This window comes from Marinococcus salis, from assembly GCF_054971365.1.
In genome coordinates this window covers 56,523-113,681 of the sequence record NZ_JBQOJB010000007.1, presented here as the reverse complement: position 1 = coordinate 113,681, position 57,159 = coordinate 56,523, and the positions used below count along the sequence as shown (strand labels likewise).

Sequence of the window (57,159 nt, the reverse complement as noted above, 5' to 3'; positions counted from 1 at the left end):
TTCTTTTGTGCTACTTTTATAGTATCCCTACTTGTGCGCTGTAGATAATGAAAATTTCTACAGCGCTTACATATATGGTTACCTTAAGGGGGGCTAAAGAGATATGACTACACGCAGCAACAGCATTTTAAGAGAATTAGTCGCAAGCGGCGTGCCGGTGACCGGAAGCTATCTGGCGTCTTTGCACCAGGTGTCAAGCCGGACCATCCGGGAGGACATCAAAGGAATTCAGACAACGCTTCAGTCGCACGGGGCAGAAATTGAAGCCGTTAAAGGGAAGGGATACCAGCTGAAAATCATCAACAATGACAAGTTCCGGGCCTATGTAAAGGAATGCCTGCAGCCGGCATCCCCTGCTTCCCGGGCTCTCCCCAGTCTGCCCGAAGAACGGGTTTCTTATTTAATTCAGCGCCTTCTTCTTGCCAGTTCCTTCATCAAGCTGGATGAGCTTGCCGATGAGATGTTTGTCAGCCGGTCCACCGTGCAGAACGATTTGAAAAAGGTACGGGACATTTTAAAGAATTACAGTATTGCCCTGGAGCGGACGGCCAATGACGGTCTCCATCTTCAAGGAAGCGAGATGCGCATGCGGTTTTGTATCGTGGAGTATATCTTTGACCGCCAGAACGAACAGCCTCGCCACGACCAGTCGTTGCCGTTTCTCCATCTTTCCGAAGAAGAACGAAAAAGCATCTGGAGCATTATTTTAAAGCAGATAAAAATGCAGCATATATCCCTATCCGATATTGCCCTGCACAATTTATTCAACCATATCCTGATTGCCTACCAGCGCATTCAGGACGAGTATTACGTATCGATGTATCACGCAGAATTTGACGAACTGACGCAAAAGCGTGAATACCAGGTAGCCAAAAATATGGTCACAGAAATCAACCAAACCTGGGAGGTGTCGTTCCCGGAGGAAGAGATTGCCTATATTACGCTTCATCTGCTTGGCACCCGTCTATTTGACAATGAAGCAGGAACAGCAGAAGCAGTAAAAAATTCCCTTGATACGGATACCTACAAAATGGTCGCTTTTCTGCTCCAGCATATCGATAGGGAACTGCATTTAACACTCCAGCACGACCAGGAGCTCGTCATTGCCCTGGCCCTTCATCTGCAGCCTGCGATCAGCCGATTCCGTTACAATATGAATGTGCGCAATCCGATGCTTGCTGATATTAAGGCTGGCTACCCGCTCGCCTTTGAAGCCGGGGTCATCGCCGGCATCGCTCTCGAAGAGCATTACGATATTCGTATTGATGAAAACGAAATCGGCTATTTGGCCCTCCATATCGGTGCCGCGCTGGAACGCAGTAAAATGGAAACAGCTCCTGCACGCTGTCTGATCGTCTGCGCCTCTGGCCGGGGAAGCGCCCAACTCCTCTACTACCGGCTTCAGGCAACATTCGGCAGGCGGCTTCACATTCAGGGGACGACAGAATATTACCGTCTGCGGGAGATGGATTTTGATCATATCGACGTCATCATCAGCTCGGTCCCCATTTATGATGACCTGCCGGTGCCCGTGCTTCAGGTCAATACGATTTTAAGCGAAACGGATCTTCGTATTATTGAAGGGTTTATTTCCAAAGAACCCGCCATCCGTATGTATTTACGGGAATCACTCGTCTTTTTGCATCAATCATTTTCCACCACAGAGCAAATACTCCAATTTTTCGAACGGGAGCTGGATGAGCGGAATTTAATTGATGATGGTTTTCTTGATTCTGTTCTTGAGCGGGAAAACGTGGCTCCGACAGCCTTCGGGAATCTTGTGGCCATCCCTCATCCAGTTACGCCAAAGACCGAAGAAACCTTTTTAGCCTTCTGCACGCTCGACAAACCTGTCCGCTGGGGTGAGCGTCCCGTCCAGCTTGTCTGCCTGCTGAATGTAAAAAAAGACAGCACCGAAGACCTGCAGGAAATGTATGAGCTGCTGGGCCGGGTTATTGAACAGCCCAAGTTAATCCAGCGACTGTTAAAAGCAGAAACGGCCGAAGGATTTTTGCAACTTCTTTCCTCCTCCTGAATTGTGCAGGCAAAGAAATTCCTTGCCCTGCTTTTTTTCTGCCTGAAAAACGATTTTCGTAAATTATTCACATCTTTTTCTCCTTTTCGAACTTATTCTTTGGTATAAAGGGAGAAGAAGTTAATAATCACGGTCTCGTTTATATAAAAGGAGGAAAATTTATGCGCCGATTAATTGCCTGCCTAGCCGCCGGCTTTCTGCTCTCTCCTGCAGTGGCCGATGCCCATACACACCTCGAAAGCTCCGAGCCTGAAGAAGGAGCCACCGTGGAAGCACCGGAAGAAATCACGTTTTATTTTGACGGCCCTATTGAAGACTACAACGGAGTCACGGTCAAAGACGCAGAAGGAAATGATGTGGAAACTGCTGACGTTTTCATCGAGCCCGAAGACCAATTGAATGTGACCATGGAAGATCCGCTCGATGCGGGAGAATACGAAGCATCTTTTGATATTGTCAGCGAAGACGGCCACATTATGGAGGACAGCTCTTCCTTTACTGTAGAAGAAGCATCCGAAGAAGAAACGGCCACCTCTGATGATGCCTCCTCTTCTGAAAACAACGCGGAAGGAGCGGAGGAAAACGCCGACGGTGAAACCGAAAGTGCCATTAATGAAGAAGAAGCCGGCTCCGGGTTCGGCATAACCATTGGAGTAATCGGCCTCGGTCTCGTAGTCGCCATTGTGGCCCTATTCCTGTTCCGCCTTAAGCGCCGGACATGATTCTTGCAGCAGGTAACGCTCTGCAGTATTTGTTTTTTGCTGTGCTCGCCGGTACGCTTGTGCTTCAGCTTATCCCTGCAACGCACCGGCCGGCTCTTTCTATTCCATTTTTCGTTCCGGCGGTTGCCGCAGCCCTGCTTCCTGTCGTTTCTTTTGTGCCTATCGCAATGCTCGCACAAACGGTGGCTGCAGGTAGAGACATGCCTTTTTTCGGCGCCCTCGAGCGCATACTGTTCCAGTACGAAGTAGGCCAGAGCTGGGTAGTGCTGTTTGTCCTGAGCTTTTTCCTGCTCGGGATATTCATTCTTTTTTTTCATTCCACCGGAATGTCCAGAGCTTCTGCCATCGTTGGCCTGGTTCTTATCATGGGTATGATCGGAGCTTTAGGAGCCTCCGGCCACGCCGCCAACGCTATCCCGCTCATCGGCGGGACGCTTCATTTTTTCCATCTGCTTGCGGTGAGCCTGTGGATTGGCACGCTTTTAATGGTCAGCTGGTTTGCCATTTCCTATAAACAATGGGCTTCTTTTTTGGAATGGTTCACACTGATCGCTATCATGTGTGTCATCATCATTGCCTTTACTGGCGTAATCATGGGGCAGCTGCTGACAGACCCATTTATCGGCTCCTGGGCTCTTCCTTACGGCGAAGCCCTTGTCTGGAAGCATTTGTTTTATATAGTTATCCTTATGTTTGCACTTTTTAATGGCATATTTATCCGCAGGCGCCTGCAACAGGTCACAGATTATAATCCACGGCAATGGCTGCGGGCAGAAAGTCTGACGGCCGTACTTATCTTTGTTATTACTGCTTTTATGACCGAACAGGAGCCAAGCGGCAGCCTGCATTATGAAAACCCGGCCTTTTTATTTCATGTGCTCTACCCTGCTTCCGTGCCCGACAGTGCTTCCTTCCAGCTGCAGCTGCATCCCATCACCATTTTAAGTGTGCTGTTATCCATCGGGTTTTTATATTTGATGGTGCAGAGCTTTCATCGCGGACGCTCGCCGCTCAGCGTTTTTGCTCTCGGCTGTATGTTTGTGCTGAGTGCATATACCGGCCTCGTATATATTCTCGATTTTGTCTGAGCAAGCATTCTGCCCAAGCGCTCATGGAAATATTCATGAGTGCTTTTTTATTTACGCATCGATTATTTCCCGGCAATAATCTAAATTAATGAAAGGGGGCCGTTTTATGTTTCAGTTGGACAACGTAAAGTATAAAAACATTATTAACACGAAACAGCTGACCATCCCCGCGGACACCATCACCGCTGTCACGGGCCCAAGCGGTTCGGGAAAATCAACACTTCTGCGTCTGCTCAATTACCTGGTCAGCCCGGACAGCGGCACTGTTTCCTACCATGGAAAACCGTTCTCCGACTGGGAGCCCACAGAATTGCGCAGGCAGGTGATGATGCTTCCGCAGCAGCCGGTGCTGTTCGGGGAAACAGTAGCTGAAAACCTTCAGGCCGGAAGACTATTCAGCGGCAGGGAGGAAGTTTCTGAAGAAAAGCTCACTGCTGCGGCGCAACAGTGCATGCTGAATAAACAGCTCAGTGACTCTGCCGAAAATCTGTCCGGCGGAGAACAGCAGCGTCTCTCCCTCGCCCGGCTGCTTCTTGCCGGGCCCGACGTCTATTTGCTGGACGAGCCGACGTCGGCGCTTGATGAAGATATGGAATGGAACGTCATGGAACGATTTCTGGCCGAGGCCCGGCGTGCTGCCAAAGGCGTTATTTTCGTCAGCCATGCAGCGGCGATGGCTGACCATTTTGCCGACCATACCATTCAGTCAGATTCATTTACCAGAGGGGGAGGCTTGAAAACATGACTGAAAACACCTCTATTATCGAGCTGTCGTTCTGGCAAATTCTTGCCGCCTACGTGTTTATCGTTCTTCTGCTCGTCATCGTGCGCTGGCGGAAAATCCCCCGGGAGAAAGAAATATTGATTTCTTCGCTCCGTATGACGTTTCAGCTGCTGTTAATGGGCTACGTGCTCATGTTTTTATTTGAAAACCCGAACCCCTGGCTCACATCGCTGATTGTCCTTTTTATGCTCAGCTTTGCAATCTGGAATATTTTCCAGCGCGTCCGTGGTCCTCTGAGCCGGGAAATGAAACGGGCGATTGCTGTATCGATGAGCATCGGCACCATTCTGAGCCTGCTGTACTTCAATTTTGTCGTTATCCAGTTTGCACCGTGGTTTAATCCGCGTTACTTTATTCCAATTGCCGGCATGATTATCGGCAATTCCATGACTGGTATTACACTTGGGGTCCAGACGCTCACTGAACACCTGCACAGCCAGCGCTCCCGGGTGGAAGCTGCACTAATGCTCGGGGCAACGCCGAACCAGGCTACCCGTAAACTTGTAAATCAGTCATTCGATGCAGCCATCCTTCCAACGATTAACAACATGGTCGGCGCAGGAATCGTGTTTTTGCCCGGCATGATGACCGGACAGATTATTTCCGGCGTCAATCCGGTGACAGCGATTGGCTACCAGATTGCCATTCTTTTGGGCATTACCGGAGCCGTAGCTCTCAGCGTAATTTTATTTACCCAGCTCGGCTACAAAACGTATTTTAACGACCGCATGCAGCTGAAGGATTGATCGGCAAGCTGCTTGTTGTAGGTGGGCAGAGGCGTGTAATTCTCTCTTTCTACCTTCCTGAAAAGCTTCACTTTTTTTTCATTCGCCCGATATGAATAAGAGAAGGTATTCGTTTACATATTGGGGAGTGGATAAACATGAAGGAAAAATTATTACAGCTGAATCTTCGAAAAAAATTACTTATTTGGTTGTTAGCGATTGGCCTGCTTCCGGCTGCTGCTGTCGCTTTTTTTGTCTTTCAGGAAAGCAGCAGTGTCGTCGTTGCCGAAGAAGAAGAAAAACTGACCATGGCTTCGGAAGCCGCCGCAGAGGAGATGGACCGCTGGCTCGTTAAACGGCTCGATGAAATTGTGCTCGCTGCGGGAACCCAGGACATGCAAAGCGGTGACACAGATACCCGTCTCAGCCTGATGAATCAAATCATTGACCGCGACGAAACGTTTGAAACGGTCGTATTCACCGAACCGGATGGCATCGTGGAAGCGCACACTACCGAAGAAAATATCGGAGAGCTTGACCTTAGCGACAGAGACTATTTTAAAAATGGCATGAACGGCGAAACGACGATTTCAGATGTTCTCACCTCCAATTCCACCGGCAACCGTATCGTGGTTGTGGCTTCTCCGGTGACTGCCTCTAACGGGGATATCACCGGTGTCATGTCCGCTTCTGTTAATTTCGACGCTTTAATGGAGCGCTATGCTGGGAGCGGTGATGAAAGCAGCGCTGTGCCAATTCTCGTCGATAACCAAAATGTGATTCAGCTTCACCCGCAGGAGGATCTGATCGGCCAGCCGGTCGGCCAGGCTGATATCAGCAGTGAGTGGCAGGCTTTGCTTGCCGGAGAACACGAAGAAGCTTCCTCTACCACGCTGGACAACAGCAATGAACAATTACTCGTATCCGCCTCTCCCGTTCAGGAAGCAGGCTACAGTATTTTCTTCCTGACCCCGATGGAGGAGGTTCTCGCAGCAACCGACGGCCTGAAATGGACGGTGCTTACCATTATTGGGGCGGCGGTTCTATTAATTACCGGTGCCGCTTTCCTAATCGCCGGCCGTATTACAAAACCGATCCGTTTAATTACTGAACGGGTGAAGCAGGTAGCCGATGATGACTTAACCGGAGAAGACATTGAGCTGAACCAGCAGGATGAAATCGGCCAGCTCGCCAAACATTTTAACCGGATGAGCACCAGGCTGAAGGAGCTGATCGGCCAGTTTGATATGAGCTCCCGGCTGCTTCAGGATTCATCAGAGCAGCTGTTGTCAAATTCCAATAAATCCAGCCAGGCTATCACCGAGGTCAATGCTTCCCTGCAGCAGGTGGCGTCCGGCTCCGAACAACAGTCTGTAAGCATTAAAGAAAGTACAGGAGCCATGGAAGAAGTTTCTAAAGGGGTTCAGGAAGTGGCAGGCAGTACGACCTCCATTTCCGAGCATGCGGCCTCAACGACAGAAAAAGCGAACGATGGTCTTGTTACTATGAGCGAGGCGCTGGACAAGATGCAATCCATTCATACGTCCGTCGAACGTTCCAATGAAGTAAATCAGACGCTGAGCGCCCGCTCCAGGGAAATTGAAAACATCTTGAACGTCATCACCACCATTTCAGAGCAGACAAACCTGCTTGCTTTAAATGCAGCTATTGAAGCTGCAAGGGCAGGAGAGCACGGCAAAGGGTTTACTGTTGTCGCTGAAGAAGTCCGAAAGCTTGCTGAGCAGTCCAGGGATTCTTCGTCCCAGATCGCCTCAATCATTACTACAATTCAAACTGAAATTCAGGATTCCGCCGTTTCCATGGAGCAGGTCACTGGCGAGGTGCAGGACGGCCTGCGGATGACTGAACAGGCTAAGGCTGCTTTTCAGGAGATTTCAGATTATACGAATGAAGTAAGTGTACGCCTTGAAAGCGTAGCAGCTACTTCGGAGCAGATGGCAGCAAGCTCACAGGAAATTACTGCTTCTTTCGATGAAATTTCGGCCATTTCGGAGCACAATGCCGGCACCTCTCAAAGCGTAGCCTCCGCTTCGGAAACGCAGCTTCAGTCAGTAGAAGAGATTGACGCTCTCGCAGAAGCGCTGAATATGATGTCCAAGGAATTAAACACAATCGTATCGCACTTTAAGACCGAGAACGAACAGTGAATAGTAAAAATCCCGACTCTATATAAGAGCCGGGATTTTTTACGCTGTGCCGAAGATCAGCCTTAGTGAAACAACTATGAGACTAGCAGCCAATACACGCAGAATAATGGCCCCCGGCAGTTTTGCTGCAAGCGCAGAACCAGCCTGGCCGCCTATTAAAGCACCAATTGCCAGCCAGAGCACACTTTCCCACTGCACATGGCCAAAATAAGCATGGGCTCCTGTCCCCACTGCCGCCGAGAGCACCATTAAAAACATCGATGTTGCTGTTGCAATATGGGCAGGGAAAGCGAGCAGCATTACCATCGTCGGTACCATGACGGAGCCTCCTCCCACGCCAAACGATGTCGAAATAACGCCAACACCGAGAGCAATCGACAGGCCGATCCATCGATTGTACGAGTATTCATATGTATGGCCACTAAGGTCTGTAAATGTCCGTCTGGTCGTGGGCCTGCCGGCGCTTCGCTGTTTGTTTTTCGGGCGGAACAGCAAAAACAGGGCCATACAGAATAAAAAGATACCAAAAGCGGTATAAAATGTGTCGGTATCGAAAAACTGGGTCAGCCACGCGCCAAAAACTGCGCCCGGCATCATGGCGAGCGCAAAATAGACTCCGCTTTTATAATCAATCCGTTTTTGCTTCGAATACGTCCATGTGCTTGAAATAGCAGTAAATAATAGGACAGCCATCGAAGTTCCGGCAATATCCGAGGCCTGCATTGGAAAAAACAGTGCAAGTATCGGCACTATAATAAACGCCCCGCCCAGGCCGACCAGTGAACCGCAAGTAGCAGCTAAGACACCTGTCAGCAGTAATAAAAGAGCTTCCATCATCTCCGTGCCTTCTTTCTTTTATGTAATCCAGCTCTATTTTAGCACGAACATGTCTCCGACTGCCTCCCAGCACGCAAAAAACCAGCCGGTTTGTGAAAGCCGGCTGGCATAGCACTCGTTTTACGTTGTCACCGGAGCCTCGTTCACCTGTTTCACAAACTCCCGCATAATGGCAGGCAGATCCGGCCACGCATGCCCGGAGACCAGGTTTTTGTCCACATAATCCATTTCATTGACGTATTCCGCGCCCATGCTTTCTACTTCCGGTTTGCAGGCCTGGTAAGCGGTCATCTTTCTTCCTTTTGCCACCTCAGCGATCGGAGTCAGTACGAGGCTGCCGTGGCACATTACCGCAATCGGTTTCTCCTTTTCAAAGAAATGCTTCACGATTTCAAGCAGGTCATTGTTCATCCGGATGTGCTCCGGCGCTCTTCCTCCTGGGATGATTAACGCATCATAATCAGAGGCCTTCACATTTTCAAAAGCAACATTCGCTTCGATGCCGTATCCCGGCTTTTCCGTATATGTCTCCCAGTCCTCAAAATCGTGTATCACCGTATGCAGCTTTTTGACACTGGCCGCCGCCAGATCCACGTGATACCCCTCTTCCATACACCGAAAATACGGGTAGTACACTTCCAGCGCTTCTACGGCATCGCCGGCCACGATCAATACTTTTTTCGCACTCATCGTACACGCTCCTTTTTTGATTAATGGCAAACTTACTTTAGTTCTATACCCTTTTTTCTGTAATTGAAATACGTTTTTGTGTAAAAAGGTTTAAGCTCTGCCGCAGCTTTCTCTTTTTTGCAGTTCAGTCGCTACCAGAACCGTTTTGGGAATCGTTCTTCTTCCATCAAGTCTTTCGAGCAGAAGATCTACTGCCGTTTCTCCCATTACTTCTGTGTAAACCTTCACGGATGTCAGCGGCGGGTAAACAAACTTTGCTACACTGACGTCGTTGACGCTCGCGACGCTGATATCGTCCGGCACTCTGATCTGCTCTTCGTGAAGTGCACGCAGACACCCGACGGCCATCGTGTCATTTGCCACAAACAACGCTGTCGGCCTGGCCTCCGGATTCATGGCGGCCAGCTCATTTTTTATTAATTCATAGCCGTCCTGCACAGTAAAGCGTCCTGTGCGTATCCACGGAGCTGCGTCCCGGCCCTGTGCATCCATCAGCTGTTTAAATGTTTCCTCGCGGGGGTCTGGAATGATGGCTGTTTCCGATGGATAGGTTTCCCGTCCTCCAAGATAACCGATGCGTGTATGCCCAAGCTCCCAAAGGTATGAAAGAATTTTTTCTGTGACACGCTGGAAATCGGCAATAACAGCGTCAAACATTTCTTCCCCCGGACTGGAATCCACAAAAACAAGCTGCGTGCTTACTTGCTGAAGAAGACCTGCCTGCGCTGGGCTGAATTTACCTACCGCAATAACCGGCTCGCTTTCGGATGTCTCCTGCTCCAGAAACTCCTCCAGAAGCAGGCGCCTGGCCCGGATTCCCAGTTCTTCGCAACGCTTTTCAATACCCAGCCTGATGGACAGATAGTACAGGTCTTCGAGTTCTTCCTGTTCGGTGTACCAGTAAACGATGGTAAGCGCCTGTACAGCCTGTTTACGTTTTGCGTGCTTCGTATAATTCAATGCTTCTGCGGTCTGGAAAATACGCTGCTTTGTGCTTTCCGCTACTGACAGGGTATTATCGTAGTTTAACACCCGGGATACAGTCGCTATCGACACACCGGCTTCCTTTGCAATATCCTTTATCGTTGCCATGTCATCAGCTTCCTTTTACTATTCTTTTAGCTTTAAAGGGAGGGCCTGCAAAAACTGGCGGAGCCCGCGGCGCCCTTCTGGTGTTTGTTTGAAAACACCGGCATGGTGCAGCACTTCCATGAATTTTCTCCCGACGCCCTGCTCGACTCCCTGTCGTACTTCAGCCTCTGGCCGTCCCTGAAGCTGTTCACGCAGCTCTTTAGCCCACGCCTCATGCTGGCCGGGGACAGTCTCTGCTGCTCCTGCAGCAAATGCAGCAACCTGCTCGAGCTCACCGAGCAGCCGCTCCGGGAGCACGGCCAGCCCCATCACTTCAATCAAGCCTATGTTCTCTTTTTTAATATGATGCACTTCTTCATGAGGGTGAAACAAGCCGTATGGATGCTCTTCTGTCTTCCGGTTGTTGCGCAGCACTATATCCATTTCCCAGGCGCTGCCGTTTTTCCGCGCAATCGGCGTTACTGTATTGTGTGGTTCACCGTTGGAGTAAGCTTCTATCCCAAGCTCCGTATCAGTATAATCCTGCCATGTTTCCCGTACAACTTCCGCCGCCTCGATGACGCTTGTTTGATCCTCGGAGCGAAGCCGCAGAACGCTCATCGGCCAATGAATAATTTCTATAGTCAAACCGGAATGTGCCGGTGCCTCAAATACGGCCTCCGGTTCCGCTTTTTCCAAGGCGAAGGTGTACCTTCCGCCCTGGTAGTGGTCATGGGATAAAATCGATCCGCCCACTACCGGAAGATCAGCGTTCGACCCCATAAAATAATGCGGAAACTGCTCTACAAATCCAAGCAGCCGGGTAAAGGTGGCCCGGTTAATTTTCATATTCCGGTGGTATTCACTGAGAAGAATGGAATGCTCCGGGTAATAAATGTAAGGAGAATACTGCAAATACCAGGTTTCCCCTTCAAGCTCTGTCCGGATTAACCGGTGATTCGAACGGGCGGGATGGCCGATCCGCCCCGGGTATCCTTCATTTTCTTTACACAGCACACATTTCGGATACGAAACCGACGCACCCTTCTGCTTTTCTGCTTCAATATCGCGCGGGTCTTTTTCCGGCTTGGATAAATTAATCGTAATATCAACCGTTCCATAGGAAGACACGTATGGGAAGTGAACGTTTTTGGCCACGCGGTCCATCTGAATATAGTTGGAGGCCCGGCTCAGCCAGTAAAAATAATCGGTAGCTTCAGCCGGGTCTCGGCGGTACTTTTCTTCAAAGATTCGCTGCACCTCGGAAGGCAGCGGAAGGAAGATGTTCATGAGATCTGCTTTAGCCTGTTCCCGCTTGTCGAGCAAATCTTCCACGATCCCTGCCTCCACCATATAAGAGGTGAGCTGCCCGAGCAGTTCCTCAAACGGCTGTGGCCCGGCTGCTGCATTTTCATCAATCGCTTCGAGATGAAGTTCCCGCAGCAGCTGATTACGTGCATACGCCTTATCTTCTGCATGAATTAGGTTATTCTCTTCTGCCCAGTCGACGAGCGACATGATGACTGAATCCACCTGGATGGCCATAGAACCTCTCCTTTTCTACTTTTGCCCGGCCCCTGCCAGCTCCCGGGCCCCACCACCAGCGGCAGCTTTATAAAACGAAGCTTTACGGCCGGTCTCTTTTTCATACACCGCAGCAATAATCTTCTCTGCCTCTTCCGCCTGGTCATGTTCGACAAATGCTATCGCACAGCCGCCAAAGCCGGCCCCGGTCATCCGTGCGCCTATGACACCCGGCTGCTGCTGGGCCGTTTCGGCCAGCGTATCGAGCTCGAGGCCGGTCACTTCATAGTCTTCCTTCAACGAGCGGTGCGACTCATTGAGCAGCCGGCCAAACGCTTCATAATTTTCCGCTTTCAGCATTTCCACTGCCTGTTTTGTCCGGTCATGCTCGTAAATGACGTGCCGGGCTCTTTTCCGGACCGTTTCATTGTTGATCTCATGGCTGAGCTGGTTCCACTCCTCTACCGATAACTCACAAAGGCCTGTAATAGGCCGGTGCTGCTGCATTTCTGCCAGCGCTTCTTCACATTCTGCCCGCCGTTCATTATAGGCTGAGCCTGCGAGCTCCCGGGACTTATTTGTATTCATAATCAAAATAGTATATTTTTTTGTTGGCAACGGGGCGTAGTCATATTCAAGCGACGCACAGTCAAGCAGCATGGCGTGCCCGTCTTTACCAAAACCGATCGCAAACTGATCCATGATACCGGTCTGAACACCGATATACTTGTTTTCCACCTGCTGAGCATACTGAACGAGAGTTTTCATGGAAAGTCCCCATCCTTCGCACTCATTGAGAAGAACCACTGTGGCCAGCTCGATCGATGCTGAAGAAGACAATCCGGCACCGTTTGGGATATTTCCGGAAAAATAAATATCATAGCCGGTTTCAGGGTAATAGCCTTCTGCAGCCAAAACGGCAAATACTCCTTTTGGATAGTTCGCCCAATCATCTTCCGGCTGAAAAGAAAGGTCGTCCAATGGTAGCGCTATCACTCCTTTGTCCAAAAAATTACCGCTCACAAGCCGCAGCTGTCGGTCGTTCCGGCCTGCCGCTGCTGCATATGTCCCGTTTGTAATAGCACACGGAAAAACAAACCCTCCATTGTAGTCTGTATGTTCGCCAATCACATTAATACGGCCGGGAGCAAAAAACAGCCGTTCTGCCTGGCGGGAATACTGTTGTTCAAATTCTTCCAGTACTGCTCTATTCATGGAAGTTCCTCCTTTAGTCTTTTCATCATTATAGCGGAAAGCAAAGCAGAAATAAAGTTTTTACTAAAAATTTTACTTTGTAAGTTTGAGATTTTCCGGACATTAATAGGGGTAATAGTACTTTAGCAGGGAGGAGGCCACAGGATGTTTTTTAATAAATTTTTTGAGCGTTTAATTAATGTGAATACAGCTGTTATTTTTTTAATCACTGCCCTGGTAATTGGGGGCAGCTCCTTTGCAATTTACTACATAGAACCTGAGGAATTCGGCAATCCGTTTAATGGCTTCTGGTGGGTGATGACCTCTGTCACAACTGTCGGATTCGGCGATTACGTGCCGGACACGGTTCCCGGAAAACTGTATGGGGTGTTTCTGTATTTGGTCGGTATCGGCCTGATTTCTATTGTGATCAGTAAGATTATTGATTTTATGTATGTGTATAACCGCAGAAAGGAGCTGGGGAAGTTGGTCTACAACGGAAGAGAGCATATTGTGATTGCCGACTGGAGCAAGCATGCAAAAATCGCTATCCAGGAAATTTTAAATACGGAAAAAAATATTGAGATCGTGCTCATCGATCAATTTGAAGAGACTCCTTATCACCACGACCGCTTGTTTTATGTCCGCGGCAACCCAGTCGAAAAGGAAGTACTGGAGCAGGCCAATATCAACGAAGCCCGGGCGGTATTTATTTTTCCAAATGAAATTACCATCAGCGGAGAATACATTCATGATCCTTCTTACATCGATGGGAAATCATTATTAATTGCTACAAGCATCCAACGGCACTTTAAAGACATTTACACTATCGTGGAGGTCAAAGAACGAAACAATATTCATAATTTTACTCATGTGGAGGTGGATGAGTTTATTGTGAGCTCGGAAATGATCTCGCAGTTGGCTGTCCGTTCCGCCTTCAGCCGGGGCACCTCCAGGATCGTCTCACAGCTGTTATCCAAAAGGCACGGGGAAGATTTATATGAAATACCTAAACGCCCCTCCTGGAGGACGTACCGCGAAGCTTATATGGATCTGCTCGAAGAAGGGGCCACTCTCGTCTCAGACCACGATGACTTAAACATTAACCATAAGCTCGACGAACATATTCCGGAGGATGCCCAGCTTTTCGTTATCTGCCATGAAGATACGTACCATAAAATCAGTGGAAAAGAGGCAAAATGAATTTCACCTGCCCTGTTTAAATTGAAAATTATCCCCTTATAATTCTCTAACTGCGATATAATAGCCGGGTAAACTACTAAATGAAAAGGTGTGAGGCGTATGAGCTTTAACTGGGGCATTATCGGCACCGGCAATATTGCCGGGAAATTTGCTGAAGCATTAAACGATGAGCAAGGCGGGATACATTCTGTCTGCTCCCGCACAATGGATAAAGCTGAAAGCTTTGCAAGTGATTTTAACATTGAGCATCCTTTTGACTCGCTAGACAGATGCCTCGAAGACGAAGCGCTTGATATCGTCTATATCGCCACTCCCCATACGAACCATTATGAGATCGCCAGGCATTGTCTCGAAAGCGGGAAGCATGTGTTTTGCGAAAAGGCGATCACCGTTAACAAGCAGCAGCTCGACGAACTGACAGCACTCGCTTCCGAACGGAGCCTGGTGCTGCTTGAAGCAGTGACGCTGTATTACCACCCGCTTCACCGGGAGCTTCAGCAAAAAATCGCAGATGGGGTAATTGGCAACGTGCGCTCTATTAACGTGACGTTTGGCACTATTAAAGAGTATGACACGACCAACCGCTTCTTTAACCCGGATCTCGCCGGGGGCGCGATGCTCGATATCGGTGTCTATGCCCTCTCTTTCTCCCGTTTTTTCCTTGAAGAGCAGCCCACTGAGATAACAACCATTGGGGAAATGGCGGGGAGCGGCGTGGATGACCAATCCGGCATCGTCCTAAAAAACAACCGGGGCCAAATCGCTGTCGTCCAGCTTTCCTTCAGCTCCAAACTTCCCAAAAGAGGAATCATCGCTGGCGATAAAGGGGCGATTACAGTCGAGAATTTTCCGCGTGCCGACGAGGCAGTCATCGAGTACACTAACGGAGAAACCGAGCGCGTTACCCAGGGCGAGGCTTCAAAAGCTCTGCATTACGAAATCCGGGAAATGGAACGCTCTGTCTCCAGCATGGAGTACGCCCCTCTCCTTCAGTACTCTTCCGATGTGATGACACTGATGGACGAAGCACGCCGGCAGTGGAACTTCCGGTATCCATTTGAATAAAAGTATTTCCCGGGAAATACGGCAAAAGCCTTTATCCACATGGGATAAAGGCTTTAATACTTAAAGGGCATGCAGCAATACATTGTTGATCGCTTCTGCCACGCCGTTTTCATTGTTTGTGAATGTAATAATATCGGCTGCCGCCTTGATTTCCGGGATGGCGTTGCCCATTGCCACTCCGCACCCTGCTGCCTTTATCATAGATAAATCGTTGCCGTTGTCTCCAATGCACATTACTTCCTCCCGGGTGATACCGAGCCGGGCAGCCAGATCCATCACTGCGTTGCCTTTACTTGCTTCTGGATGAAGAAATTCCAGGAAATGCGAGGTACTGCGCATAATCTCGTTTCTGGCTCTAATTCCCGCCGGCAGTAAAAGTTCTGTCCGGTCGATGTCTTCTTTGTCACCGACAAACATCACCTTCGGCAGCGCCACAGAGGGCCCGACTTCTTCAAGCGTACGAACGCGGAGCGGTATATTATTTAAATACGCATCAAGCACGGTATATCGGTCAATGTCCTTCTGCGGCGTGTAAATATGCTCTTCACTAAAATATTGCATAGCTATTGGCAGCTCCCGGCTCAGCACTTCAAGTTCCCGGACATCCTCATAGAGCATATCAAGCTGATTAACAACCTTTTTTGTAAACGTCTCCTGAACAAGCGCCCCGTTAAATACAGCAATATAGTCTCCTTCTTCCCGAAGCGACAGCTCGTCAATGTAACGCTGGACACCCGGAAGCGGACGCCCGGTGCACAGCACGATTTTGATGCCGGCTGTTTTTGCGTTCCGGACAGCCTGGATAACCTCGGGCGTCAATGCATGCTGATCATTCAGCATAGTTCCATCCATATCTACGGCGATTAATTTATACATGTCAACCCCCCACTGTATTCAAATGTGCCTCCCCGCCCTGCTTCAATCCCGCGATTCATTCTTATACATTCAGCTTAATAGAGTTTCTTGTGTTTTTACAGTACAACCCTTAATATTGCTTTCCAATTATTTTTTTAATTAAAATCAAGCTGCTTTCTTTTAAAAAATCGTTTTCCAGGGAATGAACAGTAAGGAGTTCGAGTTCAAACATCCGAGGAGGCTATACGATGGCATCAGCACAAAACCGGGCTTTTCGGCTTCGTGAGCCGAGAAGCATAGAGAATTTAGAAATGACAGAAGAATCAATGCCGCAGGTCCAGCGAGGAGAAGTGCTCGTCCGAGTGAAAGCTACTTCCTTAAACTACCGGGACCTCGCTATGGTCGAAGGCGGCTATCCGGGAGAGCTGCGGGAAAATCTCGTCCAGCTGTCAGACGGCGCTGGGGAAATTGTTGAAGCAGGCGAAGATGTGCGCCGCTTCCGCGTCGGAGACCGGGTAGCCGGCAATTTCACGAGGGAATGGTTCGGCGGAAAGCGCCCTTCGTACATGGAGCCGTATGGCACACACAGTAACGGCTGGCTGACGGACTATAAGGTGATCGACCCCGAAGAGCTCGTTCGTTTGCCGGACCACCTGACGTACGAGCAGGGAGCCACGCTTCCATGCGCAGCGGTGACTGCCTGGAATGCTCTGCACGGCCCTTCCCCGGCTGGACCGGGAGATACGGTGCTGACGCTTGGCACTGGGGGCGTTTCTGTTTTCGCCGTACAGCTCGCGAAAATTCTCGGCCTTCGTGTTATTTCCACCACTTCGAGCAGCTGGAAAGAGGAAAAGCTGCAGGAGCTTGGTTCTAACAACATTATCAATTACAACGACACGCCCAACTGGGGAAAGCGGGCAGAAGAGCTCTCCAACGGCGGCGTAAATCGTGTCGTCGAAGTGGTCGGCCCTGCTTCGTTTCATCAATCCATTGAAGCCGTCGCCCCCGGCGAAGAAGTAGCTTTAATCGGTGTGCTTACAAGAACCGGGGACAAAATCGATTACTACGACCTGTTCGGAAAGGCTTCCACAAGAACGATTGGTGTCGGCAGCCGGGATATGTTCGAGTCCATGAATCGAGCCATCGCTGCCCATCAGCTGACGCCGGTAATTGATACAGTCTATCCATTCGAACAGGCCCAGGAAGCCTACCGCCACCTGAAAAGCCAAAACTTCTTCGGCAAGATTGTTATTTCCCACGACCAGTAATAAAACAAGCGGAGCGCTTCTGTTACGCGCTCCGCTTTATTTTTCTTCCTAATCCATCTGAACCGCCAGGAGAAGGTCACTTTGGCACATCTTCCAGCCGCATCCCCGTTTACGTTACATAATAAGAACATGACTTTTAAAAACCGCTTCGTCAAATCGGCCAGAAGTGAGAGGGTGGCCACAAAAGCCTATCTGCCGGACGCTGACATCTTCTCGCTTTTCTATATGAAATATGGCATAAGCGTTATCCGGCAGCGAAGAGGGTACATTTTCCCGCCTTAAAGCGCCTTTATCAGTCCGCCGTCCACGAGCAGTGTCTGGCCGGTGACATAGGTATTAGCGAAGGATCCGTAAAAAACGACCTGGCCAGCAAACTCCTCCGGATACCCGTAGCGCCCAAGCGGGATAGCTGCTTCCGACTCCCGGCGTACGTCCTCTGCTTTCTTACTCTCCTGTTCAGCCTTTCTTCCGTCGATCTCTGTTACCCGGTCCGTGGCTATTTTTCCGGGGCCCAGGGAATTAATGAGAATGCCATGTGGTGCAAGTTCCTGGGACAGGCTTTTGGCAAGGCCCATCAAGCCGGCTCTGAACGTATTCGATAAAATTAAATTGTCCAGCGTCTGCTTCATTGAAGAAGACGTAATGTTGACGATTCGTCCGCCCCCACTTTGCTTCATCGATGGCAGCACTGCGCGTATTGCACGCACGAAGCTCATCAGATTTAAGTCAAATGCCCTCTGCCAGTCGTCGTCATCGAAGTCCTCAAATGTGCCGGCAGGAGGGCCGCCGGCGTTATTAACGAGCACATCGACCGCACCGAATATTTTCATCGTATGTTCCACAAGCGCTTTAATCTCTGCTTCCTTCGTAATATCACAAACATAATAACCAACCCGGCCGCGGCAGCTTAGAGATAGGAGCTCTTTTTCTGCCTCTTTCAGGCTCTCCTCCGAGCGGCCCGTAATCATGATATTAGCGTCTTCTTTCGCAAATGCCGCGGCCGATGCTTTTCCAAGGCCCCGACTCGATGCCAATACCAGTACTGTTTTTCCCGCAAGCTTCAGATCCATGCTTTTCTTCCCTTCTTACTGCGGACCGGTGGTGTTCATACCGGCGGCTGCAGCTGTTTGGTTTCTTCTTTCAATTCTTCTGTATCAAATTTGTTTTCTACGTTCTGTTTAAGCACAAAGCCGAGCACAGCTATTACCACTGCCACCACACCCAGAATAATCATTTTCAATGGCTCGAAGGAAAGAATGCTCGAGCCAAAAAAGCCCAGCAGCACAGCCCTAGGTATAGTACCGATCACGGTGGCGCCAAGGTATTGCCTCCACCCAACATCCAGACGGGCACTGAGAGAGGTCAATAAATCATAATGAAGCACCGGAATGAGCCGGAGCATTAATAAAAATTTGAACCCGTGATCCTCGAGCTCTTCTTTGATTTTGTCCAGTTCCTCCATGTTTTTATCACCTAAGTCTAAATCGCCCGCCTTACGACGCTTCGTGAAAAAAGAAACGGTGGCGCCCAGCACGGCTCCAAGAAAAATGAGGACAGCTCCCAGCCAGTGTCCGAACAAAAACCCGGCGGCCACGGCGATCACTGGGAGAGGAATCAACAGGTACGGCCGGATTACAAATAACAGCAGCAGGACGACAGGGCCAAAAAACCCAATGCTTTCCATCCATCCTTTTACATCTTCAGGGTTGAGATGCAGATAAAAGCGGGAAAGCATTAGAAGTAGAATAGCGGCACCGACCGTAATTGTCAGCCTCAGAGCATAGTGTTTTAATTTTGCTTTCATAACGCCTTCCTCCTAAGTATCTATCTTTATTATAACGGAGAAGCGAGGCATTACGCCTTATTTCCCCAAAAATTATACCTGTAAAAGCATTTTATTTTTATGATATGAGCAAAAAACTTTCCATCTTTTCTTTTTTTAGGTAAGCTGAACCAGATTTGAGCATTTTCATCTATTTCATTTTCAGCTAGAAAGGCGGCTTACATATATGAACCAATTAACCGGCTTCAAGCGGGCCCGCTTTGTCGTCCTGCTCGGAGCACTTGCAGCACTGATTCCTTTAACTATTGATATGTACCTTCCCGCCCTTCCTGATATTACCGCTTCCTATGAAACCAGTGCTTCCGTCGTACAGCTGAGTTTAACGGCCTGTCTGCTCGGGCTCGGTGTTGGCCAGCTCGTCGCTGGAGCTCTCAGTGATGTGTATGGCCGGCGCCGGCCGCTCATTATAGCACTAATCGTTTATATTGCAGCGTCAGCTGCCTGCATTTTTGCGCCGAACATTTTCATTCTGATCGCCGGACGTTTTATACAGGGCTTTGCGGCTTCAGCCGGACTCGTTATTTCCCGGGCAATTGTCCGGGATGTCAGCAGTGGAGCTGAACTCACAAAGCTGTTTGCCCTGTTGATGCTTGTCAACAACCTTGTGCCGCTGCTCGCCCCTTCTATAGGGAGTGGAGTGCTCCTTTTCACCAGCTGGCCCGGTATCTTTTTAACGCTTTCTGTACTTGGCACTATTCTGCTCCTGATCACAGCGTTCCGGTTAGGTGAGACCCTTCCTGTAGACGACCGCGTGCCAAGCAATCTGGGGACTACCTTCAGCAATTTTGTATCTCTTCTTAAAGACCGGCAGTTTTCAGGATACGCTCTCTCCCAGGGGTTTATGATCGGCGGTATTTTTGCCTACGTGGCCGGTACCCCGTTTATCTATCAAAATATATACGGCGTGTCCCCGCAGGTGTTCAGTATTCTGTTTGGATTAAACGGGCTCGGCCTTCTTCTGGGCACGTTTATGGTCGGCCGTTTTGCCTCTGTTATCTCTGAAAAGATATTTCTTGAATCCGGACTTGTGATGGCCTTTATCGCCGGTCTGGCTTTGCTTGTGGTCGTTATTTTTGAAGGGCCGCTCTGGGGCATTGTGTTCCCTATTCTGTTTTTTGTTACCTCTATCGGCTTTGTCGCTACTTCTTCGTTTTCCCTTGCGTTGGAAACCCAGAGCCATGTCGCTGGCAGCGCTTCGGCACTTTTAGGCCTTCTGCCATTTGTGCTTGGTGCCGTTACGGCCCCAATGGTGGGCATTGCTGGCGAAGATACCGCCGTTCCCATGGGGCTGACCATCTTTCTAATGAGTGCCCTGGCTCTCGCAACCTACGTATTCATGGCTAAACGCGGAGGGCCGGCAGAAAAGCCGGCTTAATAATCTAAAAGAATCGCGACTTTGGATGCAAAAAAATAGTAGAGGCAGGCGCAAATTTTTCCAAAGACTGTAGTATTAGTCTGCCGAAACCTGGGTATATCCTCTGCCTTTTCCCCTCTGTTTACAAGCAGTAATTCCTGCTTATTGGCAAAAGATCAAAATTTTCTTACATTTTAATTGGTGCTTTTATACATATCAGGGGGGATTACATGAACAACTCATATTTACGGTGGGGAATTGCCGCCGGCGCTTCTGCTGCTTTTGTGCTGCCTGCAGCTAATGCCGGCGCAGCCGGGGGAGAAACGGAAGTCACAGTCATTCACGCCAATGACATCCATTCATCTATTGAGGATATGGGAAAGCTTGCCGGCTATATTGATGAGAAAAAAGCAGAATCAGATCACGTCGTGTTTGTCAGTCCCGGAGATATTTTTAGCGGTGACCCTGTAGTTGATTTGCAGGACGGCGCTCCTATGGTCGACTTAATGAACGATGTCGGACTTGAAACGATGACGATCGGCAACCATGAATTTGATTACGGTCAGGAAGTCTTCGCCCGGAATGAAGCAGACAGTGATTTCACCTGGATTAGTGCCAATACCTCAGTTGAAGACAGCTCCATTCCTATTGAAGAGCCCGCCGCCTATGACGAAATTAACGTTAACGGCATCGACATTGCCCTTCTTGGATTGACCCAGGCGCCGCCTGGTACAGCGCCTGATGGCATCGAAGGACTTAGCTTTGACAACAACTATGCAGGGGTGGCAGAGTCGTACGAAACCCTTGGAGAAAACGCAGACCTATTTATTGCTCTCACCCACATAGGCTATAGCGAGGATGAGCAGCTCGCAGAGGACGTGGACTTTTTTGATGCCATTATTGGCGGTCATACGCACACTGTTCTTGAAGAGCCAGCTGTCGTAAATGGCACCCCTATTGCCCAAGCAGGTTCAAGCCTCGATTTTATTGGAGAAATGACTTTCACCCTGGATGATGAAACCGGAGAAGTAACAAATACTGAAGGACAGCTGCATGATATCGAGAGCATAGAAGCGATGAATGAAGACGTTCAGGCGAAGGCGGATGATTATATAGCAGAAGCCGATGAACTGCTGGGAGAAGTCATCGGGGAAACAAATACCGGCCTGTCTAGAGACAGCCGCTATGAGGAAGACGCCCCTCTTGGTAACTTCTGGACCGACTCCATGCGCTATACTACGGATACAGACGTGGCTGTTTATAACAACGGTGGCCTACGGGCTGGCATCGAGCCTGGTGAAATTACTGCAAGAGATATTTATTCCATTGAACCGTTTGGAAATAATATCGTTGAAATGAATATGACGGGGGAAGCTCTTGAGGATGTAATTGAACAGTCCTACAATCGCAGCGAGCAGGTGGACCTGCAGACGTCCGGGCTGAACTACACTATTTACACCACTGAAGACGGAACATTTAACGGAGCCGGGCTCACTATTGACGGGGAGCCGGTAAAAAGCACAGAAACCTACTCGGTCGCTCTGCCAAATTTCCTCGCGGACGGCGGGGACGGCTATAATTTCGAAGGAGAAATTATCCAACCTGACGCCGGGCTTGTGACCAACAGTATGATCACCTATGCTGAATTCTTAATGGAAACAGAAGGCGCCGTGGATTATGAAACAGAGGGACGGATCGCCCTTGAAGTCGGGGAACCGGCCATTGAAGAACCGGAAGCCCCCGTTGAGAATGTAACAAAAGAATGTATTATCGATGAAGTTCATGAACTGGTGCCAAACGGCAATCCAAATAAAAATGACTCCGGCTTTAACCGCGGCCAGCTGATTTCTATACTCCAAAAGTATAAGAACGGGAAAGACGTAGAAGTTCCTGCTGCAGCAGAGCCGGCAAAGGAATGCATTGACCAGGCTCAGGCGGAGTAACAACGCGACAAGATGCAGGACCGGGTCCCCCCGGTCCTGTTTTTTTCAGTGGTTTACTTTTCCCTTCGATCATGCCTTTTTATACCAGGTAACGCTATTACAGCCTAATAAGGAGGCATTATTATGAGTTATGTATCTTTAGTTCCGTTCCGGAAAGAAAGCGGTGTTTCTGCAACATCTTACGTGCCAGCCGGGGTGGAAATGATCGAAGCACCATCGCAATGGAAAGAAACGTCTCAGGGAACGGGCAATATTATCGCAGTTATTGATACCGGCTGTCAGACGGATCATCCAGATTTGCAGCATCAAATTGTCGGCGGACGTAATTTCACCAGTGACTACTACGGGGACCCATCCATGATTGAAGACAACAACGGCCACGGCACCCATGTGGCCGGCACCATCGCCGCTGCAGACAACGGCCTCGGTATAGCCGGGGTTGCCCCAAAAGCCAGACTGCTGATTTTAAAAGCACTGAACGGAACCGGGAGCGGAAGCATGCAGGGAATTATTGAGGCTATCCGCTACGCGGTCTCCTGGCGCGGCAGCAACGAAGAACAGGTTCGCGTGATCAGTATGTCTCTTGGCGGTCCACAGGACGTGCCTGAGCTTCATGAGGCCATCAAAGAAGCAGTTGCAGCCGATATCGCTGTTGTCTGCGCCGCTGGAAATGAAGGAGACGGGGACGCAGGTACCGAAGAGTTCGCATATCCAGGTGCTTATAATGAAGTCATTCAGGTTGGGGCGGTAAACTTTTCCACCAAGTTGACTCCGTTCACAAATACCAATGACGAAATTGACCTGGTGGCCCCGGGAGCTTCAATTCTTTCGACTTATACAGGAAGCTCTTACGCCAGGCTAAGTGGTACGTCCATGGCAGCCCCCCACGTTTCCGGCGCCCTTGCTCTTGTAACTAACTGGGCCGAATCAGGGTTTGGCCGGCGTATTTCTGAGCCGGAGATGTATGCACAGCTGCTTCGCCGCACTGTTCCTCTCGGTTATCCACTTAGCGCAGAGGGCAGCGGTCTGCTGAAGCTAGGCATTGTCGAACGTCTAGCTCAGACAATCCAAAGCGAAGTCGCCGTCCGCTAACCCTGCGGGTGTACAAAAAAGCCAGTCCGGGTATCGGTCTGGCTTTTACATATTCATAGAGCTATTCCACCGCCGGCACAGGGTCTGTAACAAATACGACCACACTCGTATCGTTATAAAAATCCCAGTCGACGAAAATATCACGGACCTTCGTACCGAACAGGCTGTCAAAGCGCATCTCATTTAACAGCTGCTTTTCCAGGTGGCGTTTTGCTGTTTTTAAGGTTGCCCCGTGGCCCAGATTGATTAATTCTTTTTCAATCAAAATTAAAATACCTGTCCGGACAGCTATCAATGTTCGTTCGTTAACCTGATACATTGCAATGTCGTCAGGAATTTTTTCTGTTTTAGCACTGACATCATTTACTTTTCTTTTAATATTTTCTTCATACTCCAGTTTCTTTTTCTCTTTTTTGGTTTTGAGTTCCTGGGAATTCAGGGCAGTAATCATCCCTGAGCGGTTTTCAATATTCCAGTCAAAGTAAAATTCCCATCCCTCTATATCCACGGTTCTGGAAAGGTAGTGCTTCACTTCCGGAAGAATCTGCTCCATCATAGTCTCACGGAGTTCTTCCACCGCTTCCTGGTTTCTTTGGCCCATAATCACTTCCTCCATAGGAGAAAGAAATTTACGAATATGCATCACGATACAATGAGGATCAATACTGACATAGACCGATTCAGGCCCCTTCCCAAAGTGATCCCGCAATAATTTTCCGAGGTAGCTTCCCAACTGCTTCTGTTGTTCTTTGAGATCTTCACTTGAGTGATTTTCAGCCATCCCTGCTCCTCCTCTTAATATCTCCCTATTAAATTTAAAGGCCCTGATTAAGCCCCTATGTATTTGTTTTAAAAATAAAGGCCTACCTCCCCGGGAAGGCCGGCCGTTGTGCCTACAAATACCACCTTAATAAATGATATTCTATAGTTACATTCCCACCCCGGCGCTTCGTTCAATCATTTAATTTCAATAATCTGCGTTTAACTTGCTTTATTGTTAAATGAAACCCACATAAAAAAACCGGAAACTTTTTCAAGTCCCGGTTCTTTTTCTGTATTCATCTCATACTCCGTACATCAAAGCGGTTCCTCCGTTCATTTGCAAGCAGCCGGTGAATGCTTTCCTGCTGGGTGCGGACGTGCGCGGCCCGCTGGGTTTTTATCGTAAAAATCATGGCGGAAAAAATAACTCCAATCAGCAGTCCGATCAAAAAAGCAAACATGATAACCCCTCCCAAATAGTGGTAAAATGTGAAAATTACCATAACAAGGACGTAGAGGCAGCAGTCTTAGAGGCGGATTCCCGTTATGTACGAATTTCTATATTTTTGGTTCGTAGAATTCTACGCGCAGGCCCTCAAGCGTGAGTTCTTCCGGATTCCATTCTCCTTCTTCAAGCAGGCCTTCCCGGGTAAAGACGAGGGAATCCTGGTCCTGAAAATCTTCCAGCTCCCAGTAAAGCACCCGCTGTTCTTCCTGGTAGATCTCAAGATACGCGGCGTTTGAATGCTCCTTTGCGTGCCCTTTAAATAAGCCAAAGGGAAAGCTTTTTTTGGACCTTTCTTCCATCTTACTAAACTTGAACTTATGCGTTTCATCAATTGTGCCATGCATTTCGTCTTCAAGAATGTTAATTTCTATTGTTCTCAATATATCTCTCCTTTTCTAAACGTGTTTCGGGAGGCGTGCGCATCGGTATATGATAAAGCGCTCCTGTATTTTTATATTCTCTATCAATGTAGAGAAATGACATATTTGCCGTACTTTACTTACTACCCTTATTTTTCTTCCAGTAATCTTTCTTTCAGGAATTACCGCAACCTTTGCTTCATCTGTGCGTAGTTTTGGTATACTGTATCCAGTTCCTAAGAAGGGGGCACTCATATGCCGCAGGCAACTGCTTTAACAGAACGTATACATACGATCGACATGCTCCGTGGTTTTGCCCTGCTCGGCATTATACTGGCAAACATGGCTGCGTTTAAAGCGCTGGGCTTCAGCCAGTACGCAGACATGGTAAACACCAGCCTCACAGAGACTACAGCAGCCGATCAGGCTGTCAATACGCTGCTGGATTTTTTTGTCATTGGAAAGTTTTATCCCTTGTTTTCTTTTTTATTTGGTCTCGGATTTTATATGTTTTACCAGCGTCTGACGGAAAAAAACTTTTCTGCTGACCGTATTTTTCAGCGCCGGCTTCTTTTTTTGCTGTTTATTGGAACGATTCATCTCGTATTTTTGTGGTCGGGGGATATTCTCCATTTATACGCGGTGACCGGTTTCTTTTTGCTTATGTTTACTTACAGAAGCAGTAAAGCAGTTTTAACTTGGGCGCTCGGGCTTATCTTTGCTTCGGGATTCTTTATGACGCTCCTTCTGACTGCTGCTTCTGCAGGAACCGCCTCTATGAGCCCGGAGCCCGCTGAACGGTCTGTTGCTTCGGGTATTTCCGTCATGAAAGACGGATCCTACATTGATATTTTAACTTACCGGCTGAGTAATGAAGTCATATTCGTTTTACTGCAGCTTCCGTTTTCTGTGCCATTTATTCTCGGGCTGTTTCTGCTCGGTTTTTATTTCGGGCGCCGGAATATGTTCACAGAGGCGGCAGCCCATTTGAGAACATGGAAGCGTCTCTTTATACACAGCCTGTGGCTGGGACTCATTTTAAATGCTGTCGTTACAGCTCTTAAACAGGAATGGATAACCCTCCCCGGCGGAATAAGTGCCGGCCTTGGAGACGGCTTGAATTACATTGCCGGGCCGGTGCTGACCCTGTGGTACGTTTCTTCTTTTGTACTGGCCGCAAAAAGTCAGAGTCTTCGCCGTTTTCTTCTTCCTTTCGCCTCTATGGGCAGGCTTGCTTTAACAAACTACCTGATGCAGACAATTATCGCTGTACTTTTATTTCACGGATATGGACTGGGACTGTTTGGAGAGGTTTCTGTTACCGGAGGGTTTATTACCGCGCTGGTTATCTATATTGTTCAGCTCGCCGGCAGCCATTGGTATATGAAAAAATTTTCCCAGGGGCCAATAGAATACCTGTGGCGCAAATGGACCTATGCCCGAACAGCGTAAATCAAAAAGGCAGCTGTTTTAGTTCAGCTGCCTTCATTGCTCCGGTTCTTTCATAATGTTTTTGTTCCACCAGTCTGCTGCCTGCTTGCGAAACACGAGCAGCGTGCATCCAAACAGGCATAAAATCGCAGGAATCCAGTTTGGCACACCGGCTAAAATAAATAAAAACACGCCAATGCCATTAATAAGCGTTGCCAGATTCATCACTGTTTTCGGTTTCAATGCGTCTCCCCCGTTTGGCTATGTTAATTTTTCCGTTGGATAAAACTCAATTTCCCGGCTTTCCCCCGGTTCGAGGTATTCTTCGCAAAAATGATCTACAATGTCTCTTAAGGAATCGGAATCTGATGCAGCGTAGCGCTCCTTTAAATAGCTGTTCACTTTTTCCTTCTGTTTCCGGTGCGCTTTTGGCACCATCAAAAAGCCAATCATTTCACCGTCCGATGTGCGGTCCAATCTATCCGCCAGTTCTCCATAGGTCATTTCAGCTCTCCGCCCCCTTATGCACTTTATTTTTATCATTTCCATTATTTTCTACATCGTTTATGATGAACATAACTATTCGTATGCCCACAGCATATCATATAAAGGAGTGCCCGACATGCCCGATTCTCCCGCGGTAGAAGCAAAACAACTGACAAAACGCTTTAAGGAGGCGACCGCTGTACACCCGTTGAATTTCGAAGTTCATGCTCATGAAATATTCGGTTTTCTCGGGCCAAACGGAGCCGGTAAAACAACGACCATGCGGATGCTCGCCGGCCTGCTCGAACCAAGCGGCGGGGACGGGTGTATTCATGGCAAATCGATTAAAAGTCAGCCACTCGAAGCGAAGCAGCAGCTTGCCTACCTGCCTGATAAACCAGATATTTATCCAAAGCTCACCGGGTGGGAATTTCTTCAGTTTATTGCTTCTGTATTTAAACTCGATAAAAACGTATGGATAGAACATGCCCGGAGCCTGCTGCAACGATTCGATTTAACAGAAAGCGCCGGAAGGTTGATGGAAACGTATTCACACGGCATGAAACAGAAAATGGCTTTAACCGGGGCCCTGATTCATCAACCGTCCGTTATTTTTCTCGATGAGCCGACAGTTGGCCTCGATCCAAAAAGCTCTCGTGACCTCCGGACTATTCTGCGCGAGACAGCAGCAGACGGTACTGCTGTTTTTTTCTCTACTCATATGCTGGAAGTTGCTGATCAGCTCTGTGACCGGGTCGGAATCATTCATGAGGGAAGACTTTTGCAGACCGGCACGCCTTACGCCCTTAAACAGGAGCACGCCAGTTATGCTGAAGCCACCCTTGAAGATGTCTTCCTGCGCATGACAGCACAAAAGGTCTCTCAAGGCTCTGAAGGAGAAATTCCGTGATAAAGACGCTCTGGTATTATCAGAAAACCACCATGCGCCACCAATACGAGGCTCTGCCGTCCGGGCGCAAAGTATTATACATTACTCTCATAGCCCTGGCCCTGTTTATTATGATTCCCTTTGGTCTTGGAGCGGCTGCGGCCGGGAATGTTTTTTCCCCGGAAAGCTTACGTGCAGCTATCGTTTATTTGATGCTAAGCACACTTGCTGTCATCACCTTTGTGACTATGCCGCGTACCTTTCAATTGTTGTTTGGGTCAAAGGACATAGAGTTTTTATTTACGCTTCCTGTTCCTTCGAGGCATCTTTTTGCCGTGCAGTTTTTCACCGGATGGGCCGGTTTCCCTCTGCTTTCATTTTTGTTATTAACCGGGCTGAGCATTATTATTGGAGCTGTTTCCGGCGCTCATGTTCTCTTTTACCCGGCCGCTGCTCTGCTTTTCTTTGGCCTTTCTGTTTTGGGCGCAGGTCTCTCGTTTCTATTGAATCTGTTTCTTGTATATATTCTGCCGGCCCACCGCGCCCAGCAGCTGACTACTATCATCAGCTTCATATCTGCAGCTCTGTTTATCCTGGCCTCGCAGACGCCAAATATCGTCATGCAAAACGACAGCACCTCTCTTACTATTGAAGAAGCGCCTGAGTGGCTGCCTACGCAGCCGGTGGCTGCAGCTCTTTTTGCTTCTTTTCAAGGGGGAGGCTCAGGAGTCGTTTACACAGCCGCCTGCCTGGGGGCTTTAGCTGTCGCAAGCCTCGGGGTCCTCTGGTTTGCCGAGAAGCACTACATGTCTTCCTGGCAGCGGGCAACCGAGCCTGTGAAAAACAAAATCAAATCCACCCGTCCCGGGGAAGCCCGTTCTGTGCCCTATGCCATTGCCTTTAAAGAGTGGCGGGCTGTGCAGAGAAATCCTAAAGAGTGGACCACCTGCTTTACATTTGCTCTCATTCTGATTTTAATGTTTATCAATTTTTTTAGCAGCGGCTCAGCGCTTGCTTCGCCCTGGGCAAATCCCGCCTCTGCCTGGAGCAGTGTGCACGTTATGCTCGGCCCTGCCATTTTACTGGGCCTGCAGCAGTTTGCCGCTGCCGCGTTTGGCAGAGAAGGTGAGTCCCGCTGGATGCTTCGGGTTCTTCCCGTCACTCCCCGGCAGATTGTCCTCGGGAAGTTTCTGGCTCACTGGATTATGACAGGAATGACGCTCGCAGGCTTAGAGCTGCTGGCCTTTCTCGTCTTCGGGTGGAACATTATATTATTTTTCGCCGGACTAGTACTGACGCTTTCCCTCACAGCTGTCGCTGCAGCTTCGGGTATCTGGGCCGGCGCTTCCGGAGGCACATATGATGAGAAAAACCCGCAAAAGCGAGTGCGGTTTGATACTGGCGTCATTTCCTTTTTTCTTAACATGCTGTATCTTCTTCTTTTCTTTATACCTGCCTGGATGCTTTTAAGCGCTGGCCTTTCCCTGCAGGCCAAATGGAGTGGTCCCGAATCAGCTTTTCTTCCTTTATGGAACACTGCCCCCTGGCAATGGATCACTCTGCTTGGAGCCGGAGGAATTCTTTCTGCCTCAGGACTTGCGCTGCTGCTCGTATATTTACATCTGCGGCATGGTACAAAAGAGTTCACCGAACGTGGTGTCGATTATTTAGATGCATAAATCTGCCGCTTTGCCGGCAGGTTTTTTTATTTAAAACTTCCAAGCTCATTACTTGATTCCTCGCATAGCAAATGCTACGATACTCTTTGTGACTAAACGTTCACTAAAAGTAACCAATCAGTCAAAAGGGGGCCGAACATTGCATGACAGAGCGCAAGGACGAACTTTTGGACGCAGCTCTGCAGCTGTTTGTGCAGCAGGGATTTCACTCCACTTCCATTCAGCACATTACAGCGGCCTGCGGTATATCTAAAGGCGGTTTTTACAAGCATTTCGACTCTAAGGAAGCGATGCTTTTGGAACTGCTGCGTAAAGTTCACGAAAACATGCTCCATGAGGCCGAAAATTATCAGGGAAAGCAGCATGAACCTGAACTCAAGCGGCTTGAAGGCAAAATACGCATCGAGCTGGAAAAATTCACGGAGTACCGTCCACTTTTTCAGATGCTCTTTACAGAATTTCCTCCCCATACGGAAAACAAAATTTCCAACTACTTAAACCGTATGCGCCGCTTTTTTCAGGAATGGCATGAACAATCGCTTTTAGAAGCTTTTGGCCCCCGGGTGCGTCCTTATGTCAGCGATTTGGCTGTCATCCTCGAAGGCATCATGCACTCCTATTTAACACTCATGACCTGGCATGCTCCCGCCCTTCCGCTGAATCAATTATCTGCCTTTATTGTCGAGAGGCTTCACTCCATCGTAAAAGATGACAGTGATTTACAGGCCCAGCTTCCCAGAGGGTGGGCCGGTGGAGATGAACCCGTACAGGGCATGGAAAGTATTCGCTGCGAAGCCGAGGCACTGCTCTTATTTGTAAAATCCCGTTATTCGCAGGGTGATTTGCCTGAAAAAACGCTCCAGACGACCGACATGCTTCACAAGGAATTCAAAGCGGATATACCACGGGAATTCTTGATCGACGCCTTACTACACCAACTGCAGCACCACGCGGTCCTCCATACACATACGCAGAAGCTAAGTGTAAAATGGAGCGCATGGAAAGGAGAGAAACACGTATTATGAGTTCTTCATCTTGGGATATCCCCACCGGGCAAAAAGCAGCTATGATTACGGCTCTGCTGCTCGGCGCCTTCATGGGAATTATCAATGAAACACTGCTTGCCACTGCCCTCCCTTCAATTCAGGACGCTCTCGGAGTCACCCAGGGGACCGTCCAGTGGCTGACCACAGCCTTCTTAATGACAAATGGCATTATGATTCCGATTTCCGCCTTTTTAATCGAACGCTTTACCACTAGAGGTTTATTTTTAACCGCTATCAGCCTTTTCGGGGTTGGTACTGCCATCGCCGCCATCGCCCCGTCTTTTCCGGTGCTTCTCTTCGGACGCGTCATTCAGGCTTCGGGTTCAGGCATTATGCTTCCGCTTTTAATGACGGTGCTTTTGGCCATCATTCCAGTGGAACGCCGAGGTACAGCGATGGGCATGATCGGAATTGTTATTTCGTTCGGGCCCGCTATTGGGCCAACGCTCTCTGGCTTTCTTCTTGAGCACTTTCCTTGGAGGGCCTTGTTTATTACCGTGCTTCCAATCGTCGCGCTGACAATTATTACAGGTGCCATCTTTTTGAAAAATGTAACCGAACTGGGCAGCCCGAAGATTGATGTGTTATCCATCATTCTTTCTTCATTTGGCTTTGGTTCCTTTTTATACGGCTTCGGCACGGCTTCAGAAAGTGGATGGAGCAGCCCAACCGTTCTCACCGCCGTGATCGTCGGTGCCTTGATTATCGGATTGTTTATCTGGCGCCAATTTACGTTAAAGTCGCCGATGCTCGAATTCCGCGTGTTTCAATTTAAAATATTCAGCCTCGCCATTGGAATCACGATGGCCGTGTTGATTTCATTAATAGGAGCAGAAACGCTTCTGCCGCTGTTCATGCAGAACGTTTTAGGCTTTACGCCGCTTGAATCAGGCTTAATGCTGCTGCCGGGAGCGATTGTGATTGGGATCATGTCGCCGATTACCGGTCGCCTGTTTGACGCCTTCGGGGCAAAGTGGCTTGCCATCACTGGCCTTTCCATTGTCACTATTACTACTTTTATGTTTACAAATCTTTCCCTGGAAACGTCGTTTACGTATTTAACCATCGTGTATGCCATCCGTATGTTCGGGCTTGCCTGCGCTTTGATGCCGGTAATGACCTCGGCGTTAAACCAGCTGCCGATGAAATGGTATGCCCACGGTTCAGCTATGGCGAATACGCTGCAGCAAATTTCAGCTTCTATCGGCACGGCCCTTTTGGTTACATTTGTAGCCTTAGGCGCCCAGCAATACCAGCCTGACGCCTCGACCTCCGCAGAAGCGGCTCCCCAGCTCGCGCAGGTAGCAGGATTTGAATGGGCCTTTATGGGAAGCACGGCTCTTGCCTTTGTAGCTCTGGTACTTTCTCTTTTCTTAAGCTCTCCAAAAAGAGAAAAGGAAATGACCCGGGCCGCAAACGAAGAACAGCAGAGCAACGCCCCGGCCAAATAGTAAAATACCCCGGCAGACCTAATAAAAAGGACTGTCGGGGTATTTTTTATTCGCTTCCTTTAGACAGCAGCTGATATACTGCCGCAAAGTCTTCATCGCCCATGCCATACTGCTTTGCCAGCGCATAAGCCTCCCGCACCGAGCCGGTGACGGGCAGAGAAATGCCAGCCTGGTAGGCTGATTCCTCAAGCAGGTGTAAATCCTTATAGGCATGCTTCAATGGAAACTGAGTTTCATAGCTGCCGCTCAAAAGCATGTCCCGCTTTCCGGCTACGGCAGGTGCTGTCGTCGGCACCTGGAGCAGCACATCAAGCGCCTGCTCCTTGTCGAGCCCGAGCCCTTCCGCTGCGTGCAGTCCTTCCGATAAACTGGTCATCGCATGCATCAGCGTTAAATTCACGGACATTTTCATCGCGGACCCGCTCCCGGTGCCTCCCATATAGTGGACATTTTTGCCCATAATTTCGAGAAGCGGCTGTACCTTTTGTACATCCTCCTCACGGCCGCCGGCAAGAAACACCAGCTCGCCCTTTTCAGCGGGGCCTTTAGATCCGGATACCGGCGCATCCACAAGGCGCATTTCTTTCATTTTTGCAGTTTTGGCCATCTGCCGGGTAAATCCGGGGTTAACTGTGCTCATATCCACCCATATTTTCCGGCTCGTTTCGCCGGCAAACAGGCCGTCCACGCTATTTGCGATTTCTTCCACGGCTTCAGGGTTTGACAGCATGGTGAATACGACATCCACCTTGGAAACCAGCTCTCTCGGCGTTTCCCTCCATCCAGCTCCTGCATCGAGCAGGTGCTGGGCCTTCTGCTTGGTCCGGTTATATATCGTCACCTTTTCCCCAGCATCCATTAAATTTTTTACCATGTTTGAACCCATAATTCCTGTGCCAATAAACCCGATTCTCACAATCATCCATCCTTTCTGCGCACACTTCTACTTGGGTGTTCCCTTTCCGAAACCTGGCAAACGTGCGTCAGGTTGTATTGTTTTCGTTTCTCCGCCTATGTTTAAATAAGTATAATTATTAATTTTGCTGCAGCAGGAGATGATTCTATGTTAACACTTCAGGATGCCTGGGAAGCAAGACAGCGTTTACGTCCGGTACTTCCCGAAACGCCGCTCCTTTTTTCCCAGCCGCTGACAAAGATTACAGGCCAGCCCGTCTATTTAAAACTTGAACAAATGCACCTGACAGGCTCTTTTAAGCTCCGGGGGGCAACCAACATGATTCGTTCTCTGTCTCCGGAGCAGCGGGACCAGGGCGTGGTCACATTTTCCACCGGTAATCACGGCTTCGCGGTGGCCACCGCAGCCGCCGCTCTCGGCATCCGCGCTGTCGTATGTGTTTCAGAAAACGTGCCGGCAAATAAAATTGAGGCCCTCAAAGCAAGCGGCGCTGAGCTGCATGTAGAAGGCAGCGGCCAGGACGAAGCGGGAGAAGTCAGTGCCCGCCTCGTGGAGGAGGAAGGACTGACTCTTATCCCCCCTTTTGACCACCCTTCCGTCATTGCCGGACAGGCAACGATGGGACTCGAAATCATCGAACACCTGCCCTCCGTGAAGCACGTGCTCACCGGGCTGTCCGGCGGCGGCCTGCTTTCCGGCCTTGGGCTTGCCTTAAAGGAACAAATCTCTGATCTTGAGCTTGTCGGTTTGTCTCTCCGGGAAGGGGCTGCTATGGATGAGAGCCTGAACATCGGCAAGCCGACCTTGGTGCCGGAGGCCCCTACCCTTGCCGACAGTCTGCTTGGAGGCATTGGCTTGGAAAACCAGTATACTTTTTCCATGGTTCAGCACTATGCTGACCAGCGTCTCCGGCTGCATGAAGACACGATCGCCCGGGGCATGGGATTTTTATATGATAAGCATAAAATGGTCGTCGAAGGCGCAGCTGCCGTTGGTGCTGGCGCTCTTTTAGACGGGCTCGTAACCGTTAACGGTCCCGCCGTCCTTATCATTTCCGGCAGCAGTGTAGATGTGCACACACACCGCGAAGCCGTTGCTCCGTACATTTAAACAGGCTGCTGACTGCGGTTATATTTTCTTTTCTTCCCGCTGGCGTGACCGGTATACGGAGACAAAGAAAGCAGATCCATTGTATCCTGTTTTTTTGTTTTCTCCCATTCCTTCCGGCGCTGCCCGAACCATTTACGGTAATTTTTGTTTCCCATCTGCTTTTTCAAAAAGGAAAGGCTTTGAAGCGGCCCCTCTTCGGTGCTCAGCGCTGTCAGCTGCAGCTGGAATGCCTCTTCCTTCTGCAGCCATGCGTTCATCTGCCGGGGGGACATCAATACGTACGGCACCCTTCCTTCGTATAGACGGCGGTAAAGCAGCAGCCGGTAGTCCGCCCGGATGAGCCGGTCGGCGTCCTCTTTCTGCTCACGGAATTTTTCCGGAAAACGGCGCGTGATTGCTTTTGCTTCCCGTTCCTCCGCCTCAGCCCGCTGTTCAATATAAAGGGGCGCATCAGCCACATAGAATGCACGGCTTCGATAGCTTTTGAAAAACGGAAGCTCCCGTTCATAAGCAATGTAGCCATGTTTATCTTTTTCTAAATCATCGTTGCGGTATAGCCGGCGGCATTCGAGTTCATTCCATTTACGCTTCCATTCATGATAGATCATAATTTACTCTACCTCCGCAAGGGATGGATTTTCCTACATTCTAATTGTTTCTTCTTCAAACAACAATGATGACGCTTTCGAAAAAACGGGAATAACATTAACCTGTCCCCGTCTCTTTAAATGCGCGGATGCTTTCTTGTCAAGCCTACTATAAAGGAGCCGATTACAATGAATAATGAGTTCAACAGCAAAGATGCCGGCTTGTTCACCCACGCCTTTAACCAGAACCCGTACCCTGCCTTTCAATCTCTCCGCCAGCATGACCCGGTACACCAGGCCTTAATGCCCGATGGCCATTACGCATGGATCATCACCCGGTACGAAGATGCTGTTGCTGTTCTAAAAGACACACGTTTCATTAAGGATTTCACTGTTTTTTTAAATGAAGCAGAACGCGCTGAAGCACAGAAAAATATTTTTTCGCAAAATATGCTTTTTGCGGACCCGCCGGATCATAAAAGACTGCGCGGGCTCGTTCAGCAGGCATTTACACCAAAAATGATCGAAGAGCTCCGGGGCAGGATTACAGAAATTGCAAATGAACTGATTGATGATATGCAGGGCCGCTCCCAAATCGATATTATCGACGATTTTGCTTTTCCGCTTCCGATCATTGTTATTTGCGAAATGCTTGGCGTGCCAAGCGAGGACAGAGATAAATTCCGGACCTGGTCCAACACTCTCGTCGAAGCGTCCAACGACCCGGGAAAGGCTGAAAAAATTCAGCAGCATACGGAGGAATTCACTTCCTATCTTAGGGAATGGATAGCCACCAGACGGGAACACCCGGAGGATGACATGGTCAGTAAACTCATCCAGGCAGAGGAAGCAGGCGACCGTCTTTCCGAGCAGGAGCTTTACGGCGTCGTTTCGCTGTTAATTATCGCCGGGCATGAAACAACGGTAAACCTCATTTCAAATGGCCTATTTGCTTTAATGACGCATCCGGAGCAGATGCGCACGTTACGGCAGCAGCCCGGGCTCATCCGCCCGGCCATTGAAGAAATGCTCCGTTTCGAGGGGCCTGTTGAATTCAGCACCGACCGCTGGGCCGCTGAAACCGTAGAAATCCAGAGAAAGACAATCCAGAAAGGGGACCACGTGCTTGTCGCTCTCGATGCAGCCAATCGCGATCCCGAAGCATTTGAGGATCCGGACGTTTTCGACATTACCCGCGGCCAAAGCAAACATCTTGCTTTTGGTAAAGGCATGCATTTCTGTCTCGGGGCCCCGCTTGCCAGAGTTGAAACGGAAGTCGCTGTAAATACGCTGCTCGAACGCTTTCCCGAACTCCAGCTGGATACGTCTTCTGCTGAACTGGAGTGGCGCCCCGGCATACTCATGCGCGGCCTCACGGAGCTTCCCGTTCGTCTGGCATAAATAAAAGTCCGGCAGGCCTCGTAGGGGCTTGCCGGACTTTCTAATGGCCAGAACTTCTATTTTGTCCAGCCAAGAAGCATTTCCCGAATGCATTTTCCAGCCACAATTGCGGTCTGGTCGCCGCTATCGTAAGGCGGGGAAATTTCTACAATATCGGCCCCGACCACATGAACTCCGGAAGCAGCAATTGCATGAATGGCCTCCAGCAGTTCTTTTGACGTAATGCCGCCAGCTTCTGCCGTCCCCGTGCCCGGAGCGTGCGCCGGGTCTAATACATCAATGTCAATCGATACATACACCGAGCGGCCCTGCAGTTCTTGCAAGTCCCGCTTTAGCGGCTCTGCTACTTCAAACGGAGAGAAATGCATGCCGGATGTGCGGGCATAATCAAACTCTTCTTTTTCCCCAGAGCGCACTCCGTAGGAGTACACGTTTTCCGGCCCTATTTTTTCACAGATTTTCCGCACCGGGGTGGCGTGGGACAGCGGCTCTCCTTCATAGTCTTCCCGAAGGTCTGTATGCGCATCAATATGGATGAAAGCAACGGACGGATCATGTACACAAGCCGCCTGCATAACCGGCCAGGTAACCAGGTGTTCGCCGCCTATGCCAAGAGGGAATTTGCCATCTGCAAAGAAACGGCCTGCCGTTTCTTTAATAATCTCTATACTTTTGGCCGGATTCCCGAATGGAAGCATCATGTCTCCTGCATCGTGATACGAATAATCTTCCAGATGCTTATCCAGATAAGGACTGTACTCTTCAAGGCCAATAGAGGTCTCCCGGATCCGGTTCGGGCCAAAACGGGAGCCCGGCCGAAAGCTGACCGTCCAGTCCATTGGCATACCGTACAGCACTACGCTGCTATCCTCATAGGAAGCAGAGCTCCCGATAAACACCTTTCCAGTGTAAGCCGGATCAAAGGCGTCCATCATTACCCCTCCTTCCGTTCAAGGCCACGCTGCACAAAAGCCGGCAGCGCAAATGCTGCTTCGTGTATATCCGCCGTATAGTAGTGAGTATCCAGCTCTTCAGCCCGGCGCCGGTGCACCTCTTTGGGCTTGTACTGCTTTGAACCGATGGTAAACGTCCACAGGCCGCTCGGATACGTCGGAATGTTGGCGGTATACACGTCGGTATGAGGAAATATTTCTTTTACGTCGTTATACACCGTCCGAAGCAGGTCCGCGTGGAACCACGGATTGTCCGTCTGGGCGACAAAGATGCCGTCGTCTTTTAGTGCCCGGTGAATTCCTTCATAAAAACCTTTTTCAAACAGCTTCACGGCCGGACCCACCGGTTCTGTGGAGTCTACCATAATCACATCATACGCTGATTCACTTTCTGCGATATGCATAAATCCGTCGGCCACCTGCACGTCCACCCGTGGATCCTCAAGCGCCCCGGCGATGGCAGGTAGATATTTTTTTGAATACTTCACCACCTGCCCGTCAATTTCCACCAGCGTAGCTGCTTCTACCGAGGGATGCTTCAGCACTTCCCGGATAACGCCGCCGTCGCCACCGCCGACAACTAGCACATGCTTTGGCTCCGGATGTGCCGCAAGCGGCACGTGGGCCATCATTTCATGATAAACGAACTCATCCTTTTCTGTTGTCATGACCATGCCATCGAGCAGCAGCATGTTTCCAAACTCTGCTGTTTCCACTACATCGAGCTGCTGGAAATCGGTCTGCTCAGAATGCAGTGTCTTCGTAATACGGGCCGTAATGCCGAAGTGCTCCGTTTGTTTTTCCGTAAACCACGTTTCCATGAACGTTCCTCCTCTTTTCACAGACGAAACGTGCGGGAAACATTCCCGCACGCCCAGTTTTTATTGCTCCGCCGCTCCGCGGAAAGCCTCATACAGCTCTTCTGTCGAATTGTCCCACATGTTCCGGTTAAATGCTTTTAGATATTCCTGCAGGATGTAGCGGGAATGCTCATCCATATGCGCGATCGCTATGCGTCCTTTGATTGCTTTATCCAAGTTGTTTACATGCTCCGGCATACTTTTGTATGCACGGCGGGCTTTTTTATCTACGAGCATCTCGCAGGCGCCGAGGCCGGCATAATATGGGCCATTTTCACCATGCTCTGTGGACACCCATACGAGCCAGTACAATTTGCCGTCCGGCACGTTGCTTTTATCCGGACCGAATTTCACCCGCTTTTCCGGTTCGGATCTGGCGTGCAGCGCTCCCATATCAATGAAAGCCGCATCTTCCGCCGGATCGATAAAGACGGGGGTCACATTATCGAGGCTGAGGGCGCCGGCATTAAAGCCGCCGTCCCCTTTAGTGGCGTCCCCGCTTAAAATATTAAACTGGCTGCCGCGTTTCTTTTCAGCGCCTTTATTATTATCTTTACTGAATTCACTCATTCGTAAAAAGCTCCTCCTTTAATCGTTCCTTATCCTTATCGTACCTGTTTTCTTACTGATTCTGCAACGATTCGATATATTCCCAGCCCTCTTTGAATTCTTCGGGGCGGTAATTCTGGCTTTTTTTCAGCTCGGCCACCCGGGTTTCCACTGCTTCATTGGGCAGGTGATCAAAATAAAGCATCGTGGAAACAAGCTCTAAAAATCGGGCACTCTGGTTATTCAGGCTCTGCAGTACAGGCTTTGCCCGCTCGGCCGGCCAATCGAGCGGAAACTTTTCCAAAAAAGAAGCCCCGTCTTCTGAAAGCTCGTACCGGTACTGATAGTAGCCGGCTTTTGTCTCTTTGCACTCTGTAATAAGGCCAAGGCCGCACAGCTCTTCGAGACGCAGCGTCAGCTCCTCTGAATAAGGCCCGTACATGCGGAACGTATATTTTTCCTGGAAGGGAAGGTTCAGCTTTTTTCCAATGTACACGATTTTTTGGAGTTTTTTTCGTCCAATAACTTCTTCGGTATCTTCAAGCAGGGCCATGATTTTGGCATGATCCGGTAACATAATGTGCTGCACCCCTCTCTTTCTGTTGATTCTGTATGTATCTTCCGGCTTCAACCGGAAGGACGGCGCGGTTAACGTTCCACTTTCCCTAATTTCAAATGAAGGATGTCCTTAATCTGCTGCTTTGTATCTTCTTGGCCGGGCTCCTCAAGAACTTCTGAAGGGTAGTATAACTTGTGATCGGTTCGTTTTTTACCTGAAATTGCTTCTACTACATCCGATTCTCTCGACAATTCGCGAAGGCGGCGGTCCGGCATTAAAAGATGAATCGGCACCCGGTCCTCTTCCTCACCAGGGCGGTAGAAATCATAAGGCAGGTCTGAAGAAGAATCGACGACCAGATAATAGGCAGGATCCACCCCGAGATCTGCAAACAGCTGCTGCAGGCGCAGCCATTCGTTCATCATAAAATGCTGGTCAAATTCCACATATTTAAACAGCCGCCTGTTCATGAAGCGACGGCACAAATCCTGCAAAATCGCATCTTCTTCCTTTTGCCACATTAAGAAATAGTACATCGCAACCGACTCGTCGAGGTCCAGGTAATCTTCGAGCGTAATGGCCCCGCGGAAAAAGCTTTCAAAGTGGTGCGGAGGATATTTGAATGGGTACTCCTCGTTTTTAAGGTCTTTGACGCGCTGCAGGATTTTGGTCAGTATTACTTCTGCGCTCCGCGTCACCGGATGAAAATATACCTGCCAGTACATTTGATACCGGCTCATAATGTAATCCTCCACCGCATGCATGCCGGTCGCCTTAATTACCACCTGGTCTTCTGTCGGTCTCATGACCCGGAGTATGCGCTCCATATCAAAATGACCGTAGCTGACCCCGGTGTAAAAGGCATCCCGCTGCAGATAATCCATCCGGTCGGCATCAATTTGGCTGCTGATCATGCTGACAATCAATTTATTCGGATGGGTTTTTTCGATCACATCTGCAACCTGTTGGGGAAAATCCTCTCCCATCCGCCGAAGAACGGTATTTACTTCTGTATCCCCTAAAATGATATGGCGCGTCCATTCTTCATGATCTGTGTTGAACACTTTTTCAAACGAATGGGAAAACGGACCGTGACCGATATCATGTAGGAGCGCCGCACTCAGGCAAAGCAGTCCCTCATTCCCATTCCAATGCGGACGGCCTTCAAATACTTCGATAATTCTACGCATTATTTCATACACGCCCAGGGAATGATTAAAGCGGGTATGCTCCGCTCCGTGAAATGTCAGAAACGTCGTTCCGAGCTGGCGTACACGGCGCAGCCGCTGGAATTCTTTTGTCCCAACCAGATCCCAAATAAGCTCATCACTAATATGAATGTAGCGGTGGACCGGATCCTTAAACACTTTTTCTTCTGGAAGCTTCTTATTTCCAACCGGCATGGTCATTGCGTTCCTTTCCGTTTCTGTTTCAGCGGGTCCGCTGATCGTGTATCTAATACTATTATTATAGCAATTTCTTTCCTGGCTTAGCAAAAAAAGCAGCCATAACAAATACCGGCAGCATATGCCGCCGGTACTTGTTAAAATCATTCCGCTCCAATGTGTTCAATGTCTTCTCCCCGTTTCCGCTTCTCCGAACGGTCGATGACAAACGCACATACGGCGTCGCCTGTTACGTTCAGGGAAGTCCGGAGCATATCAAGAAGACGGTCAATACCGATAATCAGGGCAATACCTTCGACTGGCAGCCCCACCTGGGTAAGCACAAGTGAAAGCATGATCAGTCCTACGCCCGGCACGCCGGCAGTACCGATGCTTGCCAGTGTTGCCGTCAGAATAATCACAATTACCTGGGTAAAGGAAAGTTCGATGCTGTACGCCTGCGAAATAAATACTGCCGCCACGGACTGCATAATGCCGGTACCGTCCATATTAATCGTCGAGCCAAGCGGCTGAACAAAGCTTGATACCGGCTTGCTTACCTTCAGCCGTTCCTGGGCCACCCTCATCGAAATCGGCAGCGTTCCACTCGAACTCGATAAACTGAAAGCCACAGCCATCGCCGGGAAGAATTCTCTAAAGAAAGTGAGCGGATTGCCCTTGCCAAGCAAAGAGATAGCAAGAGTGTAAACTACAGCTGCCTGGAGCACGAGAGCAAGAATAACTGCAAGACCATACATTAGAATGGACTGGAGGCCTCCCAGTCCCGCTTCGCCAATTGCAGAAGCAATTAAGGCAAAGGCGCCAAACGGAGCTGTGTACATAACAATTGTAACCAAAAACATAAGAATGTCGTTTAATTGTTCGAAGAATTTTGTCACCATCGATACCTTACTTCCAAGCATGGCAAGGGAAATACCAACAAAGATACCAAAGGCAATAATCTGCAGCATGTTCGCTTCTGCCATCGCCTGTACCGGATTGTCCGGAATAATGCCAAGCAAGGTGTCAGTAATGGAAGGCGCTTCTTCTGCGTTATAGCTGGCGTTTTGAATATCAAAGTCTCCGCCGGCCCCCGGCTGAAGCACATAAGCAACAATAACACCGATGGTCAGGGCAATCGCGGTCGTCACAAGGTAAAACGCAATCGTCTTGCCCCCAATCCGCCCTAGATCTCTTGGGTTCAAAGCCGCTGCCCCGAGTGTAATCGAAACGAACACAATCGGTACTACGAGCATCGTAATTAAATTAAGGAAAATTTCGCCGATAGGATATAGCACATATGTATCCAACGGATTGTACACGCTGTCCGGACCAAAGCTTAGAATGATCCCTGCAATCACACCTGCGACGAGCGCGATTAAAATCCAAATCGTTAATTTTTTGTTCATGACCAGGTCCCCCTCTTCAAATATAAATATTATGAATATTCTCTCTATGTTGTTTTTGGGCCCCTCCACTAAAAACTCTTTCAGGCAGATACCGTAATTATACTGTTCATTATCTCATTTGGAAAGGAAAAATCCTGGTTTCTTCTATTATTTAGCAGTATGTAATACCTTACATAGAAATAGCAGTGTTATAATAAAATCGATCAAAATGAAAATGAATAGAATCGGGGTACATAAAATGGTAATGAGAGATATTTTTACAGGGAAGAGATGGCGGTGGATCGACCATTCCACTACAGGATTAAGTATGGATCCATTGCAATCTTTTGCCTTTGATGATAATTTTTGTGTGAGTCTTGGAGAGGGTTCTTCCCCTTCTGTTATGCGTGCCTGGGTCCATGCCCCCACTGTTGTACTGGGCATTCAGGATACCCGGCTGCCGGCTGCGGCCGACGGACTTGAATATCTCCGGGAGCAGGGATACGAAGTGATTGTACGCAATTCGGGCGGCCTTGCTGTTGTGCTTGATGAAGGAATTTATAATCTTTCCCTTATTTTTAAAGAAGAACGCGGGACTTCTATCCATGCCGGCTATGAATGGATGTGGGCATTTATTCAGAAAGTATTTGCTGACAGCCCGGGCTATATTGATGCCTATGAGATCGTCGGCTCGTACTGTCCAGGGTCCTATGATTTAAGCATCGGCGGAAAAAAATTTGCCGGAATTTCGCAACGCCGCATCCGGGGCGGTGTAGCGGTGCAGATTTATTTGGCGGTTACCCGGAGCGGAGCTGCCCGTGCAGAGGTTTTACGGGAATTCTACGAGCGGGCCGCTAATGATCAGGCAGATACAAAGATCACCTGGCCGGCCGTTGATCCTTCTGTGATGACTTCTCTTGAAGAGTTGTACGGAACTGCTTTTTCCATTCAGGACATCAACAGGCGGATGCAGCAGACAGCAGAGCGCCTGGGGGCTTCTGTGCACGAGGATCAGCTTACAGAAGACGAACAGGCCCGCTTCACTCACTATTACGAGCGGGTGCTTGCAAGAAACAAAAAAGCTACCCAGCCACGCTCATAGGAAAACCTTATGCAGCCCAAGGCACATGTTGTTTGCGATTGTTTTCTTATGAATTTTTTGAATGGAAATGTTTGGGACACCTTCAAACGTGGAAGAATTCTGTCAGGACAAAAAAATTAAAGGTGGGTATATTATGTCTAACGGCTTAAGCAAAGGCTGGATATACTTTTTTGGAGCCCTGGGCGGCTTGCTGTACGGTTATGAAACCGGTGTTATATCCGGCGCTTTGCTTTTCATTAATCAGGACATCCCTCTGTCGAACTTTCTGCAGGGCGTCGTCGTCAGTTCGCTGCTGGCCGGTGCTATTGTAGGGGCCGGCTTGAGCGGCTATGTCTCGGATAAGTTTGGGCGAAGACGGGTTGTATTTGTAATAGCACTCGTATACTTAATTGGTTCATTGACTCTTGCCTTTTCTCCAAACGCTGGTGTACTTATCACCGGGCGTATTATTCTCGGCCTGGCAGTCGGCGGCTCAACTGCGCTGGTACCTGTTTACTTATCGGAAATGGCCCCAACAAGTCAGCGCGGGGCCCTCGCGTCTTTAAACCAGCTGATGATCACGCTTGGTATTCTGCTTGCGTACCTAGTGAACTATGCCTTCACTCCGATTGAAGGCTGGCGCTGGATGGTCGGGCTCGCAGCTGTGCCGGCGATTCTGCTTATGATCGGCGTGCTCTTTATGCCGGAAAGCCCACGTTGGCTTATTAAGCGGGACCGCGAACAGGAAGCCCGAAACGTCATGGGCATGACGCGCGATCAGTCGGAAATTGAAGATGAAATGAAACAAATGAAGGAAATTGAAAACATTGAAGAAGGCACCGGTGACCTCCTGAAAGCAAAATGGCTGCGGCCAATGCTTGTGGTTGGTTGTCTGCTCGCCGCCTTTCAACAATTAATTGGCATTAACTCCGTCATTTACTATGCGCCGACCATTTTTACAGAAGCAGGACTCGGCAATGCCGCATCCATTCTTGGAACAGTCGGTATCGGTACAGTAAACGTACTGATGACGCTTGTAGCAATCGCAACGATCGACAAGCTCGGCCGGAAAAAGCTGCTTTTAATCGGTAACGTTGGCATGGTCGGCAGTCTCGCCATACTATCCATCATCTTATTCAGCGTCGAACTCACTACTTTCGTTGCCTGGCTGATTGTGGTCTTCCTTGGCGTGTTTATCATGTTTTTCTCTGCCACATGGGGACCGGTTGTATGGGTAATGCTTCCAGAACTGTTCCCAATGAAGGCACGCGGAGCGGCGACTGGTATCACGACACTCGTGCTGTCGCTTGCTAACTTGATTGTTTCCTTAACCTTCCCAATTCTATTAGGCGCTATAGGTATCAATTGGGTTTTCGTTATCTTCGCTTTTATGGGCGTTCTTGCGTTCTTATTCGTACTGCGGTTTATTCCGGAAACCAAAGGACGCAGCCTCGAAGATATCGAACAAGATCTTCGCGGAGGAGCTTCCTCCAAAGCGTAATCATATTTTTTAGACGGATGCTCCTGTGGGCATCCGTCTTTTTTGTGGTTTTAATTATACAGGGCACGGAAATACGTATCATACATACTCATTTCTAAAGGAGGAGCATGATGAGCGAAGAAAAGAACGAAAAGCTTTATAATCCAATGGCAGACAAATATCTGCCGATGACATCGGTGAAGAGTGGCAAAGAGCACACTGTGGCTCCGGGGGTTCATGCTTATACAAATAAAATTGTTAATATCTGCACCGTGGAGCAGCATAACAATAACAACAACTGGGTGCTGATTGATACGGGTATGCCTAAATCTTCAGAAAAAGTTATTCAGGCAGTCGAAGACTTATACGGAACAAACAATAAACCAAACGCTATCATTCTAACCCACGGCCATTTTGACCATGTGGGCACCGTGGTGGAGCTCGTTAAAAAATGGGATGTCCCCGTTTACGCCCACCCGGAAGAAATGCCTTATCTGACCGGACAGAAAGCATATCCAAAAGCGGACAGCTCTGTAGACCGCGGACTCGTTGCGAAAATGTCGCCAAGGTTTCCAATTGAACCAATCGATTTAGGAGACGTTGTGCAGCCTCTCCCATCCGATGGTTCCGTCCCATATTTGAATGAATGGAAATGGCTGCACACACCTGGGCACACGCCGGGGCATATTTCATTATTCCGGGAAGAAGACCGGACGCTTATTGCCGGTGACGCTTTTGTTACCGTAAAACAAGAGTCTCTTTCCCGCGTAACAACGCAGAAGCTTGAAATCCACGGCCCGCCAAAATATTTAACGATGGACTGGAGTGCAGCTAAAAAGTCTGTCGAGAAGTTAAACCAGCTCGAGCCGGCAGCTGCCGTTACGGGCCACGGCATGCCAATTCGCGGCAACGCGCTAAGCGATGGACTTCAAAAGCTTGCAGATGACTTTGATAACCTCGCCGTACCGGAAACACAGACGCACGACACCCGGCAATAGCACAAAAAAGCCTTCCGGAGAAAACTTCCGGAAGGTTTCTTTACTTTTATGATCCTTTATTTGCCACTGCTTCACGTTCGGTGATAGCCTGCTTGGCAGTGATCAGGGAAAGCTTATAAACATCGTCTATGCTGCAGCCTCTTGAAAGATCGTTTACCGGCTTGTTCAAGCCCTGGAGAATCGGGCCGATAGCATCATAGCCACCGAGACGCTGGGCGATTTTATAACCAAGATTTCCTGACTCAAGGCTTGGGAAAATAAATATATTCGCCTCGCCGCGGAGCGGAGACTCCGGTGCTTTCTTCTGAGCTACAGCCGGGACAAACGCAGCATCAAACTGGAACTCCCCGTCGATAACAAGGTCTGGACGAGTCTCCTGGGCCGTTTTTGTCGCCTCAGACACCTTCTGGGTTTCCATGGAGGCAGCCGAGCCTTTGGTAGAGAAGCTGAGCATCGCTACTTTTGGATCGATATCAAACGATTTCGCCGTTTCCGCGGTGGAAATAGCAATCTCTGCCAATTCGTCAGCGTTTGGCGATATATTAATAGCGCAGTCTGCGAATACGAATTTCTGGTCTTCTTTCACCATAATGAAGACGCCGGACGTTTTTTGAATACCTGGCTTCGTTTTAATAATTTGAAGCGCCGGACGGACGGTATCTCCAGTAGAGTGGGCGGCCCCGCTGACAAGTCCGTCTGCGAAATCCATATATACGAGCATCGTGCCAAAATAATTGACGTCTGTCAGCTTTTCTTTTGCTGTCCGCTCTGTCTCTTTTCCTTTTCGGCGGGCTACAAAAGCTGCTACAAGCTCGTCCATTTTTTCATACGTTTTTGGATTGAAGATCGTAACGTTATCCAGAGAGACACCTAAATTCGTGGCACGCGTTTCTATTTCCTGTTCATCTCCAATGAGAATAGGTGTGAGGACATTCTCTTCTCCCAAACGCGAAGCTGCCTGAACAACACGGTCGTCGTCTCCTTCCGGCAGTACGATGGAAGGATGCTCTTTTTTCACCTGATCGTAAATGGATGCGAAAAGATCGCTCAACAAAATACCTCCTCAAAATATTGTAAACAAGTGTATATCGTATTGATTTTATTGTAGTAGTTTTTCAGATGTTACGCGAAGCTTTTGAAGCCTGCCTCAAGATTGTCTATTATGAAAATGCCTGTTTCGTTTTCATACATTAGCATACTCCTTCTGCCGTGAAAAATAAACCAAGACGAATAAATTCAATGATTTGTAAATTTTCACACTTTTGACTTCTTTTAATTCCTGGCACAGAGGGCATTAACATTTACCAAAGGCGGCTGCTCCTGTCACAAATTGCTCAATCATATTCGTTTTGGACGCTCGTGTACTATGGTATAGTGGGCAACGGAAGGTTTAGAAGAAGGAGGAATCAAGATGAGCGAAGCTTCTCAAACACTGGACGGCTGGTACTGTCTTCACGACTTCCGCCACTTTAACTGGCATGCATGGAAGCAGGTGCCAAGCGAAGAGCGCAACCAGATGGTCAACGAATTTCATCGTATGATTGAAGGATTCCAAAAGGTCGAAGAGGCTGAAAAAGGAAGCCATGCTTTATATACAATCGTCGGACAAAAAGCTGATTTTGTTATTATGGTGCTTCGTGAAACGATGGAAGAAATTCATGATATTGAACTTGCTTTTGATAAATCCGGGCTGGCAGCTTACACCACCCCTGCCTATTCGTACGTTTCCATTGTGGAGCTTGGAAACTATACGCCACCGGAAGATGACAGTGATCCTCTTGATAACCCGTGGATCCGTGGCCGCATTTATCCTATTTTGCCGAAATGGGAGCATTTCTGTTTCTACCCGATGGATAAAAAACGGGAAGGCGAAGACAACTGGTACTCACTGCCGATTGATAAACGCCGCGAACTAATGAAGGCCCACGGCATGACCGGACGGCAGTATGCTGGAAAAGTAAAACAGATTATTACCGGCTCTACCGGCCTCGATGACTGGGAGTGGGGAGTTACTTTATTTGCTCATGACGCTCTTCAGTTTAAAAAGCTCGTATACGAAATGCGTTTTGATGAAGTTTCTGCCCGTTACGGGGATTTCGGAGCGTTTTATGTCGGAAATATTCTCGAACCCGAAAAGATTCAGTCTTATTTTTCCGTATAATAGAGCAAACCGCCAACAAGCGCATACGCTTGTTGGCGGTTTTTTGTCTCTTGAGAGAATTCATGCAGCTTCTATTTCCCGGGAAATAGTTTAATTCTAAAAGCCTTTCACGCTTCTTCGGACACTGTATTCTTTCTACAATGTCTTCTACCAAATGCATACGGCATGCATACGGCCCGTCCATATTTTTATAAATGTATGCTTCCCTGGCTGCTGAAATATTAACCACCCTTTGGACCATCGAAACAGAAAGGTTCCGGCTCTTTTCACACCAGGTTCCAGGTTGCTATTTTTACAGTTAAAGCTTATAATCATCCTCGGACTAAAAATGTATGTGCCGTCGCTGCCTTTCTGGCGGCGATTTTTATATGAAGACGCATCAGTCGGGAGAGGAGGAGCCGTATGACCTGGGATATGCTGACCGTAATCGGCACCATCGCGTTTTCCATTAGTGGAGCGATTGTCGCAATGGAAGAAGACCTTGATATATTCGGGGTATTATTTTTAGGATTTATTACTGCTTTTGGCGGAGGAGCGATTCGAAATATTTTGATCGGGGTCCCCGTATCCGAGCTTTGGAGCCAGGGATTGTTTTTTCAGGTTTCTTTCTTTTCAATTCTGCTGTTTGTATTGTTTCCAAACATTTTAATGAAGCACTGGCATAGCTGGGGCTCATTTTTTGACGCTATCGGCCTTGCTTCCTTTGCGATGCAGGGGGCCCTCTTCGCTGTGGAAATGGGGCATCCGCTCAGCGCTGTTATCGTGGCAGCAGTACTCACGGGCAGCGGCGGCGGGCTAATTCGCGACGTATTGGCCAACCGAAAGCCAATGGTGCTTCACTCCGAAGTTTACGCGCTTTGGGCACTCGTCGGCGGGCTGTTTATTGGAATGGGCTGGGTTACCGGCGGCTTTGGTCTCTTCTTATTATTCGTGCTGCTCGTTTCCGGACGTGTATGCTCCTACCGTTTTCAATGGAAGCTTCCCCATCGCACTATTCCATCCATGTAGTTCCTCCTGCCGGTCCCCGGCAGGTTTTTTATACCGTACGGGGCTTTAATGGTTATTATAATAATACATAAAGCAGAAGTTAAAAATAGATCCATGAAAAAAGAGGCGCTCTATACAGAGCAGCCCTCCACACTTTCATTTATGCTGTTTTTTTGCTTCTTTTCTTGCCGTAGATGCCTGTAGCAATCTCCGGGGCTTTCTGGAACAAATATACTCCGATGAGAGCGGAAAGAAGAATAAAAATACTACTGAAGGTCCTTAGCGTACCAGTGGCAAGCGCCGCAATAATAATGGAGAATTCTCCGCGCTGAGTTAAAGACAAGCCTGCACGCAGGGCTACTTTGGACGACAGGCCATATAGCTTTCCACCTGCGAAGCCGACGATTATTTTAGCAGCCACCGACCAGGCGAGCAGTACGAGAAGCATTGGAATCATCGGTACTCCTTCCCCCACCTCAATGGTTGTTCCGAAGTAAACGAAAAACATCGGCAGCAGCAGGTCGCGAAAACGCACCACTAACCCTTCGAGCACGTCGCTTCGCTTGACTTCGGCCAGAATAATGCCTGCCAAAAAGGCGCCCAGCACTTCGGACAGATTCAAGTATAGGGCGATACCTCCATATGTGAGCGCAATACCAAATACGAAAAGGAGAAAAAAATCTTCATCCATATAGCGGTCCAAGAATGAACGCAATTTTCGGAAAATAAGTATTCCGAGCAGTACAGCTCCTGCGACTAATATAATAATTTGAACGAAGGTCCATCCCAGCGTGCCGACAGTAACCCCGCTGCCGACAGTCATACTGACAAGCACTGCCACCAGCACCGGCGCAAATAAATCTTCAAAAATAAGAAGGCCAAGGATAAATTCCGACTCCGGACTGGCCATTCGTTTAGAGTTCTCAAGCATTTTAGCTGTAATCGAGGAACTCGTGGCATAGACGACTCCACCTATAATCAATGCTTCAAGCCATCCAAGCTCAAACAAAAGCGCAATACCAGTCGTGACCCCGAAGCTGAGGACAATATCAAGAATACCAGCCCGAAAAACTTTGATGGCAACACGGATAAGCTGACGGACCGGAAATTCCATTCCCAGCATAAAAAACAGCAGGACAATCCCGATCTCCCCTGCAAAATACAACAGATGCGAATCTGCCAGCCAGCTGCTGACGACAATTCCAACCAATAGATAGATAATGACGTCGGGGAACCGCATTTTAAAAGAGAGCCATCCCCCGATAAACAGCACGAGCAGCATCAGCCCCGCAGCAAGCAATTCAGGCATTTCCGGCATAAGAATTATCCTTTCGCCTTACAAACTTCTTCAAAGCGCCCGATAATATCTTTCTTTCCAACCACAAGCAGAGTGTCCCCGGCCTGAATGATAAAATCATCCTCCGGCTTCGGAAGAATATCTTTATCTCTCATGATGCCAACAATAGAAACTCCCTCCGGTATTGAAGTCTGGGCTTCTTCCACCGAGCGTGTATCCATCTGGGAGCCTTTTTTCACTTTAATCCAGTCAACTAACATTTTCTTTCTCAATAAACGGAAGCGCTCAAAGCTTTCTTCATCCACCGGTTCATCGTGAACGCCTAGCAGGCGGGCACCCAGTTCCTTTGCTTCATCGGATGTGAATATAGTGGAAAACAGCGCCTCGTCATCGTCTTCGTCTTCAACGAAATAAATTTCTCTTTTACCGCTGTGGTGTACAATCATGACCGTAGTGATACCGTCCCGGTTTTCAAACGATACTCGTTTTCCTACTCCAGGCAGGTCATGTTCTCTGATTCTCATTTGCCATTCCTCCTGTGCCTTTTCTGTCAGCCGTCAAAACGGCGCATCCAGCTGTCAAACGCCTCCACGAATTTTCGTACGTGCCGCGTTATTTTTTCATCTTCAAGCATACCTGAATCTTTGTTCGTTTTTTTTGCCACTCCTGCCACCAGCATTTTCGGCCCGGGCATCACATAGGCCTCGGCTGCTGTAAGTGTCTGCCGGACCTGGTACTGCGATAACGCCGTGCCGCCACTGCCGGGAGTTGCTCCGGCAAGCGCAAAAGCACGGTGGGTCAGAGCAGAATGGGCAGGTGGACTCGACGCCCAGTCCAGGGCATTTTTTACCACCCCCGGCATCCCATTGTTGTATTCCGGGGTCACGATAATGACTCCATCGGCACGCATCATTGCAAGCTTGAGCTTTACTACGGCTTCAGGGGTCCCCACTTCTTCTACCTCGGCATGATAGAGCGGAATATGATGCAAAAATGCTTCCTCAACTTCCCAATGCTCCGGAAACTCTGCTTTCATCAAATCCAACAGCTTTCGATTATAGGATTCCTTCCGCAGACTCCCGCAGATTACTGTTACGTTCATCTGTTCCCCCGTCATAAACTTCACCGCCTTTACGATCACCTTCTAGCCTCATTATACATTTTTTCTACTCTTTTACTCTAGCAATCATACTTTTTTTAAAAGATTAGAGGCGTGTTTTGACTTCTCGGTTTATTTATATTAGCATATGCTTATATAATAAAATCAATAAACGGAAGCCGCATCGTTTTCGGCCCCGCCTGGAGGTACTTATGGACACCCTATTCGCAATCATTATCTTTCTTATCACACTTGTATTAGTTATTTGGCAGCCGAAAAACTTAAATATTGGCTGGTCAGCCTGTGGAGGCGCAATTGTCGCTCTCATCGCAGGGGTAGTGAGCTTCGGTGACGTTGAAACCGTCATCGGAATCGTATGGAACGCTACCCTCGCCTTTGTTGCTATTATCATTATCAGCCTGATTTTGGACAGGATAGGCTTTTTTGAATGGGCCGCTCTGCATATGGCTAAAATCGCCGGAGGCAGCGGCCTGCGGATGTTTATTTACATAATTCTGCTTGGAGCTGTTGTGGCAGCACTTTTCGCCAACGACGGAGCCGCCCTGATACTAACGCCGATCGTGCTGGCGATGGTCAGAGCGCTCGAGTTCAAAGAACGTATGATTCTTCCGTTTGTCATGGCCAGCGGCTTTATCGCCGATACCGCTTCCCTGCCGCTGATTATCAGCAACCTCGTCAATATTGTTTCCGCCGACTTTTTCGGTATCGGCTTTATTGAATATGCTACCCGGATGATTATCCCGAATTTCTTCTCTATCGGGGCAAGCCTTCTTGTTTTGTACCTTTTTTTCCGAAAAGATCTTCCCGGACGGTATGACGTCAAGAAAGTCAAAAATCCAAAGGACGCGATTCGGGACGTCAAAATGTTCCGGCTTTCCTGGGTGGTGCTCGCGGTCCTTCTCACCGGATACTTCGTCAGCGAGTTTGCAGCGGTCCCCGTTTCTGTTATTGCCGGTGTCGTGGCGTTATTCTTCCTGTTGATGGCCCGCCGCAGTCCAGCCGTTGAAACGGGCAAAGTATTAAAAGGAGCTCCCTGGGATATTGTTTTCTTTTCAGTAGGGATGTACGTCGTCGTTTACGGCCTCCAAAACGCCGGGCTTACCGAGCAGCTAGCGGTCGTGACACAGGCTGCTGCTGATCAGGGATTATTTGTCGGAACACTTTCGATGGGCTTTATTGCCGCTCTCTTGTCCTCTATCATGAATAACATGCCGACAGTGATGATTGACGCTCTGGCTATTTCAGAAACAGCTGTGTCCGGCACGGTACGCGAAGGCCTTATTTACGCCAATGTGATCGGCAGCGACCTAGGGCCAAAGATAACACCAATCGGGTCACTCGCTACTCTGCTGTGGCTTCATGTGCTGCGACAGTTCGGCTTTCATATTTCCTGGGCTTATTACTTTAAAGTCGGTATCATTTTGACCATTCCCACGCTGTTTATTACTCTTGCCGGCCTATACGTATGGCTTTTAGTCATTGGAAACTGAGCGGAAAACGATCGACTATTTCCTGGGAAATATAACGTGTTCTATGTTCGAAATAGGGGCATCCGCCATGTTTCCTGTATGAATTATTTGAATAACAGCGGTTTTGTTGTTACCCTTGGCAGAGTTGCAAATAATAAAGATCCAGCGCCCGGCTCCGCACATTTCATGCTTTGCGGAGAGCAGGGGATGTATTCAGCAGTTTGCAGAACCAGAAAAAAGGTATAGCTATATTCTATACAGGTTTAAAAACAAAGGAGGCTCACCCTTGGAAATTACAAACGGTGCTAAAGCAGTACTAGAACCACTTATGGAAGAAAACAACATGGATCACCTTCGCGTAGCAGTCGAAGAGATGGAAGATTCCTCTCAAATCGGCCTTGTGCTTCAGGATCCGCAGGAAAACGACCAGGTGGTAGAAGCAAACGGCATTAAAGTAGCAGTCGACAACCGGGTTACTGACTTGATGCAGGACGTTACACTCGACACGCAGGAGAACGAAGACGGCGAAACACAGCTCGTGATGGCCGGACTTCCGGAAGCTGAATAATTAAACGCCATCAAGCAGTTCTGCTTTTAAAGCAGAACTGCTTTTTTTCATTTCAACGCTAATTTTTGTCCGATCGGGCCGAAATTTCGGCTTGCTTATTTAACTCTCCTTACCCCGCTACCATTCCAGGCACCTTTTGTAGCGCCTACATTGTTGGCACGCTCCTTGCATATATTTAGGATGCATCCTGCAAAATTACAAGGAGGGGTCCACTCATGAAAGCAGCAGTAGTTAATGAATTTCATCAAAAGCTGGAAATCAAAGATATCCCAGTACCCGAGCTTGATTACGGGGAAGTGCTTGTCAAAATTCATTCCTGCGGGGTCTGCCATACCGATTTGCACGCGGCTCACGGGGACTGGCCGGTTAAACCGAAGCTTCCCCTTGTGCCGGGCCACGAAGGTGTAGGTACTGTAGAAAAAGTCGCGGAAGGAGTCAAATCCATCAAAGCCGGAGACCGCGTCGGCATTCCATGGCTCTACTCTGCATGCGGTGAATGTGAATTCTGCCTGTCCGGAAGAGAAACCCTGTGCCAGCAGCAGTTGAACGCCGGCTATTCCGTGGACGGTGCATATGCGGAATACTGCAAAGCGCCGGCCCACTATGTAACAAAAATTCCGGACAGCCTGGATTTTGATACAGTAGCCCCGCTCTTTTGTGCTGGTGTTACAACCTATAAGGCGCTCAAAGTCTCTGAAGCCAAGCCAGGCAGCTGGGTTGCTATTTTTGGCATCGGCGGCCTCGGGCACGTAGCTGTACAGTACGCAAAAGCTATGGCTTTAAACGTCGTCGCTGTCGACATTCGCGATGACAAACTGGAGCTCGCGAAGGAAATGGGCGCAGATATGACTATTAACAGCATGAACGAAAATCCGGGAAAAGTGTTGATGGAAAAATTAAACGGAGTGGAAGCGGCTATCAGCACAGCTGTCAGCCCCAAAGCGTTTGAACAGGCTTACTCTACGGTCAAAAGGGGCGGAAATTTAGTTATTGTAGGTCTCCCTATGGGAGAGCTTCCCATCCCAATTTTCGATACGGTGTTAAACGCGGTAAATGTGAAGGGCTCCATCGTCGGCACACGCAAAGATCTGCAGGAATGCCTTCAACTAGCAGCCAACGGCAAGATCCGTCCGATTATTGAAACAAAGGAACTGGATGACATTAACAATGTATTTGATTCAATGGAAAAAGGCGACATCAACGGCAGAATTGTACTCAAAATTCAGGACTGAGTACCTGACAGATTTATGAAACACTTACACACGGCTTAACCCGGGCGGGCTCCTCTTCCCGCCGGGTTTTGCCCATTATGCTGCCACAGTTATTCATTCAGCCAGTAGCGCAACTTTCGTGTATTTACCCCGAGTATCTCCGCAGCCTCCCGGCGATTTCCACGCGTAATCATTAAAGCATGGTCGATAATATCCTGAACACTTCTCTTTTCTTCATTTCGTATATTTTCGATAATGCTTTCAAGCGATAAATAGTTTTCCTCTTCAAGCTCCTGCTTTTTCTCCTTGAGCCATTCCCTGGATACAATATGATTCTGTGCAGCAGTCCTCCTGACCGGGGCCCTCATATTTATATGCCGGCGCTCAATTTTTCCGTCTGCCTCCGCAGCCGCTCTCACTAATACGTTTGTCAGCTCACGAATATTACCCGGCCAGCAGTGAGCCTGCAGCGTTTCCAAAGCTTTTTCACTAAGGACTGCATCTTCTGAAATTTCCTTATGAAGGATCAAACGGCTAATCTCGGGGATATCTTCCTTACGCTCCCGCAACGGGGGCATTGTCAGACGCACGACATCAAGCCGGTACAGCAGATCCTCACGAAAGTTTTCAGCTAATGCAGCAAGGTGTAAATCCTGGTTTGTAGCAGCGATAATGCGGGCTTGGGTTTTGATCGGACGCTCCCCGCCTACCCGGTAAAATTCTTTCGATTCAAGCACCCGCAGCAGCTTCACCTGGGTTGATAAGGATGCTTCGCCAATTTCATCGAGTAAAAGCGTACCCTCTGAAGCCATTTCAAAATACCCCTTCCTCATTTTTTGCGCTCCAGTAAACGCTCCTGCTTCATGACCGAATAGCTCACTTTCAAGTATCTGCTCTGGCAGGGCGCCGAGGTTCACCCCAAGAAACGGGCGCTCCTTGAGACCGGAAAGCTCATGAATGAAGCGAGCAGCCACCTCTTTTCCAGTCCCCGTTTCCCCATCGATTAGGATCGTCAGTGGCTTCTGCGCAAAGCGCGCAGCCAGCTGGATGACCTTCTGCATTGCTTCACTTGTTCCCATTATCATACCACTTTGTGCGGCCGCCTGTTCAATTTGGTCATCGGCTTCAAGGTTCTGCTTCGGCTGCTGTAATTTTTCTTCAATAATGCTGATGTCTTCAAACGGTTTTTCAATATAGTCCTCGGCTCCAAGCTTGACCGCTTCTACAGCTGTGTCAATCGTACTGTAATCCGTCATGACAATGCAACGGCAGGAAGGCTGAGTCTGTTTCAGGTCTGCGAGCAGCTTCAATCCATTCGTGTCAGGCAGCTTTAAGTCGATAAATGCCAGTTCATACAAATGGTTCTGGCCGCGCAGGCGTTCGTATTCTTTTCCATCATGGGCAAGGTCAATATGATGGCCCTGCTCTACAAGCAGGTAACGGAAAAACGTGCCGATATCGTAGTCGTCGTCAATTACTAATATTTTCATGTTTGCCCCCTTTTTCTAACGGCAGCTTCAACTGGAAAATAACCTCTTTGCTTTATTAACACCGCATTCAGTACTTTCTTTCCAGCAGGGAGAAAAAGAGCAGGTTTTGTACAATCCGGTCCCTTTCCCTCGTAATCTTCAATCTTTCCTCCGTTATTGAGACCGCTTACTAAATATGTATTTATTATCGCTCAGCCCCAGCGATTGTGCAAAGACTTCCCACGTCTTTAAGTACAAATAAAAAAGCACAGAGCGCCCCTGTGCTCTGTGCTATCCTAAAGCTACATCCAGCACCATCATAACGCTGAACCCGATCATCAGGCTGAAAGTAGCCAGCCGTATGTTCCCCTTTTCCTGCGAACCCGGAATAACTTCCTTCGCCACGACAAATATCATTGCACCCGCTGCAAAACTGAGAGCAAATGGCAGCAGCGGCTGAATTATGATTACAGCAGCAGCACCAATCACTGCAGCCACCGGTTCCACAAAACCAGACAGCTGTCCATAAAAGAAGCTTTTCTTTTTCGATACTCCGTCCCGCCGCAGCGGCATCGAGACTGCAGTGCCTTCCGGAAAGTTCTGAATACCGATGCCAAGAGCAAGAGCTACGGCTCCCGCAAGCGTTGAGCTGCTGAATTCTGAGGCCAGTGCCCCGAACGCAACACCTACAGCCAAACCTTCAGGAATGTTGTGCAGCGTAATCGAAAAAACAAGCATTGTCGTCCGGTGCTTGGCGTACTTATCTTTTATCTCTGTAAAATACGTACCCTCGTTCATCATCGGGATGACTCTATCCAACAAAAGAAGAAACACGCCGCCAAGCAAAAAACCAACAACAGCCGGTAAAAAAGGTATCTGTCCCTGCTCTTCTGCCATATCAATGCCTGGAGAAAGCAGCGACCAGAAACTTGCAGCAATCATAACCCCTCCGGCAAATGCCAGCAAGCTGTCCATCAGCTTCTGGTTATTTCTATTCGTAAAAAACACTACTGCAGCCCCCGCCGCGGTCATGCCCCAAGTAAACAAAGAGCCGATTAATGCCTGTAGTGTAGGATGCAGCTCCGCAAACCATTCCATAATACAATCTCCTTTTTGCTCTATTAAAAAAAGTTTCCCTAAGGAAAATCTAACATTATTCTATTCCTTGAAATGGAAGCTTGTCAATTTATAAACGGAAAGCCGCCCCTGGTACAGGAAGCGACTTCGTTTATTGCTATTAAATAATCGTGTTGACGCCTTCGGTATCTGTCACGATAAGAAGAATTTTCCCCTCATCGAGTTCATCCTCATATTCGTGGGCTTCTTCCTGTGATAAACCAATTTCCTGTAATTTGTTGCGAAGCTCATCACCTTTTTTGCTGAACATATTTCCTACTGCGTTTTTTAATCCTTCTTCTTTCATTCCGACGGTATTGGCATTCGCATTTTCTGCGATACGTCCGGTACGATCGTTATCATGGGTCATAACGTACACGTTCTTTTTATCGATACCCTTTTCAGCCAGACGCTGAACGTCC

55 protein-coding genes (1 of these 55 cut by a window edge) are annotated in these 57,159 nt (G+C 48.8%); 27 read left to right on the top strand and 28 right to left on the bottom strand.

Going from position 1 to position 57,159, the window contains the following annotated elements:
- The first annotated feature begins 103 nt into the window (after positions 1-103).
- The 6 genes from ACTTK6_RS08645 (at position 104) to ACTTK6_RS08620 (ending at position 7,522) form a co-directional block, all read left to right on the top strand.
- Positions 104-2,035 carry a BglG family transcription antiterminator gene (locus ACTTK6_RS08645; RefSeq protein WP_462833198.1) on the top strand — a complete coding sequence of 644 codons (1,932 nt, stop codon included), beginning with the start codon at positions 104-106 and terminating at the stop codon, positions 2,033-2,035.
- 161 nt (positions 2,036-2,196) lie between these two features.
- Positions 2,197-2,757, top strand: coding sequence for a copper resistance protein CopC (locus ACTTK6_RS08640; protein WP_079474596.1), 561 nt, complete (start codon positions 2,197-2,199; stop codon positions 2,755-2,757).
- Complete coding sequence (locus ACTTK6_RS08635; protein WP_094908139.1) at positions 2,754-3,845, top strand: copper resistance D family protein; 1,092 nt, start codon at positions 2,754-2,756, stop codon at positions 3,843-3,845. Before ACTTK6_RS08640 ends, ACTTK6_RS08635 begins: the two co-directional genes overlap by 4 nt.
- 106 nt (positions 3,846-3,951) lie before the next feature.
- A complete protein-coding gene (locus tag ACTTK6_RS08630; RefSeq protein ID WP_462833197.1) occupies positions 3,952-4,590 on the top strand; it encodes an ABC transporter ATP-binding protein in 639 nt (212 codons plus the stop codon).
- Positions 4,587-5,375: an ABC transporter permease gene (locus ACTTK6_RS08625; protein WP_462833196.1), complete on the top strand. Its 789-nt coding sequence runs from the start codon at positions 4,587-4,589 to the stop codon at positions 5,373-5,375. The genes ACTTK6_RS08630 and ACTTK6_RS08625 overlap by 4 nt, the downstream gene beginning before the upstream one ends.
- A gap of 137 nt (positions 5,376-5,512) precedes the next feature.
- Positions 5,513-7,522, top strand: coding sequence for a methyl-accepting chemotaxis protein (locus ACTTK6_RS08620; protein ID WP_462833195.1), 2,010 nt, complete (start codon positions 5,513-5,515; stop codon positions 7,520-7,522).
- Between the two features lie 39 nt (positions 7,523-7,561).
- Here ACTTK6_RS08620 and ACTTK6_RS08615 read toward each other — a convergent pair whose 3' ends face one another.
- The 5 genes from ACTTK6_RS08615 to ACTTK6_RS08595 all read right to left on the bottom strand — a co-directional run bounded on the left by ACTTK6_RS08615 (position 7,562) and on the right by ACTTK6_RS08595 (position 12,859).
- Complete coding sequence (locus ACTTK6_RS08615) at positions 7,562-8,359, bottom strand: sulfite exporter TauE/SafE family protein (RefSeq protein ID WP_233133238.1); 798 nt, start codon at positions 8,357-8,359, stop codon at positions 7,562-7,564.
- 120 nt (positions 8,360-8,479) lie between these two features.
- Complete coding sequence (locus tag ACTTK6_RS08610) at positions 8,480-9,049, bottom strand: DJ-1/PfpI family protein (RefSeq protein ID WP_079474591.1); 570 nt, start codon at positions 9,047-9,049, stop codon at positions 8,480-8,482.
- Between the two features lie 90 nt (positions 9,050-9,139).
- Positions 9,140-10,141: a LacI family DNA-binding transcriptional regulator gene (locus tag ACTTK6_RS08605; RefSeq protein WP_462833194.1), complete on the bottom strand. Its 1,002-nt coding sequence runs from the start codon at positions 10,139-10,141 to the stop codon at positions 9,140-9,142.
- An 18-nt stretch (positions 10,142-10,159) separates the two neighbouring features.
- Complete coding sequence (locus tag ACTTK6_RS08600) at positions 10,160-11,665, bottom strand: UDP-glucose--hexose-1-phosphate uridylyltransferase (protein WP_079474589.1); 1,506 nt, start codon at positions 11,663-11,665, stop codon at positions 10,160-10,162.
- Positions 11,666-11,680: 15 nt separating this feature from the next.
- Complete coding sequence (locus ACTTK6_RS08595) at positions 11,681-12,859, bottom strand: galactokinase (protein ID WP_462833193.1); 1,179 nt, start codon at positions 12,857-12,859, stop codon at positions 11,681-11,683.
- Positions 12,860-13,003: 144 nt separating this feature from the next.
- On the opposite strand from ACTTK6_RS08595, the gene ACTTK6_RS08590 reads away from it, so the two are divergent.
- Positions 13,004-14,041 carry a potassium channel family protein gene (locus ACTTK6_RS08590; RefSeq protein WP_079474587.1) on the top strand — a complete coding sequence of 346 codons (1,038 nt, stop codon included), beginning with the start codon at positions 13,004-13,006 and terminating at the stop codon, positions 14,039-14,041.
- Positions 14,042-14,140: 99 nt separating this feature from the next.
- Positions 14,141-15,106 (top strand): Gfo/Idh/MocA family protein, encoded by a 966-nt coding sequence (locus ACTTK6_RS08585; protein WP_079474586.1) that lies wholly within the window; start codon positions 14,141-14,143, stop codon positions 15,104-15,106.
- Between the two features lie 60 nt (positions 15,107-15,166).
- Here the strand turns inward: ACTTK6_RS08585 and yidA are convergent, their stop codons facing one another.
- Positions 15,167-15,982: a sugar-phosphatase gene (yidA, locus tag ACTTK6_RS08580; RefSeq protein WP_079474585.1), complete on the bottom strand. Its 816-nt coding sequence runs from the start codon at positions 15,980-15,982 to the stop codon at positions 15,167-15,169.
- A gap of 227 nt (positions 15,983-16,209) precedes the next feature.
- Here yidA and ACTTK6_RS08575 point away from each other — a divergent pair, with 227 nt between their 5' ends.
- The gene (locus ACTTK6_RS08575; protein WP_462833192.1) at positions 16,210-17,229 is read left to right on the top strand and encodes a zinc-dependent alcohol dehydrogenase family protein; all 1,020 of its coding nucleotides are present in this window, start codon (positions 16,210-16,212) and stop codon (positions 17,227-17,229) included.
- A 278-nt stretch (positions 17,230-17,507) separates the two neighbouring features.
- On the opposite strand, the gene ACTTK6_RS08570 is transcribed toward ACTTK6_RS08575, so the two are convergent.
- Both ACTTK6_RS08570 and ACTTK6_RS08565 read right to left on the bottom strand, forming a co-directional pair.
- A complete protein-coding gene (locus ACTTK6_RS08570) occupies positions 17,508-18,299 on the bottom strand; it encodes an SDR family oxidoreductase (RefSeq protein ID WP_094908140.1) in 792 nt (263 codons plus the stop codon).
- Positions 18,300-18,334: 35 nt separating this feature from the next.
- Positions 18,335-19,033 carry a TVP38/TMEM64 family protein gene (locus ACTTK6_RS08565; RefSeq protein WP_079474581.1) on the bottom strand — a complete coding sequence of 233 codons (699 nt, stop codon included), beginning with the start codon at positions 19,031-19,033 and terminating at the stop codon, positions 18,335-18,337.
- Between the two features lie 205 nt (positions 19,034-19,238).
- Here ACTTK6_RS08565 and ACTTK6_RS08560 point away from each other — a divergent pair, with 205 nt between their 5' ends.
- From ACTTK6_RS08560 to ACTTK6_RS08550, 3 genes are all read left to right on the top strand, one after another.
- Positions 19,239-20,447, top strand: a complete 1,209-nt coding sequence (locus tag ACTTK6_RS08560) for a multidrug effflux MFS transporter (protein ID WP_462833191.1) — start codon at positions 19,239-19,241, stop codon at positions 20,445-20,447.
- A gap of 209 nt (positions 20,448-20,656) precedes the next feature.
- Positions 20,657-22,369, top strand: a complete 1,713-nt coding sequence (locus ACTTK6_RS08555) for a bifunctional metallophosphatase/5'-nucleotidase (protein WP_462833190.1) — start codon at positions 20,657-20,659, stop codon at positions 22,367-22,369.
- Positions 22,370-22,492: 123 nt separating this feature from the next.
- On the top strand, positions 22,493-23,461 hold the full coding sequence (locus tag ACTTK6_RS08550) for a S8 family peptidase (RefSeq protein ID WP_462833189.1): 969 nt from the start codon (positions 22,493-22,495) through the stop codon (positions 23,459-23,461).
- A gap of 61 nt (positions 23,462-23,522) precedes the next feature.
- Here ACTTK6_RS08550 and ACTTK6_RS08545 read toward each other — a convergent pair whose 3' ends face one another.
- The 3 genes from ACTTK6_RS08545 to ACTTK6_RS08535 form a co-directional block, all read right to left on the bottom strand.
- Positions 23,523-24,242: a Na-translocating system protein MpsC family protein gene (locus ACTTK6_RS08545; protein WP_079474577.1), complete on the bottom strand. Its 720-nt coding sequence runs from the start codon at positions 24,240-24,242 to the stop codon at positions 23,523-23,525.
- Positions 24,243-24,519: 277 nt separating this feature from the next.
- Positions 24,520-24,684 (bottom strand): hypothetical protein, encoded by a 165-nt coding sequence (locus ACTTK6_RS08540; protein ID WP_158219090.1) that lies wholly within the window; start codon positions 24,682-24,684, stop codon positions 24,520-24,522.
- Positions 24,685-24,781: 97 nt separating this feature from the next.
- Positions 24,782-25,111 carry a hypothetical protein gene (locus ACTTK6_RS08535; protein ID WP_079474576.1) on the bottom strand — a complete coding sequence of 110 codons (330 nt, stop codon included), beginning with the start codon at positions 25,109-25,111 and terminating at the stop codon, positions 24,782-24,784.
- Between the two features lie 234 nt (positions 25,112-25,345).
- Between ACTTK6_RS08535 and ACTTK6_RS08530 the strand changes: the two genes are divergently transcribed.
- Positions 25,346-26,542: a DUF418 domain-containing protein gene (locus ACTTK6_RS08530; RefSeq protein WP_462833188.1), complete on the top strand. Its 1,197-nt coding sequence runs from the start codon at positions 25,346-25,348 to the stop codon at positions 26,540-26,542.
- 33 nt (positions 26,543-26,575) lie between these two features.
- Here the strand turns inward: ACTTK6_RS08530 and ACTTK6_RS08525 are convergent, their stop codons facing one another.
- Positions 26,576-26,764, bottom strand: coding sequence for a hypothetical protein (locus tag ACTTK6_RS08525; protein WP_079474574.1), 189 nt, complete (start codon positions 26,762-26,764; stop codon positions 26,576-26,578).
- Between the two features lie 18 nt (positions 26,765-26,782).
- Complete coding sequence (locus ACTTK6_RS08520) at positions 26,783-27,025, bottom strand: hypothetical protein (RefSeq protein ID WP_079474573.1); 243 nt, start codon at positions 27,023-27,025, stop codon at positions 26,783-26,785.
- Positions 27,026-27,143: 118 nt separating this feature from the next.
- On the opposite strand from ACTTK6_RS08520, the gene ACTTK6_RS08515 reads away from it, so the two are divergent.
- The 4 genes from ACTTK6_RS08515 to ACTTK6_RS08500 all read left to right on the top strand — a co-directional run bounded on the left by ACTTK6_RS08515 (position 27,144) and on the right by ACTTK6_RS08500 (position 32,072).
- A complete protein-coding gene (locus ACTTK6_RS08515) occupies positions 27,144-27,917 on the top strand; it encodes an ABC transporter ATP-binding protein (protein WP_462833187.1) in 774 nt (257 codons plus the stop codon).
- Positions 27,914-29,575, top strand: coding sequence for a putative ABC transporter permease subunit (locus ACTTK6_RS08510; protein ID WP_462833186.1), 1,662 nt, complete (start codon positions 27,914-27,916; stop codon positions 29,573-29,575). Before ACTTK6_RS08515 ends, ACTTK6_RS08510 begins: the two co-directional genes overlap by 4 nt.
- A gap of 143 nt (positions 29,576-29,718) precedes the next feature.
- Positions 29,719-30,600, top strand: coding sequence for a TetR/AcrR family transcriptional regulator (locus ACTTK6_RS08505; RefSeq protein WP_462833185.1), 882 nt, complete (start codon positions 29,719-29,721; stop codon positions 30,598-30,600).
- Positions 30,597-32,072, top strand: coding sequence for an MDR family MFS transporter (locus ACTTK6_RS08500; RefSeq protein ID WP_462833184.1), 1,476 nt, complete (start codon positions 30,597-30,599; stop codon positions 32,070-32,072). Before ACTTK6_RS08505 ends, ACTTK6_RS08500 begins: the two co-directional genes overlap by 4 nt.
- 46 nt (positions 32,073-32,118) lie before the next feature.
- Here the strand turns inward: ACTTK6_RS08500 and ACTTK6_RS08495 are convergent, their stop codons facing one another.
- Complete coding sequence (locus tag ACTTK6_RS08495) at positions 32,119-32,988, bottom strand: NAD(P)-dependent oxidoreductase (RefSeq protein ID WP_462833183.1); 870 nt, start codon at positions 32,986-32,988, stop codon at positions 32,119-32,121.
- A 147-nt stretch (positions 32,989-33,135) separates the two neighbouring features.
- On the opposite strand from ACTTK6_RS08495, the gene eutB reads away from it, so the two are divergent.
- Entirely contained in the window at positions 33,136-34,098 is a 963-nt protein-coding gene (eutB, locus tag ACTTK6_RS08490) for a hydroxyectoine utilization dehydratase EutB (protein WP_462833182.1), read from the top strand.
- Here the strand turns inward: eutB and ACTTK6_RS08485 are convergent.
- Complete coding sequence (locus ACTTK6_RS08485; protein ID WP_462833181.1) at positions 34,095-34,706, bottom strand: hypothetical protein; 612 nt, start codon at positions 34,704-34,706, stop codon at positions 34,095-34,097. The genes eutB and ACTTK6_RS08485 overlap by 4 nt on opposite strands.
- Before the next feature lie 168 nt (positions 34,707-34,874).
- On the opposite strand from ACTTK6_RS08485, the gene ACTTK6_RS08480 reads away from it, so the two are divergent.
- Positions 34,875-36,086, top strand: a complete 1,212-nt coding sequence (locus tag ACTTK6_RS08480; RefSeq protein WP_462833180.1) for a cytochrome P450 family protein — start codon at positions 34,875-34,877, stop codon at positions 36,084-36,086.
- 56 nt (positions 36,087-36,142) lie between these two features.
- Here ACTTK6_RS08480 and speB read toward each other — a convergent pair whose 3' ends face one another.
- The 6 genes from speB to ACTTK6_RS08450 all read right to left on the bottom strand — a co-directional run bounded on the left by speB (position 36,143) and on the right by ACTTK6_RS08450 (position 41,801).
- Positions 36,143-37,018 (bottom strand): agmatinase, encoded by an 876-nt coding sequence (gene speB, locus ACTTK6_RS08475; RefSeq protein ID WP_462833179.1) that lies wholly within the window; start codon positions 37,016-37,018, stop codon positions 36,143-36,145.
- A 2-nt stretch (positions 37,019-37,020) separates the two neighbouring features.
- A complete protein-coding gene (gene speE, locus ACTTK6_RS08470) occupies positions 37,021-37,860 on the bottom strand; it encodes a polyamine aminopropyltransferase (protein WP_462833178.1) in 840 nt (279 codons plus the stop codon).
- 60 nt (positions 37,861-37,920) lie between these two features.
- The gene (locus ACTTK6_RS08465; RefSeq protein WP_079474562.1) at positions 37,921-38,469 is read right to left on the bottom strand and encodes a YwhD family protein; all 549 of its coding nucleotides are present in this window, start codon (positions 38,467-38,469) and stop codon (positions 37,921-37,923) included.
- A 52-nt stretch (positions 38,470-38,521) separates the two neighbouring features.
- Complete coding sequence (locus tag ACTTK6_RS08460; RefSeq protein ID WP_079474561.1) at positions 38,522-39,025, bottom strand: YwgA family protein; 504 nt, start codon at positions 39,023-39,025, stop codon at positions 38,522-38,524.
- A gap of 71 nt (positions 39,026-39,096) precedes the next feature.
- Entirely contained in the window at positions 39,097-40,410 is a 1,314-nt protein-coding gene (locus tag ACTTK6_RS08455; protein ID WP_079475048.1) for an HD domain-containing protein, read from the bottom strand.
- Positions 40,411-40,556: 146 nt separating this feature from the next.
- Complete coding sequence (locus ACTTK6_RS08450) at positions 40,557-41,801, bottom strand: dicarboxylate/amino acid:cation symporter (protein WP_462833177.1); 1,245 nt, start codon at positions 41,799-41,801, stop codon at positions 40,557-40,559.
- A gap of 238 nt (positions 41,802-42,039) precedes the next feature.
- Between ACTTK6_RS08450 and ACTTK6_RS08445 the strand changes: the two genes are divergently transcribed.
- The 3 genes from ACTTK6_RS08445 (at position 42,040) to ACTTK6_RS08435 (ending at position 45,339) form a co-directional block, all read left to right on the top strand.
- Positions 42,040-42,882: a lipoate--protein ligase family protein gene (locus ACTTK6_RS08445; RefSeq protein ID WP_462833176.1), complete on the top strand. Its 843-nt coding sequence runs from the start codon at positions 42,040-42,042 to the stop codon at positions 42,880-42,882.
- Between the two features lie 133 nt (positions 42,883-43,015).
- Positions 43,016-44,362, top strand: a complete 1,347-nt coding sequence (locus tag ACTTK6_RS08440; protein ID WP_462833175.1) for a sugar porter family MFS transporter — start codon at positions 43,016-43,018, stop codon at positions 44,360-44,362.
- A gap of 110 nt (positions 44,363-44,472) precedes the next feature.
- On the top strand, positions 44,473-45,339 hold the full coding sequence (locus tag ACTTK6_RS08435; protein WP_462833174.1) for an MBL fold metallo-hydrolase: 867 nt from the start codon (positions 44,473-44,475) through the stop codon (positions 45,337-45,339).
- 46 nt (positions 45,340-45,385) lie between these two features.
- On the opposite strand, the gene pta is transcribed toward ACTTK6_RS08435, so the two are convergent.
- Entirely contained in the window at positions 45,386-46,390 is a 1,005-nt protein-coding gene (gene pta, locus ACTTK6_RS08430) for a phosphate acetyltransferase (protein WP_079474556.1), read from the bottom strand.
- 360 nt (positions 46,391-46,750) lie between these two features.
- On the opposite strand from pta, the gene hemQ reads away from it, so the two are divergent.
- Positions 46,751-47,500, top strand: coding sequence for a hydrogen peroxide-dependent heme synthase (gene hemQ / locus ACTTK6_RS08425; RefSeq protein ID WP_462833173.1), 750 nt, complete (start codon positions 46,751-46,753; stop codon positions 47,498-47,500).
- A gap of 402 nt (positions 47,501-47,902) precedes the next feature.
- On the top strand, positions 47,903-48,508 hold the full coding sequence (locus ACTTK6_RS08420; protein ID WP_079474554.1) for a trimeric intracellular cation channel family protein: 606 nt from the start codon (positions 47,903-47,905) through the stop codon (positions 48,506-48,508).
- A gap of 139 nt (positions 48,509-48,647) precedes the next feature.
- Here the strand turns inward: ACTTK6_RS08420 and ACTTK6_RS08415 are convergent, their stop codons facing one another.
- Genes ACTTK6_RS08415 through ACTTK6_RS08405 form a run of 3 tightly spaced genes read right to left on the bottom strand, consistent with a single transcriptional unit; the run spans position 48,648 to position 50,925 of the window.
- A complete protein-coding gene (locus tag ACTTK6_RS08415; RefSeq protein ID WP_462833172.1) occupies positions 48,648-49,805 on the bottom strand; it encodes a cation:proton antiporter in 1,158 nt (385 codons plus the stop codon).
- Between the two features lie 5 nt (positions 49,806-49,810).
- On the bottom strand, positions 49,811-50,308 hold the full coding sequence (locus ACTTK6_RS08410) for a cation:proton antiporter regulatory subunit (protein WP_079474552.1): 498 nt from the start codon (positions 50,306-50,308) through the stop codon (positions 49,811-49,813).
- A 26-nt stretch (positions 50,309-50,334) separates the two neighbouring features.
- Positions 50,335-50,925, bottom strand: a complete 591-nt coding sequence (locus tag ACTTK6_RS08405) for an NADPH-dependent FMN reductase (RefSeq protein ID WP_462833171.1) — start codon at positions 50,923-50,925, stop codon at positions 50,335-50,337.
- Between the two features lie 170 nt (positions 50,926-51,095).
- On the opposite strand from ACTTK6_RS08405, the gene ACTTK6_RS08400 reads away from it, so the two are divergent.
- The 3 genes from ACTTK6_RS08400 to adhP all read left to right on the top strand — a co-directional run bounded on the left by ACTTK6_RS08400 (position 51,096) and on the right by adhP (position 54,173).
- Positions 51,096-52,394, top strand: a complete 1,299-nt coding sequence (locus tag ACTTK6_RS08400; protein ID WP_462833170.1) for an arsenic transporter — start codon at positions 51,096-51,098, stop codon at positions 52,392-52,394.
- A gap of 265 nt (positions 52,395-52,659) precedes the next feature.
- Entirely contained in the window at positions 52,660-52,941 is a 282-nt protein-coding gene (locus tag ACTTK6_RS08395; protein ID WP_462833169.1) for a hypothetical protein, read from the top strand.
- 215 nt (positions 52,942-53,156) lie between these two features.
- Positions 53,157-54,173, top strand: coding sequence for an alcohol dehydrogenase AdhP (gene adhP, locus ACTTK6_RS08390; protein ID WP_462833168.1), 1,017 nt, complete (start codon positions 53,157-53,159; stop codon positions 54,171-54,173).
- An 89-nt stretch (positions 54,174-54,262) separates the two neighbouring features.
- On the opposite strand, the gene ACTTK6_RS08385 is transcribed toward adhP, so the two are convergent.
- From ACTTK6_RS08385 to ACTTK6_RS08375, 3 genes are all read right to left on the bottom strand, one after another.
- Complete coding sequence (locus ACTTK6_RS08385; protein WP_462833167.1) at positions 54,263-55,642, bottom strand: sigma-54-dependent transcriptional regulator; 1,380 nt, start codon at positions 55,640-55,642, stop codon at positions 54,263-54,265.
- 270 nt (positions 55,643-55,912) lie between these two features.
- Positions 55,913-56,719 (bottom strand): ZIP family metal transporter, encoded by an 807-nt coding sequence (locus ACTTK6_RS08380; RefSeq protein WP_462833166.1) that lies wholly within the window; start codon positions 56,717-56,719, stop codon positions 55,913-55,915.
- 139 nt (positions 56,720-56,858) lie between these two features.
- Positions 56,859-57,159 carry the 3' portion of a YflT domain-containing protein gene (locus ACTTK6_RS08375; protein ID WP_079474545.1) on the bottom strand. The gene runs 47 nt beyond the window's last position, so 301 of the gene's 348 nt are visible here — the last part of the coding sequence; the start codon falls outside the window, past its right edge — the gene reads right to left on this strand; its stop codon occupies positions 56,859-56,861.

Bases quoted from the DNA above. Each gene is read 5' to 3' on its own strand.
- ACTTK6_RS08550 (WP_462833189.1), top strand. From the start codon at position 22,493: ATGAGTTATGTATCTTTAGTTCCGTTCCGGAAAGAAAGCGGTGTTTCT.
- ACTTK6_RS08485 (WP_462833181.1), bottom strand. From the start codon at position 34,706: ATGATCTATCATGAATGGAAGCGTAAATGGAATGAACTCGAATGCCGC.
- speE (WP_462833178.1), bottom strand. From the start codon at position 37,860: ATGGAAACGTGGTTTACGGAAAAACAAACGGAGCACTTCGGCATTACG.
- ACTTK6_RS08415 (WP_462833172.1), bottom strand. From the start codon at position 49,805: ATGCCGGAAATGCCTGAATTGCTTGCTGCGGGGCTGATGCTGCTCGTG.
- ACTTK6_RS08590 (WP_079474587.1), top strand. From the start codon at position 13,004: ATGTTTTTTAATAAATTTTTTGAGCGTTTAATTAATGTGAATACAGCT.
- ACTTK6_RS08540 (WP_158219090.1), bottom strand. From the start codon at position 24,684: ATGTTTGCTTTTTTGATCGGACTGCTGATTGGAGTTATTTTTTCCGCC.
- ACTTK6_RS08500 (WP_462833184.1), top strand. From the start codon at position 30,597: ATGAGTTCTTCATCTTGGGATATCCCCACCGGGCAAAAAGCAGCTATG.
- adhP (WP_462833168.1), top strand. From the start codon at position 53,157: ATGAAAGCAGCAGTAGTTAATGAATTTCATCAAAAGCTGGAAATCAAA.
- ACTTK6_RS08460 (WP_079474561.1), bottom strand. From the start codon at position 39,025: ATGTTACCGGATCATGCCAAAATCATGGCCCTGCTTGAAGATACCGAA.
- ACTTK6_RS08515 (WP_462833187.1), top strand. From the start codon at position 27,144: ATGCCCGATTCTCCCGCGGTAGAAGCAAAACAACTGACAAAACGCTTT.
- ACTTK6_RS08420 (WP_079474554.1), top strand. From the start codon at position 47,903: ATGACCTGGGATATGCTGACCGTAATCGGCACCATCGCGTTTTCCATT.
- ACTTK6_RS08585 (WP_079474586.1), top strand. From the start codon at position 14,141: ATGAGCTTTAACTGGGGCATTATCGGCACCGGCAATATTGCCGGGAAA.
- ACTTK6_RS08455 (WP_079475048.1), bottom strand. From the start codon at position 40,410: ATGCCGGTTGGAAATAAGAAGCTTCCAGAAGAAAAAGTGTTTAAGGAT.
- ACTTK6_RS08605 (WP_462833194.1), bottom strand. From the start codon at position 10,141: ATGGCAACGATAAAGGATATTGCAAAGGAAGCCGGTGTGTCGATAGCG.
- ACTTK6_RS08480 (WP_462833180.1), top strand. From the start codon at position 34,875: ATGAATAATGAGTTCAACAGCAAAGATGCCGGCTTGTTCACCCACGCC.
- ACTTK6_RS08465 (WP_079474562.1), bottom strand. From the start codon at position 38,469: ATGAGTGAATTCAGTAAAGATAATAATAAAGGCGCTGAAAAGAAACGC.
- ACTTK6_RS08450 (WP_462833177.1), bottom strand. From the start codon at position 41,801: ATGAACAAAAAATTAACGATTTGGATTTTAATCGCGCTCGTCGCAGGT.
- ACTTK6_RS08555 (WP_462833190.1), top strand. From the start codon at position 20,657: ATGAACAACTCATATTTACGGTGGGGAATTGCCGCCGGCGCTTCTGCT.
- ACTTK6_RS08400 (WP_462833170.1), top strand. From the start codon at position 51,096: ATGGACACCCTATTCGCAATCATTATCTTTCTTATCACACTTGTATTA.
- ACTTK6_RS08615 (WP_233133238.1), bottom strand. From the start codon at position 8,359: ATGATGGAAGCTCTTTTATTACTGCTGACAGGTGTCTTAGCTGCTACT.
- ACTTK6_RS08635 (WP_094908139.1), top strand. From the start codon at position 2,754: ATGATTCTTGCAGCAGGTAACGCTCTGCAGTATTTGTTTTTTGCTGTG.
- ACTTK6_RS08380 (WP_462833166.1), bottom strand. From the start codon at position 56,719: ATGGAATGGTTTGCGGAGCTGCATCCTACACTACAGGCATTAATCGGC.
- ACTTK6_RS08595 (WP_462833193.1), bottom strand. From the start codon at position 12,859: ATGAATAGAGCAGTACTGGAAGAATTTGAACAACAGTATTCCCGCCAG.
- ACTTK6_RS08440 (WP_462833175.1), top strand. From the start codon at position 43,016: ATGTCTAACGGCTTAAGCAAAGGCTGGATATACTTTTTTGGAGCCCTG.
- ACTTK6_RS08600 (WP_079474589.1), bottom strand. From the start codon at position 11,665: ATGGCCATCCAGGTGGATTCAGTCATCATGTCGCTCGTCGACTGGGCA.
- eutB (WP_462833182.1), top strand. From the start codon at position 33,136: ATGTTAACACTTCAGGATGCCTGGGAAGCAAGACAGCGTTTACGTCCG.
- ACTTK6_RS08630 (WP_462833197.1), top strand. From the start codon at position 3,952: ATGTTTCAGTTGGACAACGTAAAGTATAAAAACATTATTAACACGAAA.
- yidA (WP_079474585.1), bottom strand. From the start codon at position 15,982: ATGTATAAATTAATCGCCGTAGATATGGATGGAACTATGCTGAATGAT.
- speB (WP_462833179.1), bottom strand. From the start codon at position 37,018: ATGGACGCCTTTGATCCGGCTTACACTGGAAAGGTGTTTATCGGGAGC.
- ACTTK6_RS08545 (WP_079474577.1), bottom strand. From the start codon at position 24,242: ATGGCTGAAAATCACTCAAGTGAAGATCTCAAAGAACAACAGAAGCAG.
- ACTTK6_RS08575 (WP_462833192.1), top strand. From the start codon at position 16,210: ATGGCATCAGCACAAAACCGGGCTTTTCGGCTTCGTGAGCCGAGAAGC.
- ACTTK6_RS08570 (WP_094908140.1), bottom strand. From the start codon at position 18,299: ATGGATCTGAAGCTTGCGGGAAAAACAGTACTGGTATTGGCATCGAGT.
- ACTTK6_RS08625 (WP_462833196.1), top strand. From the start codon at position 4,587: ATGACTGAAAACACCTCTATTATCGAGCTGTCGTTCTGGCAAATTCTT.
- ACTTK6_RS08560 (WP_462833191.1), top strand. From the start codon at position 19,239: ATGAACCAATTAACCGGCTTCAAGCGGGCCCGCTTTGTCGTCCTGCTC.
- ACTTK6_RS08435 (WP_462833174.1), top strand. From the start codon at position 44,473: ATGAGCGAAGAAAAGAACGAAAAGCTTTATAATCCAATGGCAGACAAA.
- ACTTK6_RS08385 (WP_462833167.1), bottom strand. From the start codon at position 55,642: ATGAAAATATTAGTAATTGACGACGACTACGATATCGGCACGTTTTTC.
- ACTTK6_RS08620 (WP_462833195.1), top strand. From the start codon at position 5,513: ATGAAGGAAAAATTATTACAGCTGAATCTTCGAAAAAAATTACTTATT.
- ACTTK6_RS08645 (WP_462833198.1), top strand. From the start codon at position 104: ATGACTACACGCAGCAACAGCATTTTAAGAGAATTAGTCGCAAGCGGC.
- ACTTK6_RS08505 (WP_462833185.1), top strand. From the start codon at position 29,719: ATGACAGAGCGCAAGGACGAACTTTTGGACGCAGCTCTGCAGCTGTTT.
- ACTTK6_RS08410 (WP_079474552.1), bottom strand. From the start codon at position 50,308: ATGAGAATCAGAGAACATGACCTGCCTGGAGTAGGAAAACGAGTATCG.
- ACTTK6_RS08520 (WP_079474573.1), bottom strand. From the start codon at position 27,025: ATGACCTATGGAGAACTGGCGGATAGATTGGACCGCACATCGGACGGT.
- ACTTK6_RS08530 (WP_462833188.1), top strand. From the start codon at position 25,346: ATGCCGCAGGCAACTGCTTTAACAGAACGTATACATACGATCGACATG.
- ACTTK6_RS08610 (WP_079474591.1), bottom strand. From the start codon at position 9,049: ATGAGTGCGAAAAAAGTATTGATCGTGGCCGGCGATGCCGTAGAAGCG.
- hemQ (WP_462833173.1), top strand. From the start codon at position 46,751: ATGAGCGAAGCTTCTCAAACACTGGACGGCTGGTACTGTCTTCACGAC.
- ACTTK6_RS08445 (WP_462833176.1), top strand. From the start codon at position 42,040: ATGGTAATGAGAGATATTTTTACAGGGAAGAGATGGCGGTGGATCGAC.
- ACTTK6_RS08565 (WP_079474581.1), bottom strand. From the start codon at position 19,033: ATGAAAGCAAAATTAAAACACTATGCTCTGAGGCTGACAATTACGGTC.
- ACTTK6_RS08640 (WP_079474596.1), top strand. From the start codon at position 2,197: ATGCGCCGATTAATTGCCTGCCTAGCCGCCGGCTTTCTGCTCTCTCCT.